The 48,656-nt window shown below is 58.2% G+C and carries 43 protein-coding genes and 1 riboswitch; of the genes, 2 read left to right on the top strand and 41 right to left on the bottom strand.

Features of this window, described 5'->3' with window-relative positions:
• Nucleotides 1–85 precede the first annotated feature (85 nt).
• Nucleotides 86–430 (top strand): TIGR04076 family protein, encoded by a 345-nt coding sequence (locus tag Q0K06_RS06585; protein WP_294550204.1) that lies wholly within the window; start codon nt 86–88, stop codon nt 428–430.
• Between the two features lie 143 nt (nt 431–573).
• On the opposite strand, the gene Q0K06_RS06580 is transcribed toward Q0K06_RS06585, so the two are convergent.
• The 10 genes from Q0K06_RS06580 to Q0K06_RS06535 form a co-directional block, all read right to left on the bottom strand.
• Entirely contained in the window at nt 574–924 is a 351-nt protein-coding gene (locus tag Q0K06_RS06580) for a cupin domain-containing protein (protein ID WP_294550202.1), read from the bottom strand.
• 24 nt (nt 925–948) lie between these two features.
• Nucleotides 949–1,278 carry a cupin domain-containing protein gene (locus Q0K06_RS06575; RefSeq protein ID WP_294550200.1) on the bottom strand — a complete coding sequence of 110 codons (330 nt, stop codon included), beginning with the start codon at nt 1,276–1,278 and terminating at the stop codon, nt 949–951.
• Nucleotides 1,279–1,362: 84 nt separating this feature from the next.
• Complete coding sequence (locus tag Q0K06_RS06570) at nt 1,363–2,820, bottom strand: RNA-binding domain-containing protein (RefSeq protein WP_294550198.1); 1,458 nt, start codon at nt 2,818–2,820, stop codon at nt 1,363–1,365.
• Between the two features lie 150 nt (nt 2,821–2,970).
• Nucleotides 2,971–4,254: a TIGR02679 family protein gene (locus Q0K06_RS06565; RefSeq protein WP_294550196.1), complete on the bottom strand. Its 1,284-nt coding sequence runs from the start codon at nt 4,252–4,254 to the stop codon at nt 2,971–2,973.
• Nucleotides 4,254–8,297, bottom strand: coding sequence for a TIGR02680 family protein (locus Q0K06_RS06560; protein WP_294550194.1), 4,044 nt, complete (start codon nt 8,295–8,297; stop codon nt 4,254–4,256). Before Q0K06_RS06560 ends, Q0K06_RS06565 begins: the two co-directional genes overlap by 1 nt.
• Nucleotides 8,275–9,432 (bottom strand): TIGR02678 family protein, encoded by a 1,158-nt coding sequence (locus Q0K06_RS06555; RefSeq protein WP_294550192.1) that lies wholly within the window; start codon nt 9,430–9,432, stop codon nt 8,275–8,277. The genes Q0K06_RS06560 and Q0K06_RS06555 overlap by 23 nt, the downstream gene beginning before the upstream one ends.
• The gene (locus tag Q0K06_RS06550) at nt 9,425–10,912 is read right to left on the bottom strand and encodes a TIGR02677 family protein (RefSeq protein ID WP_294550190.1); all 1,488 of its coding nucleotides are present in this window, start codon (nt 10,910–10,912) and stop codon (nt 9,425–9,427) included. The genes Q0K06_RS06555 and Q0K06_RS06550 overlap by 8 nt, the downstream gene beginning before the upstream one ends.
• A gap of 310 nt (nt 10,913–11,222) precedes the next feature.
• Nucleotides 11,223–12,044 (bottom strand): DNA glycosylase, encoded by an 822-nt coding sequence (locus Q0K06_RS06545; protein WP_294550187.1) that lies wholly within the window; start codon nt 12,042–12,044, stop codon nt 11,223–11,225.
• Between the two features lie 132 nt (nt 12,045–12,176).
• Nucleotides 12,177–13,073 (bottom strand): LysR family transcriptional regulator, encoded by an 897-nt coding sequence (locus Q0K06_RS06540; RefSeq protein WP_294550185.1) that lies wholly within the window; start codon nt 13,071–13,073, stop codon nt 12,177–12,179.
• A 365-nt stretch (nt 13,074–13,438) separates the two neighbouring features.
• Nucleotides 13,439–14,449, bottom strand: coding sequence for an O-acetyl-ADP-ribose deacetylase (locus Q0K06_RS06535; RefSeq protein WP_294550183.1), 1,011 nt, complete (start codon nt 14,447–14,449; stop codon nt 13,439–13,441).
• A 209-nt stretch (nt 14,450–14,658) separates the two neighbouring features.
• Here Q0K06_RS06535 and Q0K06_RS06530 point away from each other — a divergent pair, with 209 nt between their 5' ends.
• Nucleotides 14,659–15,825: an iron-containing alcohol dehydrogenase gene (locus Q0K06_RS06530; RefSeq protein WP_294550180.1), complete on the top strand. Its 1,167-nt coding sequence runs from the start codon at nt 14,659–14,661 to the stop codon at nt 15,823–15,825.
• A gap of 84 nt (nt 15,826–15,909) precedes the next feature.
• Here the strand turns inward: Q0K06_RS06530 and Q0K06_RS06525 are convergent, their stop codons facing one another.
• The 31 genes from Q0K06_RS06525 to Q0K06_RS06375 form a co-directional block, all read right to left on the bottom strand.
• Complete coding sequence (locus Q0K06_RS06525; RefSeq protein ID WP_294550206.1) at nt 15,910–17,331, bottom strand: sodium:alanine symporter family protein; 1,422 nt, start codon at nt 17,329–17,331, stop codon at nt 15,910–15,912.
• 103 nt (nt 17,332–17,434) lie between these two features.
• Nucleotides 17,435–17,534: riboswitch (glycine riboswitch) on the bottom strand.
• A 234-nt stretch (nt 17,535–17,768) separates the two neighbouring features.
• A complete protein-coding gene (locus Q0K06_RS06520) occupies nt 17,769–18,932 on the bottom strand; it encodes a DUF1266 domain-containing protein (protein WP_294550177.1) in 1,164 nt (387 codons plus the stop codon).
• Nucleotides 18,919–19,107, bottom strand: coding sequence for a hypothetical protein (locus Q0K06_RS06515; RefSeq protein ID WP_294550174.1), 189 nt, complete (start codon nt 19,105–19,107; stop codon nt 18,919–18,921). Before Q0K06_RS06515 ends, Q0K06_RS06520 begins: the two co-directional genes overlap by 14 nt.
• Nucleotides 19,108–19,114: 7 nt before the next feature.
• Nucleotides 19,115–19,600: a hypothetical protein gene (locus Q0K06_RS06510; RefSeq protein WP_294550171.1), complete on the bottom strand. Its 486-nt coding sequence runs from the start codon at nt 19,598–19,600 to the stop codon at nt 19,115–19,117.
• Between the two features lie 154 nt (nt 19,601–19,754).
• A complete protein-coding gene (locus Q0K06_RS06505) occupies nt 19,755–20,363 on the bottom strand; it encodes a TetR/AcrR family transcriptional regulator (protein ID WP_294550168.1) in 609 nt (202 codons plus the stop codon).
• A gap of 99 nt (nt 20,364–20,462) precedes the next feature.
• Nucleotides 20,463–23,756: an SMC family ATPase gene (locus Q0K06_RS06500; protein WP_294550165.1), complete on the bottom strand. Its 3,294-nt coding sequence runs from the start codon at nt 23,754–23,756 to the stop codon at nt 20,463–20,465.
• Entirely contained in the window at nt 23,753–24,892 is a 1,140-nt protein-coding gene (locus tag Q0K06_RS06495) for an exonuclease SbcCD subunit D (protein WP_294550162.1), read from the bottom strand. The genes Q0K06_RS06500 and Q0K06_RS06495 overlap by 4 nt, the downstream gene beginning before the upstream one ends.
• A 165-nt stretch (nt 24,893–25,057) precedes the next feature.
• Entirely contained in the window at nt 25,058–29,293 is a 4,236-nt protein-coding gene (locus tag Q0K06_RS06490; protein WP_294550159.1) for an EAL domain-containing protein, read from the bottom strand.
• A gap of 162 nt (nt 29,294–29,455) precedes the next feature.
• On the bottom strand, nt 29,456–30,742 hold the full coding sequence (locus Q0K06_RS06485; protein WP_294550157.1) for an HDOD domain-containing protein: 1,287 nt from the start codon (nt 30,740–30,742) through the stop codon (nt 29,456–29,458).
• A complete protein-coding gene (locus Q0K06_RS06480) occupies nt 30,732–31,685 on the bottom strand; it encodes a chemotaxis protein (protein ID WP_294550154.1) in 954 nt (317 codons plus the stop codon). The genes Q0K06_RS06485 and Q0K06_RS06480 overlap by 11 nt, the downstream gene beginning before the upstream one ends.
• Nucleotides 31,686–31,714: 29 nt before the next feature.
• On the bottom strand, nt 31,715–32,197 hold the full coding sequence (locus Q0K06_RS06475; protein ID WP_294550151.1) for a chemotaxis protein CheD: 483 nt from the start codon (nt 32,195–32,197) through the stop codon (nt 31,715–31,717).
• The gene (locus Q0K06_RS06470; protein ID WP_294550149.1) at nt 32,190–32,810 is read right to left on the bottom strand and encodes a chemotaxis protein CheC; all 621 of its coding nucleotides are present in this window, start codon (nt 32,808–32,810) and stop codon (nt 32,190–32,192) included. Before Q0K06_RS06470 ends, Q0K06_RS06475 begins: the two co-directional genes overlap by 8 nt.
• 13 nt (nt 32,811–32,823) lie before the next feature.
• Nucleotides 32,824–33,561 (bottom strand): flagellar hook basal-body protein, encoded by a 738-nt coding sequence (locus tag Q0K06_RS06465; RefSeq protein ID WP_294550147.1) that lies wholly within the window; start codon nt 33,559–33,561, stop codon nt 32,824–32,826.
• Nucleotides 33,562–33,581: 20 nt separating this feature from the next.
• Complete coding sequence (locus Q0K06_RS06460; RefSeq protein WP_294550144.1) at nt 33,582–34,337, bottom strand: flagellar hook-basal body protein; 756 nt, start codon at nt 34,335–34,337, stop codon at nt 33,582–33,584.
• A gap of 24 nt (nt 34,338–34,361) precedes the next feature.
• Complete coding sequence (locus Q0K06_RS06455; protein WP_294550141.1) at nt 34,362–35,186, bottom strand: FliA/WhiG family RNA polymerase sigma factor; 825 nt, start codon at nt 35,184–35,186, stop codon at nt 34,362–34,364.
• 19 nt (nt 35,187–35,205) lie between these two features.
• A complete protein-coding gene (gene flhA, locus Q0K06_RS06450; protein WP_294550138.1) occupies nt 35,206–37,287 on the bottom strand; it encodes a flagellar biosynthesis protein FlhA in 2,082 nt (693 codons plus the stop codon).
• Nucleotides 37,288–37,310: 23 nt separating this feature from the next.
• On the bottom strand, nt 37,311–38,366 hold the full coding sequence (flhB, locus tag Q0K06_RS06445) for a flagellar biosynthesis protein FlhB (protein WP_294550135.1): 1,056 nt from the start codon (nt 38,364–38,366) through the stop codon (nt 37,311–37,313).
• A gap of 22 nt (nt 38,367–38,388) precedes the next feature.
• Nucleotides 38,389–39,138, bottom strand: coding sequence for a flagellar biosynthetic protein FliR (locus Q0K06_RS06440; RefSeq protein ID WP_294550131.1), 750 nt, complete (start codon nt 39,136–39,138; stop codon nt 38,389–38,391).
• A gap of 34 nt (nt 39,139–39,172) precedes the next feature.
• Entirely contained in the window at nt 39,173–39,418 is a 246-nt protein-coding gene (locus Q0K06_RS06435) for a flagellar biosynthetic protein FliQ (protein ID WP_294550128.1), read from the bottom strand.
• Between the two features lie 18 nt (nt 39,419–39,436).
• A complete protein-coding gene (gene fliP, locus Q0K06_RS06430) occupies nt 39,437–40,102 on the bottom strand; it encodes a flagellar type III secretion system pore protein FliP (protein WP_294550125.1) in 666 nt (221 codons plus the stop codon).
• Nucleotides 40,103–40,115: 13 nt separating this feature from the next.
• Nucleotides 40,116–40,469 (bottom strand): flagellar biosynthetic protein FliO, encoded by a 354-nt coding sequence (locus Q0K06_RS06425; protein ID WP_294550122.1) that lies wholly within the window; start codon nt 40,467–40,469, stop codon nt 40,116–40,118.
• Between the two features lie 5 nt (nt 40,470–40,474).
• Complete coding sequence (locus tag Q0K06_RS06420; protein ID WP_294550119.1) at nt 40,475–40,840, bottom strand: response regulator; 366 nt, start codon at nt 40,838–40,840, stop codon at nt 40,475–40,477.
• Between the two features lie 55 nt (nt 40,841–40,895).
• Nucleotides 40,896–42,140: a flagellar motor switch protein FliN gene (gene fliN, locus Q0K06_RS06415; protein ID WP_294550116.1), complete on the bottom strand. Its 1,245-nt coding sequence runs from the start codon at nt 42,138–42,140 to the stop codon at nt 40,896–40,898.
• Nucleotides 42,141–42,146: 6 nt separating this feature from the next.
• Nucleotides 42,147–43,157: a FliM/FliN family flagellar motor switch protein gene (locus Q0K06_RS06410; RefSeq protein ID WP_294550113.1), complete on the bottom strand. Its 1,011-nt coding sequence runs from the start codon at nt 43,155–43,157 to the stop codon at nt 42,147–42,149.
• A gap of 2 nt (nt 43,158–43,159) precedes the next feature.
• Nucleotides 43,160–44,002, bottom strand: a complete 843-nt coding sequence (locus tag Q0K06_RS06405; RefSeq protein ID WP_294550110.1) for a flagellar motor protein MotB — start codon at nt 44,000–44,002, stop codon at nt 43,160–43,162.
• A 33-nt stretch (nt 44,003–44,035) separates the two neighbouring features.
• The gene (locus Q0K06_RS06400; protein WP_294550108.1) at nt 44,036–44,905 is read right to left on the bottom strand and encodes a motility protein A; all 870 of its coding nucleotides are present in this window, start codon (nt 44,903–44,905) and stop codon (nt 44,036–44,038) included.
• A 57-nt stretch (nt 44,906–44,962) separates the two neighbouring features.
• Complete coding sequence (locus tag Q0K06_RS06395) at nt 44,963–45,178, bottom strand: flagellar FlbD family protein (protein WP_294550104.1); 216 nt, start codon at nt 45,176–45,178, stop codon at nt 44,963–44,965.
• 82 nt (nt 45,179–45,260) lie between these two features.
• Nucleotides 45,261–46,334: a flagellar hook-basal body complex protein gene (locus Q0K06_RS06390; protein ID WP_294550101.1), complete on the bottom strand. Its 1,074-nt coding sequence runs from the start codon at nt 46,332–46,334 to the stop codon at nt 45,261–45,263.
• A 93-nt stretch (nt 46,335–46,427) separates the two neighbouring features.
• Complete coding sequence (locus Q0K06_RS06385) at nt 46,428–46,814, bottom strand: TIGR02530 family flagellar biosynthesis protein (RefSeq protein WP_294550099.1); 387 nt, start codon at nt 46,812–46,814, stop codon at nt 46,428–46,430.
• A gap of 32 nt (nt 46,815–46,846) precedes the next feature.
• Nucleotides 46,847–47,422 (bottom strand): flagellar hook capping FlgD N-terminal domain-containing protein, encoded by a 576-nt coding sequence (locus Q0K06_RS06380; protein ID WP_294550097.1) that lies wholly within the window; start codon nt 47,420–47,422, stop codon nt 46,847–46,849.
• A gap of 27 nt (nt 47,423–47,449) precedes the next feature.
• Complete coding sequence (locus tag Q0K06_RS06375) at nt 47,450–48,571, bottom strand: flagellar hook-length control protein FliK (protein WP_294550094.1); 1,122 nt, start codon at nt 48,569–48,571, stop codon at nt 47,450–47,452.
• Nucleotides 48,572–48,656 lie beyond the last annotated feature (85 nt).

The raw sequence follows: 48,656 nt of genomic DNA, 5'->3' as shown, positions 1-48,656 counted from the left end.
TAGCTTAGGCACGAGATGGAAAGAAAGCCGGACTGGCTGCCCGGCTTTCCTGTCCAAATTTATTGTAATAGGAGGCAGCAATGCAATGAAGCGAGTTAAGATCACAGTTCTAAAAACTACCCTGGACAGGGAACTGGCCGATGAATACGGTGTGGAGAGCCTTACCGCCTGTCCCATGCTCCAGGCAGGTCAGGTCTTTTATGCCGACTATGCCAAGCCGGCCGGGCTGTGCGACGAGGCCTGGAAGGCCATCTATCAATACGTGTTTGCCCTGGCCCATGGGGCGGAAAAGGAACTATTCTATTATGGAGATTGGATCCGGAAGCCCGGCATAGCCATCTGCAGCTGCAACGACGGCCTGCGGCCGGTTATCTTCAAGCTGGAGGCCACCCAGGAGGAGGCTAAGCCCAGCGATACCCCTGTGCGCTGACCGGCTCTGCCAGTTTCTTGCCCTGGACAAGTTCAAAAAGCTTGATAACCACTCATTCCTGTACCGAATTTTTGGTTAAAAGCGCGTCCCCCGTCCATTTTGGATGGGGGACGCGCTTTTAACTGTTCAGCATCAGCCGGACGTTACCGGGCCGCAGCCGGAGCCTTTGCCACCACCAGATACATCTTGAAGGCAGTGACAGCCTTTACCGCATGAGGAATTCCGGCGGGCATAATGATGGCCTCCCCTGCGCCCAGCGTGTGAGGAACGCCGTCAATAGTGATTTGAGCGGTTCCCTCCAGAATGGTGGCCATGGCGTCTCCCGGAGCGGCATGGGTGCTGATGGCCTCTCCTGCGTCAAAGGCAAACAGGGTGATACCCACGCCGGGCTGCTGAGCCAGGGTCAGGCTGACCACCTTTCCGGTTTCATAGGTCACCTGTCCCGCCAGGTCAAAGGGCTGTGCATGAGGGACATTTTTGATCAGTGCTTCCATGAGGAACGCCTCCTTTTTAGGGTCTTATGAAAGGGTGATTTGCAGCAGCTTACAGCCTCCCGGTGCAGCCACCGCATGGGATGCCCGGGCGGGAACCGCCAGACAGTCCCCCGGGCAAAGCCGGTGGCTGCCGCCCTCCATGGAGATATGCAGCTCACCCTCCAGAACATAGTAGAGGGTATCGCCAAAGTAGCGCTCCTCGCTGACGCTTTCCCCATCGCCAAAGGCCAGAAGGGTCATTTGGCATTGCTCCCGCCGGCTCATGGACATGCTGACCACCCGGCCGGGCTGAATGCAGATAAGCTGAGACAGCGCTTCCGGCTGCTGCGTGGGCAGATTTCGCAGGGCTTCCACAGGCCTCACCTCCCTTATGGCCGCAGTATACCCGATTTCAGCAGAAAATTCCGTTGTATCTGCAACAAAACTCAGGTTCATCATTCACGCTTTCAATTTATAAACCCGGTTTCTGCCGCTGCCCTCCGCCATAACAATGTCCTCGGCAATCAGCTTCTTCAAATACTCCCGGGTCCGGGACGGCTTCAACTGGATATAGTCTGAAATCTCACCTGTCCCCGCGCTGACATGGTCTGTCAGGTACGCAATGATCAGCCCTTTCTTGATCTGCACCAGCGCCGTCCTGGGGACGCCTCCCTTTCCCAGCGGCCTTTTCCTGCTGAGCTTCCGAAGCGGCAGTGTCAGCGTTGTCCGCTCCGGTGCAAATTGCTCCTCAATGGCGGGCTGGGACCAGTCCAGCTTTCTCCATACGGAATAGATGCTCGGAATACCGCTGCCCGCGCCCTCTCCGATGTTGATTAGGTTGAACATTCTGGTCAGCGCCGCATTGCGCGGGTCGGAGACGCCGCCGCTTTTGGCTGTCTCCACCTCAATGCGAAAACTGCCGGGGTTGGAAAAGGCGATGCTGTCCCTGCGCTTGACGATAGAGAGTCCGCAGGCGCCGTAATAATCGGCGTTTACAATGCAGTTGGCCAGCGCTTCCCGCAGAGCGCCGTGAAGAGACGCCGCATCCGCCTGTTCCTCCTGCGCGGCCCCGGCGGGAGGCTTGACGTCCCGGACTATTTTTTCATACACGCGGAAGTAGAATTCATAGAGATTGCCGCTCCAGCCGCCGGCGGACGAGGTCATTCGCTCCATACAGAGGCCGCCCGCGCCGGTCTGCTCCTGGTAGTCAAGAAAATAGTTGGGAAATTCTCTGATGATCTCCTGCTCCCGGCCGAACATCAGCAGCCCGGCGCCTGTGGGGTGCGGTTCGCCATTTGTCCCTCTGCCTGCTGCGCCCAGCTTGCAGAGAAACTCGGTATCCTCCAGCGTCTCCCACACATGGCCGGGACGATAGTTTCCCATGCGGGTGCGGTAATGGCGTACGCTCTCTCTATCCAGTCCCTCCATTGGGATATGATCCAGCACCTTCATATCCTGAGTCTGTATTGCCGCGTCCCGCAGCATGGCCTGGACTTCTTCATATGTGCACCTGTAATCACCCTCGCCGCTGCGGCGGTAAGCTCCGCGCAGAGGGCTTCCGTCGATATATACCGGCCTGTCATACCGCTGGGCCCGGGGCACCGTAATGGCAATGATATTGTCTCCATCGATGTTGACAACCTGAACCTGCCTGTTGGTCAGAATATTGACGCTGACCTTTTGAGGGTCGTTGATGATGCTCCAGAATTCCTGAATGAGGCGCTCCGGCGCAGGGAGATTGACAGTGTGCAGGGAGTGGTCCGCATGCTCCTCCACGCCAAGGAGAATCATCCCGCCGATGGTATTTGCAAAGGCAGAATAAGTCTCCCAAATGCTCCGGGGAAGGCCGCCAAGAGCTTTTTTGGCTTCGATTCGGTTATTCTCGCGGTATTGCTCAATCTGGGAAAAATCAATCATAGCCCGCCTCCTTCGACATCAGCCTCTATTCCGGGATTGTCGCCTACCCGCCCGTCCCGGACGAAGTACGACAAGCATATCATAAACCCGCTGTTTGATCCACCCGTGCGCAGGCGGTCTGGTTTGAAAATCCCGCGCCCATGTCCCCGGTTACGGCCCTTCCGTAAGTTCCTGTTCCAGCTGGGGGAGCAGCAGCTCCTGATAGCCGTCATATCCCCGTCGGGCGACTGCAGCGGCAGCGGACTCCAGCGCCGTTCCCCTGCAGCACTGGAGCAGTGCCAGGCTGCTGCTGCTCAGCTTTACATCAGAGCAGCACCGCTCGTAGTCCTCGGGCGTCATATGCCAGGGGTGCAGCAGCCGGGGATAGCGTGCCCACAGCTGCACGGTGATGGACAGCCCTTTCCCGTCAAAGTCTCCGGAGTAAAACAGCTCCGTACCGCTGTCTGCCAGCAAATCCAGCAGGCGCAGCGCCGCCACAGAGGGCTGCCCTGACGTACAGATCAGGGGCGCACGGAACCGGGCGGCCTCATCACAGAGCTGGGAAAAGACCATCTCGTTTTCCACAAGATATGCCCGCTTTGTGGGGCTGCGGGCGCCGCTGAGCCCAGACAGGCTGGCCAGAGACAGAGTGCACGCCTCATGCCGCTGCCGGAGCAGGCGGTAGGCGGGGTGCTCCCCGTCCTCCGTGTCCAGAACAAGCCCTACCTGGGTGACCAGGCTGGAGATGCTGTCGCACAGGATGCCGTGTTCATAATAGAGCGCGTCCCGCTGCTCCGCCCGGTCTGGCAGCTCTCTCCCCGCGCTATGGGCCAGCAGATGCAGGAACAGCTTCCCGCTCACCGTTCCGCTGTCCAGCGCATGAGGATCCGAGGTGGCCTCCGCGCTGAGCACGGCCAGCCGGACCGGCTGCTTCGTCCGGTTTTCCAGGCAGTCCATGCTCCGGCAGGCCCGCATCAGGCTGACGCTTGCCGCCTCCGGTGCTCTGGCCGCCTCCCGGCGGAGCAGCCCGTATCCGCCTCCCTGCCGCGCCTTCAGGGACTGGAGCCAGCGGATGCTGCTCTCTCCACGGGCAGCATCCGCTGCCTGACCCAGCAGGGCGGAGAGGCGCTGATCCAGCGCCTCTCTGGCCTCCCGTTTGGTCGTAATCTCTCCGCCGAAGTATGCCTCCAGCAGCTCCCGCAGACAGACATCCTGGAACCGGGTCTGCTGGAGGGCCGCTTCAAACTGCGACGACGCAAAACGGAGGGGCTGCGCAAAGGCTCTGCCAAAGAGAAGCCGGGCCGCTTCCCGTTCCTCCTCTGTGGCGTCCGGCAGACAGATTGTTCCCGCCGGCCGGCCATAGCGCTGGTATTTCTGCCGCAGCTCCGCAAGAAGGCGGCGATATCCGGGGTGAGCGCGGAAATACTCCACGCACGCTTTCACTTGTTCTCTCATTACGCGCCGTCCTCCAAAGCTCTCTGCGCGCCATTCCAATGGTAGTGGAGAACGGTGACCACCGGGGTGTTAGGCGGATGGTGCATTTCCGCAATGTCCAGGTCGGTTACGCAGGCGTAACATCCCCACAGGAACTGGGAATTCATGATGTAATCAAACTCCAGAATCCCAACCAGCTCAAACATGGCACTGATATTTTGATCGTCCACACAGGCAAACGCCTCGTCCAGCGCCATCAGCCGGGGGCATGCCTCTCCGCCCTTCAAATACTGGGCCGAGACCGCCGCAAACAGCGGCACATATATGGCCATAGCCTTTTCGCCGCCGCTGAACCAGTTAAAGGCCCGTTCGGTCAGCTCCTTCCTGTCTCCGTCGCCCTGCTGGTAGAACAGGCGGAATTCATACCAGCTGCGGTAGTCCAGCACAGAACGGATCAGGTCTGCATAATTGACCGGAATTCCCTGGATATGGGCTTCCTCCCTGGCCCGCTTGACCTTGCTGCGGAAATGGCCTGAAACCCGCTGGCTGTCCTCCGGAGTGAGCAGCGCCCGGTCCTTATTCAGGAAGGTGACCAACTGGGCGGTATCCAGCTCCCCCGCGCCCTCCGACTTTTTCTCCTTCCATTCCAGGCTGAACTTCAACCCCATGGAGGTGGTCAGCCCGGCCATCAGTCCGGTCATGTTTCTGGTCCACTGGGCGCTCTCCTCAATGCGGGCGCGCAGTGTATGGCTGACGGTCTCGGTCAGAATGTTCTCAAACAGCTCCCGGTCCTTATCGTCCAGCAGGGCCTCTGTGGTGTCGATGTCGGTTTGCAGGGACTGGATGAATTCATAGAGCGACAGCTCTCTGCTGTTCTTCTTCAGCGTGATGACATAGCGCTGCCGGAGCTGGGCAGGCCGGCCGGGCGGGTCAAACCGGATTTTGATCTCGGGATGGTAGTTGGAGAGGCTGCCTCTGTACCGCTGAAAGTTGCTGGATATGGCCTCCCCCATCTCTGCCACCGTGCGGCCCCGGGCAGAGGCCTGGGTATTGCTAATCGCCTGCCGTGCGCACTCGTCAAGCCCCTGATCCCGGTTCAGTTCTGTAAAGCCCAGGTCCAGCTCCTCCTTGAAATAGCCCTCCAGATCCTGCTCGTCGATCACCGCGTCGGTCAGTCTCTGCTTTCTCCCCTGTATGGCCTCGTCCACTCTGTCCAGCTCTGATTTCAAACGGATGCACTGGTTCCCTGCCTCCCGGTTTTCCGCATCCTGAACCTGGATCTCCCGGTCCAGCTGGGCCAGGCGGCTGGCGCGCGCCCGGTTTTCAGGCTGGTTTAAAAAGTCCTGCAGCTCCCGCATGGCGGCCTGCTGAACAGAGATGGCATTCTGAATGTTATAATTGTCCTTCTTCTTGTTGTCCGCCTGATCCCGCAGCTCGTCGATTCTGTCCTGCTCGCTCTGGCTGGAACAAATTGCATAGTTCAGCTTCTGCCGGCTGCGTTCCACCACATTCAGCGCCTCTTGATAGCCGTCGGCGGCCTCCTGCGCCTCCTGATAGGCCTCCACCGTTCGCTCATAGGGCAGGCCCATACTTCGGCTGCGGCTCTCCTGGTCCAGGGCGGCCCAGGCCTGTTTTGTCTTTTGTTCCTCGTCCAGGCACCGTTTTTTCTCCTTCTCTGCCTGTTGGAATGCGTTTTGGGCCTTCTCCAGCTGTATCAGAGCCTGGTCCAATTCCTCCGCAGTGGGCATTTGTGACCGCTCCAATTGCAGCTGCTCCAGCCGCGCCCCGAGGTCGGATATCTTGCGCTGTGCCGCCTGTATCTCAACTCCCAAGCGTTTCAATTCCTCCTCCAGAGCCTGAAGCTGTCGCCTGCGGTTTTCCGCCCTGGCGGCCGCCCCCACAAACCCAGCCGGGCCCTCCGCCCGGCTATGGCCCCGGACCATGCCGCAGCGGAACCGCCCGTCCTCCAGCAGGGCGGTCTCAGCGCTCAGATCAGAGCGGGATATACTGCGCAGACAGGCGGCGGCCTCCTGAGGAAAACGACCCGCGGCGTCCGGGATCAGGCTGTCAATGGGATCGGCAGCAGCGGGACCGGGTACCAGGAAGCGATCCGGATACTCCGCCAATAGCTCCTGTATCTCCGGAATACGGTCGTCAGGCACCACCAGAGCGTCCAGCAGTCCGGCGTCCAGCAGCTGGGCCTCCAACAGGGCCTGGCGCTCCTGGGGCAGGCCGGGCGCGAACTCCACCAGCTCGTACAGAGGCGCGCAGGGCACCCCCCGCATCATCAGCTGAATGCGGGTTGCTTCGGTCTGCTCCCGGCGGGGCGGGATGGGTTCCGGCTGGCTCTCAATCTGTCTGCGGTGGTACTCTAGCTCGCCGCACTTCTTCTGCAGCTCGGAGAGAACGCCCTCCGCCCGGATCTGCTCCCCCCGAAGCGCTGACGCCGCCTTTCGTTCACAGCCGTCCAACTGGTTGCGGATGGGGGTCCAGTCCGCCGGAGTGCGGTAATCGATAAGGCCGCGGCGGAGCTCCAACCAGATTTCCTGGGGAATTTCCAGCTGGGTGTTCTGATCCCGGCGCTGCGTAAACGCCTCTAGCAGCTTATCCCGCTCCGCCCGCTCCTGTACCCGGGTATCCCGTACCCGGCGCTCCGCCTCCTGTGCGGCGTTCTCCGATTGATCCAGCGCCTGACAGGCGGCGTCATAGCGCCCTCTGGCCGTCTCTGTCTGCCGCAGGCAGTCCAAAACCGCTTTAATTTGGCGGGTCCGCTGCTTGAGCGCCATCCACAGGGCTTGGTGATCCCTCTCCAGGCACTCCGTCTGAAGGCTGCGGACATATTGCTCGTGCTCCTGCCCCAGCATCAGCAGCTCATTTTGGCCGTTCAGCTCCCGCATGGTCAGGCGCAATGCAGCCCGGGCGTCCTCCTCTTCCCGGTTCATCTGCCGCAGCCGGGCCTCCTTTTTCTGAATGCTGTCCTCCATTTTTTGCAGCTGTTCCTGGCCCTGGCCCAGCTGTTCCTCCAGATGTTTGCATGTGTCCGCCATATGACTGAGCCGGTTCTGCTTGGCAGACAGGTCGTCTTCCCCCATGGACAGCCGCTGCGCCCTGGCCTGTTTCAGCAGCTGATCCGACCGCCGCATGCGCTTCGTCTGTTCTTCCAGCTGCCGGGCTATATCCTGCCGCTGGCGCTCCCCGTCCTGCAGCTGGCCGCGCAGGCTCTGGGTCCTGTTCCGCGCGTCCAGATAGGCCTGGCCCTTGCCAGCCATTATGTACTGATTATACCGGGTATACTCTCTGGCCATGATTCTGGCGTCCTGGACCGCGGTGTTGTAGCTGTGCAGGGTGTCCTCCAGATTATCCATCTGCTCCATGGTGCTGACCATGGCGGAGAGATCCTCATCAGTCAGCACCTGGAGGGACTCGTTGAGTATCTTTTTCACCTCAGAAGGCCGAAAGTCCTTGGAGAACTTGGGGGCGCGCACCAGGATCAGCAGCTGCACCAGCCGATCGTACTGCCGGATATCCCGAAAGCCAAAAATCTGGGCGTTGACCATCTCCTTGTATTTTGTCTGGCTCTCCGCCCAGCAGCCGGCGTCTCCAATCAAATTGCGCAGTTTCTGTTTGGTGAGGGGCAGCTTCTGCTTCCCCACGGTCTCATACAGCTGAACACCGTCGTCCCCGATTCGGCGTCCGTCCCGCAGGCAAAAACCCCAGAAGTCGATTCCCTTCCCCTTCTGAGCCCGCATTCCCACGCCGATGGTGCGGTATTCCTCCACCCCAGGCTTCCTGAACTCCAGATACAGATATCCGGTGGACTCGTCCCGCTCGTTGTCCCCCAGAAGATAGAACTCCATCTTGCGGTCCCGGGAGCCAAAGGGATCCAGCCGCTCCGGCCGCCGGTCCCCATCCAGGATGAAGGGGATAAAGCTCTGTGTGGTAATGGATTTTCCGGCGGCGTTGTTTCCCCGCAGGAGAATGTGTCCGTTGTGCAGCTGGAACTCCTCCTGATCATAAAGCCAGAAATTGAGAAAGCCCAGTTTATTCATCTTCCAGCGGCTCATCTTCATCCTCCCCATGCAGTTCATTGTGATAGGACGGTGGATAATACCCCACAAGCTTGCCCGCAGCCGGATAGAGCAGTATGTCCTCCTCCAGCGTCTCCAGCAGCATCCAACCGGCCATATAGGCGGTCAGCTCCTGGACCAGCCGTTCCAGCGACATGGCGCGGATTTGGGACCCCCATCCATTCCCCCACTTTGACCGGCACGCCTCGATCTCATAGCGGAATTCCCGCCGGGTCAGCACCACAACGTCGTCCGCCCGGCGATGATAGGCCCCGCTTAGAATCCGCTCCCGGAGCTGTCCGCACAGCAGCAGGGCCACGTCAGACAGTGCCCTGGTGCCAGGGTAGAGCATTCCGCACCGTTCCCCCTCGGACATCAGGAAAAATGCGCCGTTTTTATGGAGCTGCAGTTCTCCGTCCAGCGCCTTGTCCAGGCTGGAACTGATGACCCGGCGCTGGTTTTTGACATACTCGTAGTCACTTTGGTTCTCTTCTGAGCAGTAAAGACCGGGGGTCAGCGCCAGCTGCTGATACACCCGGTGCCGTCTGCGCTCGGTGCTCTCCCCTTCCCAGGAGAGGGCTTCAAAGTCCTCGATGGTCTGGCATTGCAGGATATCCCGCCCAAAGTGGACCGGAAAATGCCGGGACAGGCCAGTATTTTCATAGAGCACCTCCTGCTCCTGATTGCCGCCAAAGCCTGCGCTGTTTCCGTCGTAGGCCACCACCAGCCCCACCTCCTGGGCGTACTGAAGGACCCGCACCAAGGACTTGCGGTGCAGAAACTGAGTCCAATCCACCGGCTTTACCTCGGCTAGAAAGGTCTCAATGGCTTTGGTCAGCGAGGAGAGCAAAAACGGCGCGCCGTCATCCAGGTCTGCGAGAAACAGAAGCAGCGCGCACAGCAGGCAGTAGTCCAGGGGCTCCTGGAAGGACTGAATTCCCATCCAGGACATGGCCCTAGGCGGCACTTTTTCCAGCTTGACCACCGATTCATTGACAATCAGATTCCAGCCCAGAGATTCATTGACCAGCCTGCGGCAGTCCGGCAGAGCCCGCTTCAGGGCAAAGTAGAGCTCCCGGTCCCTCCGGCGGGTGACCCAAAACCGATCCAGCAGAGCGCGAAATTCATCCATGGCCGCCCTCCTCAAATATCAGCACGCAGTTTGGCATGGTCAGCGTCCCATCGGTACAGATCATACGGCAGGTCTGGTTCTGCCGCCTGTGCAGCGTATAGGACTGCCCATACTGGGTCCGTCCCCTGTGATCCGGACTGAAATTGGCGGCAGCTACCCAGGACAAAAACACCCTGCGCACATCCGGGGGCACAGGGTCGTCCAGCGCGGCCAGGTCCAGCCTGCCGTCATGGATATATCCCATCACCTTCTGGCGGAGCATCCGTTCCTTCTCCAATATCTTCTGACGCTGCGCCGCCTTCTCCTCACTTTTGTCCGCGAAGCCGGAGCGGTCCAGGCGGGGTCTGTACGAGCGCGTTCTGGGCTGAAGGAGATGCGAAAAGGGCGCCTCGTCATAGGTGCTCAAATCCGCCCGGTCCGTCTCCCGGACGGCCGTGAAGGCAAAGTGCCGGACCTGCTGTACGCCAAACGCCAGAGCGGAAAGCCTATGGGCCTCCTCCACAGACTGGAACCCGGCAAACAGTTTGAGCAAATGGCTCAGCTCCGCCTTGTTGCTCACCCCCATGTTCTCCATCTGTACCAGCAGAGCCGCGTTCTGCACGGTCCGGCGGATGACCTCGTTGGTGACATTCAGCACTTGGCGGGCCGTGGAATCGCTTCCGACAAACCAGTCCAGCAGAGAGCGCCATACCCCTTCACAGCGGGCGTCCAGCTCATTCTGCCAGCCGGACGCCTGCTCCGACTGGGGCCGTGGGATCTCCAGCTCACTGCGCCGGACCAGCTCCAGAATATGGGCCGTCTCCTCCGGTGAAAATCGCTCCAGCTGGGCGCCGATCTGCGCCACACTGTGCTGGAGATCCTGAATAAATTCCTCCAGATAGCGCACAAGGTTCTGTTTGTAGGCAATGAAATCCACTGACTTCATCTGCATTTCTGTGCCGGGTCCGTAGAATTCCCGAAGATAGTCCTGATGGCTCTGGCTTAAGCGCTGAAAATCCTCCTGCAAGTCCTCCCACCAGGCCTGTATCTCCCGGAGGGAGAGGCTGTCCAGCTGTTCCGCCCTGTACAGATCCTCCCGGATGCGGCGGAAAGGGCTGACAGAGAGGCCGGCGGTCCGGGTGGATAGGTTCTCCAGAGTAATGGTCATCCGCTCAATTTCAACGGCCGGCTGGGACATCATGTACTGGAACTGACGGTTTTTAAATTCGGCGATTGTCCGGGGCTTGCGCGGGTCCTGAATCGGCGTAAGGTTTCTCCACTTCACCAGCTGCTGCAAATCAAGCGTCAGCTGCTCCGGGGAATACTGCGTGAAGCAGGCCTGCTGGCGTAGCAGCGCAAGTACAGTATCCCGGTCCATCTGGTAATGCATTTTCTGGTGCTCCAAGTAGAAAATCCGCATAATAGTGCGGTAAACCAAGTAGTTGTCCGCTGAGAGATACCTGGTCTCAGAGATATTCTCCAAAAGCTCAGCCTGCATCATAGCAATCGTCCTTTATTCTCAGAATTATGTTCCCAGTTCTGTGTTACGGCGAATGATTTCTCTGCTTGGCTGCTATTTTACACTATAAACTGTCCTATTTTCCGGACTTTTTAGCGCTGTCCGAATCCCTCCGGGTTATCCGGCATATTTACGGCCTGGCGCCCTTTCCCCACCCAGCCGGGAGCGTAATGCCGTCATAGTCAATACGGCGCCGAAAAAGTCTGCTCCGGGCAGAGGGCAAACGCCTGATATCTCTGACCGAGCAGGACCGCATGGCCTGCGGTCCCGTATTGTCTCCTTTCTTCTGGCTTTATGCCGTCTCCGTCTTGTGGTTCAGTGCGTAGTAAAAGAAATACTGCTGCATGATGCCGGCCGCGGCGCCGTAACGGCCGAATGGGTCCCGGCCATTGTACTCCCGCTGTATAATCCGCCTGATCCAGGTATCCACCGGGGCGCAGGACGCCCGGCCATAGGCAAACAGCGCCACGCAGTTTGCCACCTTTATTCCCACGCCCCGCACTTCCTCCAGAGCGGCAATCAGCCCGCTGTCCGAAAGGGCGGCAGCTTTCTCCAGGTTCAGGCGTCCCGACAGTACCTTCTGAACCGCATCACAGAGATAAGGCGCCCGATATCCGGCCTTGCAGGCACGGTAGTCCTCCTCGCACACATCCCGCAGCTGCGCCGCTGTTGGAAAAGTATGCAGGCTTTCATAGGGCGTGCGGACGGCGCCGCCGTATCGCTCGCTGAGCATTTCCACCACGGCACGAATGGCCGGAATGCTCTTGCGCTGGGAGATGATAAAGGTGAGCAGGGTCTCCCAGGGGTCCTGGCGCAGAATCCGGATGCCTGCGCCCATCTGTGCGGCCTGGCGCAGAAAGGTGTCCTCGGCCGGGATCTGGCTGCTGATATCCCGGTAGTTCCGGCCAAGATCAAAATAAGGCCGCCAGACACCCTCCCAAACCGCCTGGTTACAGCTCACCTGATAGCGCTCCTCTGAACTCTTTCTGATGTACAGAACCTGATTTCCGGTGATGAAGCGATATGTCCCACCGGAATGTGAGAGAACACGGAAGCATTGTCCGCTGCCCGCAATCTTCTCCAGGTCAAACAGGTCGGAAATGTAAACTTCCATGAATATGCGCCTTCCTTCATCCCCTGTTTTCTATGACAGCGCTCTGCAAAAAGAGAAAAGCGCGGTCCATTGGACGGCAGTATTCCGGTGCTCCAGCCTGCCGCCCCCGCTCTCCTGCCGAGACTTTTCACGCTACTCCCGGCCTTCGGCGGGCGTTATCAGCTGCTCTTGCAGATACTCCAGAAACAGCTCTGCCGCCCGGGAAAAAATCTGGGATTTCTTCCATACCAGATACATGCTCAGTTCCAGCTTCGGCCGCAGAGGACGGAAGCAGAGACTGCTGCCTGTGGTATTGACCTGCCTGTCCAGGGTGAAGGCATAGCCCATTCCCTCGTCTACCATTAGAGATGCATTATAAATCAAATTATAGGTGGCCGCCGTGTGGAGCTGGGCCGGTTCTCTCCTGAGCCAGCGGTACAGGCCGCTCTTGTTGTCCACCTGCCGGGAGAGAATCAGCGGCTTGTCCCACAGGTCCTGGGGGGCGACGGAATGCTGCTGTGCCAGCGGGCTGTCCCGACGCATCAAAATACCCCAGCGGTCCTTCATAGGCAGCTCCAAATAGCAGCACTTCGTCTTATCAATGTCGCCCAGAAGCACGCCGAAGTCCAGCAGGCCCTTATCCAGCCGCTCGCACACATCCACAGCATCTCCGCTGACAATATGAAATTGAATTCTCGGATAGGCGTTCTGAAGCCGGTTTGCCACTCTGGCAATCTGACGCACGCCGTCGGTCTCTCCAGTGCCAATGTAGATATCCCCGCTGAGCGTATCGTCGGACCGCATCATCTCTTTCTCTGTCCGGCTGACCAGATCCAAAATCTCCTCTGCCCGCTTTCTCAGCAGCATCCCGTCCTCTGTGAGGGTAATCTTCCGGTTGCCTCGGACCATCAGCTGTTTGCCCAGCTCCTCCTCCAGCTCCTTGAGCTGTCGTGAGAGCGTGGGCTGAGTGAGATGCAGCGACTGAGCCGCCGCTGAGATATTCTGCTCCCTGGCCACTGCAAGGAAGTACTGCAGCACTCTCAATTCCATAATGCCACCCCCATCCTTGATCATAGCATAGGTTAAATATAGATTTCAAGCATGGCGGAATATTCTATATAGCTATTTATTATCAGTTTATCATTCCCAACACAGCGCTCCGCTTCGTATCCGAAAGCCTCTGAACAGGAGGCGACTAATATGCCTGCTCTCTCTTTCTGTCCCCAATTTCTTGTCACAGGCACAGGTCCTCTCCGGTTGCCGCGCCCTGCATGGCGTTCGGAGCTGCGCCTGCTTTGTCGCCTCTGTGATCTCTGCATCCGGGAGGGCTAAAACGCTGTACGAAGAAGAGGCGGCCCAGACAAGCTGAACCGCCTCCTGTACATCATCTTACACTCACCCTCCGTATCCGGGGATTATCCGCCCAGCAGACTCTGATCAAATGCAAACAGGGCCTCGTTGATCTCAAAGATATTATAGTTTCCCCGGGCAATAAAGTACTCCACAATGATGTCGAACTTGCTGGCGTGGGAAAAGGCAAACCCCGCCTTTTCCAGCAGTTCCCGCGCCTCCGCCAGGGACAACTCCAGCGCCACGGCAAAGGCCATAGCCGTAGGCTTGGAGGGCTTATAGTGGATATCCGATCGGATCTTGGAGAAGAGCTTCCGGTCAATGTTTGCCTTCTTATAGCACTGCGCATCGGTCATGCCGGACTGGTCGATTTTTCGCAGCAGCATCTGGGAAAAGCTCTCGTCCAGCTTGCCCAGCGCCTCCTCCAGGTCCCTTCTGGCCTGCGGCGCAGCCTGACAGGGCGCGGCGTTCTCAGTCTCTTGTTCACAGGCTGTCCCAGCGGCAAACAGGGCCCGGCGCCGCTGCTCTATCCGGCTGCCTCCATGTGCTTTTACGTACCGGTCGTCAATATAGGCGGAAATATCTGCAAAGAGCTTTTCTCCCAGTTCAAAGGAGGCCCTGTCAAAGATCACCAGATAGACCATCATGTCATTGTGGAGAAGAAATTCCCCAATGGTATCCACCGCCACCTTCAGGGCCTGTGCCTTTGGGTAGCCGTAGGCCCCCGAGGAGATCAGCGGAAAGGCCACTGTCTGAAGCCGATATCTCTGCGCCAGCTCCAGCGAGGAGCGGTAGGCGGACGCCAGCAGCTCCCGCTCGCCATGGGTCCCGCCCCGCCAGACCGGGCCCACGGTGTGGATGACATACCGGCAGGGCAGCCGGTACCCCTGCGTAATTTTTGCCTCTCCCGTCCGACAGCCGCCCAGCGTGCGGCACTCCGCCAGCAGCTCCGGCCCGGCGGCGGTGTGGATGGCGCCGTCCACACCGCCGCCCCCCAGCAGGGATTCCTTCGCGGCATTGACAATGGCGTCCACCTTCATAGTGGTGATATCATCCCGGACAATTTGAAGGGGCATAAGCTCCGCCTCCCGCAGTGTTTTGTGCTCTCATCATAACATATCCGCTCTGTTGTGACAACCAGGCAGGCTCCAGCAGATAGAAATACCTTTTGGGCATAGTGAAGAATAAAATATGGGTATTTGCTATTTCAGCCTTTCGGCGCTACACCGAATACAGTACAATCAGCCTGTTCCGGTGGACAGGAATCCGACAAGGAGGACTCATTATGCTTGGAAATTTCACATACTGCAATCCCACCCGCCTGCACTTCGGCGAGAAAGCCCTGGAGGCTCTCTCCGGCGAGCTGGCCGGCTACGGCAGTAAGGTGCTGCTGACCTACGGCGGCGGGTCCATCAAGAAGTCCGGCCTCTACCAGCAGGTGGTATACATTCTGAAGGGCTGCGGCAAAGAGGTCTTTGAGGTGCCCGGTGTTATGCCCAACCCCACAGTGGAGAAGCTCTATGAGGGCTGCCGCATTGCCCGGGAGCACGACGTGGATCTGATTCTGGCCGTGGGCGGCGGCTCGGTCTGCGACTACGCCAAGGCCCTGTCTGTATCCGCCTGGTGCACGGAGGACCCCTGGGACAAGTATTACCTCCGTATGGAGGATGTGGACAACCGGATCATCCCCGTAGGCTGCGTGCTGACCATGGTAGGCACCGGCTCGGAGATGAACGGCGGTTCGGTCATCACCAATCACCAGCAGAAGCGGAAGATCGGTCACGTGTTCGGCAGCAACGTTATGCCCAAATTCACCATTCTCAACCCCACCTACACTTTTACCGTGCCCATGAAGCAGATGGTGGCCGGCATTTATGACGCCTTTAATCACATCTGTGAGCAGTATTTCTCCGGCACTGACGACAATACCACCGACTACATCGCCGAGGGGCTGATGAAGTCTCTGGTGGTCAGCTCCCGGGCCGCGCTTCGTGACCCGAAGGATTACGAGGCCCGCAGCAACATCATGTGGGCGGCTACGTGGGCCCTGAACACTCTGCTGGCCATGGGCAAGACCACCGACTGGGAGGTCCACATGATCGGCCAGTCCATCGGCGCCTTTACCGACGCCACCCACGGCATGACCCTGTCCGCTGTATCCCTGGCCTACTACCGCTTCATCATGCCCTACGGCCTGAGCAAGTTCGCCCGTTTTGCTGTCAATGTCTGGGGTGTGGACCCTCAGGGCAAGGATGACACGGCCCTGGCTGAGGAGGGTCTGAAGGCCATGGAGGCCTGGATGAAAGAGCTGGGCGTGACTATGAATATCCGGGACCTGGGCGTCACGGAGGACATGCTGGAGGGCATTGCCGACGGCACCTTCATTATGCCCGGCGGATACCGGGTACTCACCCGGGAGGATGTCATCGCAATTCTGAAGGCCAGCATGTAAGGGGACGCGCCGGTCTTTTCCCGCTGTGTCCCCTCCATATACAGAAAGGCGTCCGCCGGAAGGCTCCGGCGGACGCCTTATTTTTTATTTCTGTAATTGAACCTCTTTTTTCCCGGAGTGTCCCCGGGCGATATTGACGACCGTACCTGTCAGGGCAAAAAGGGCAATGGCGTTGGGAATGACCATCAGGTTGTTGAACATATCGGTCAGCTCCCACACCAGATCATTGGACATGAGCGTACCCAGGAAGATGAATACCAGGGCGGCAACCGCATACACCGGAACGGCCTTTTTGCCGAAGAGATAGATAACGTTGATCTTGCCGAACATGTTCCAGCTCAGCACCGTGGAAAAGGCGAAAAAGAACAGGCATATCGCCACGAAGACAGCTCCCCCCTCCCCGCCGAACACGGTGCCGAAGGCGGTCTGGGCCAGGTTGGTGTTGCTGATGCCTTCGGGGATGACGCCGGTATGGAGGATACCGTCGCTGGTGTACAGGGTGGAGATAATCACCAGGGCGTTGAGGGTGAGCACCACAAAAGTGTCGATGAACACGCCTATCATGGCCACCACGCCCTGGTCGTGGGGATCCTTCACATTGGCCTGGGCGTGGGCGTGGGGCGTGGAGCCCATGCCCGCTTCGTTGGAGAACAGCCCCCGTTTGGCGCCCTGGCTGACAGCAGTCTTGATGGCGTAGCCGAAGCCTCCGCCGATGATGGCCTGGGGCTGGAAGGCGTAGCGGAAGATCATGGCAAAGGTCTCGGGAATATAGCGGAACCGGGCTGCCAGCACGGCCAGGCCCCCCACCAGGAAGATAACCGCCATGAAGGGCACCAGCTTCTCGGTCACAGCCGCCAGCCGGTCCATGCCGCCCAGAAAGATGAAGGCGCAGACAACCACCATTACAATGCCCACCACCCAGGCGGGGATATGAAAGGCAGTCTGAAAGGTGGAGCCAATGGAGTTGGACTGGACCATGCAGCCCATGAAGCCCAGGGCCAGAATAATGGCCACGGCAAAAAAGCCGGCGAGAAATTTGCCGAAGGCGCCCTTGAAGGCAGTGGTGATGTAGTACACCGGACCGCCGTGGAAGTGCCCCTGCTCGTCAGTAATCCGGGTCTTAACGGCCAGGGTGGCCTCGGCATAAATAGTTGCCATACCGAAGAAGGCGATGATCCACATCCAGAAGATGGCACCCGGCCCGCCGGTGAGGATGGCGCCGGAGGCGCCCACGATATTGCCCGTGCCCACCTGGGCCGCCACGGCGGTGGCCAGGGCCTGGAAGGAACTCATGCCCCGCTCCTGCCGCCCGCCCCGCAGGGACAGGTTGCCGAACACCCGCCGCATACCCTCCCCAAAGCAGCGGACCTGGATAAAGCGGGTGCGGATGGAGTACCAGAGCCCCACGCCGATGAGCAGAAAGACCAGAATATAGCTGGACAGGGTGACGTTGATGTTGCAGACGTGGGGATAGAGCCACGCCTCCAACGCTTGCAGTGCTTCCATCATAGTGTTTTCTCTCCTCTTCAAAAAACAGACCGTGGGTCTGCCCACGGTCTGTTAAGAAAAAACACTGCCTGCGGCCGGGCCTCTGCGGCTCCGCCGTTTTTGTGTATCCTCTGTCCTTTTGCCTGAGAGATTGGCGGCGCTGTCCCGCTCCGCTTTGCCCCTTCGGCACCCAGTTCGTGAGCTTCTCCAGAGTGACATCCACGCACAGTCTCTGTTCCAGTCCGGAACGCCTGAGAGTGTTACTCCTTCGACAAGCCAACGGCTTTTTCCTGGGCGCTTCAATTGTCTTGTTCGGTTGTGAAGGACATTATACCGTCATTGATGGACATTGTCAACCCCTTCCTCCGGTTTTCACCGTACCGCCGCCAGCAGTCAAATCATCTCTCTGTTTCCAAAACGCCCCTTGTCCCGAAGTCTGCTTCCTGTTCTTTTCTTCATCCGCGCCCAAAGCCGATTTTCCGGCGGGCGGGCCAGGGGAAGTCCCGCCACTGTCCGCCCCGGCCATCCTTTCCGGCCAGCAGCACCGCGGCGGCATCCGCTATGTAGCCCAGATAGCTGGCCGCCGAAGGGTCCCCGCACAGCAGCTTCCACATCAGGCCGCCGAACAGGTAGGACTGGGCAAACTCCCGCCAGCTGTTCAGCTCTTCCGCCGCCTGCTGGGACAGGTCCCACAGAAGGCCCTCCGCCTCCTCCCGGGTGAGCCAGCCCAGATAACAGCCCCAGCGGGTCAGCATAGCGGCCCGGCCCACGTCCCAGCCCGCCATAAAGCCGGGGGCATACCGGTCCCGGTACCGCTGGGCAAAACGCCAGGCCCGGGCCGTATTCTCCCGGTCCTCCTGGTCGCCGTCCTCATCCCAGAGCTCTTCCGGAGAGTCCGCCTGGGCATAAATCCGGTACCGCAGGGTGTAGCCTTCCCGGGACAGATAGCGGATCATATCCAGCAGGTCCGCCCGGCCGTCAATGCCCCAGGAGCGGCGCACAATGGACGCCACCTGCTGCTCCATAACCGGGATATGCTCTTCCACGTCCATGCCGTCCAGCCGGTGGTCGTTGAGGGTGGAGACAATGCCGGAGAGAAGAACACCGAACCGCTCCCAGCGGGCGGCGTCCTTTCCGTAGGACTCAGACTCAGGCTCGGGCATGGCCTCCAGCCGGGCCATGGTATCCTCCAGCAGCGTATAGAGCGCCTGCTCCTCCTCCAGACCCAGAGCGCCCTCCTCCTCGTCGTCCTCCTCCATGGCAAGAGTCTCCAGCGCTGCCGCAACGACTCCCATGTCCTCTCCAAACAGCTGGCTTATCACTGACTCCGCCCCCATGGAGGCGGCCTGCGCCATCTGTTCCTGTATCATCTGCGCCATTTGGGCCTGTCTGGCCGCCATTTGCGCCATATCCTCCCCACTGAAGGTCTGACCCAGAATCTCCACCTGCCGCCGGGCATTGGCTGCGGCCTGAGCCGCCTCGGAAGATGGCTTCTCCTCCAGCTTCTCTCCCCACCTTCCGGCCAGCGCTTCGCTCTTCTCCACGGCCTCCCGCAGGCCGCCCGAGGCCTTTTCCCGGGCTTCCCGGGCCCGCCGCTGGATCTCATCAATGTCGATCATTGTCCCGCTCCTCCTGTTCCTGCTCCAACTCGTGCCATGCCGGCGGGGCCTTGCGCCTGCTGAACAGGCCCTTAAACCGTTCCAGCAGGGACTCCACCGTATGGAACCACAGATTACCCACAATTGTTACGGCGATAAGCACCAGCAGTATAGCGCCAAGTTCATAAAACCACATGCGCCCCTCACTTCTTGGCAAAGCGCTCCGTGAAGAAGGCCGTAAAGTCCGCCAGCTCCTGCTCCTGGGACACATAGACATAGAGCTTCTCATCCTCCAGCCAGTCGTAGGCATTGATGGCGAGATAGCCCTTTCGGTCGGGGCAGATAACAAAGGCGTCGGTGGGATACTTGTTCCGATAGGCCTTCAGAATCTCGGAGCGCCGGTACCAAGCGGGGTCCCCACACCCGGACAGGTCAGGGACGGTGGGCACCACCACTATGACCTCCTCCGCCTCGTTCCAGCCTACAATTAAATTTCCAATCTTGGTCTTGCTGCCGTGGACAAAGCCGTAATTGAAGCGGCTCACATCCTCCGTATAGCCGCAGATCAGCTTGTACCGGTCCCCATTTTCCACCACCTGGTTGAACAGACGGCGCATCTTTTGGGCGTTGGCGCTGCTCTTCTCCATGTCGATCTCCGGTCCCCTGAAGAGTTTGCTGAAAAATCCCATGTTCGTTTCCTCCTAGATGTTATTTATCTGAGGGGACGGAGCCCCGTCCCAGCTCTCCGGAAGAGAATAAAGATATTTTTTGCATTTTGTCTTTATTTTTCTGTTAAAAAATCCGTCTGAATACGGCTTGCACATATTCAGACGGATTTTGCGCTTATTCTCTCACACACTCCAGGTAGTTCACAATGGTGTCGATTTGAAAGTCCACGGTCTTATCGGCGGCCTCAGGCACAAACAGCGGCATGGTCTGGGGGATAGCCCGCCGGAAGACCATGACGGCCAGGCTCAGATTGGTAAAGAGAGCCACCCGCTCTCCGTCGGACCGGATGCCGAAGCACTCCAGAAGCTCCCCGAAGAGGCGGGCCTGCTTCTCCCGAAAAGTCTGGTAGCTCTCCGGCGAGAGACGGCGGAAAATCAACTGCTGCTCCTCAATGGTGAGGACGGCGATGCCGTTTTTTTCGCCGTAGCAGCAGGCGAGGAGGAACTGCCTGACCCCCTCCCGCCAACTGAGGGCCGGGTCGGCCATCAGCTTCCGGGCGTAGGCGAGAATTTTGGGCTGCTGGAGGTAGAGGGTCTCCACCACGAAATCCTCTTTGGTGGGGAAAAAAGAGTAGAAAAAGGTCCGCGAAATGCCCACAGCCTTATAAATTTGCTCCACAGTGGTGTGCTGGATCCCCTGCCGGGCCATCAGCTCCAGCCCTGTGGTGAGCAGCGCCTCCCGGACACGCTTCCGATCCTCTTCCGTATAAGCCACCTTGGGCATGGCGTCCCTCCTATAATAAAAACAAATATCGTATTTTGTATTTATTCTACCACACCGCTCCGGTCATGGCAAGTCCCAGTTGACACGCTCCCCAGTGCGTCACACCACAATCTCCGCCCGGCTGCCGCCGGTCCGGTCCTTGGTGACCACAATCTGTTTGTCGATCTTCTCCTTCAACTCAGCCACATGGGAGATAATGCCCACCAGGCGGTTTCCCTCGGTCAGGCCCGTAAGGGCCCGGATGGCCTGCTGGAGGGACTCCTCGTCCAGGGAGCCGAACCCCTCGTCCACAAACATGGTGTCCAGCCGAATGCCTCCGGCGGCAGACTGGATCTCGTCGGACAGGCCCAATGCCAGGGAGAGGGACGCCTTGAAAGACTCACCGCCGGACAGGGACTTAACGCTGCGCTCCGAGCCGTTATAGTGGTCAATCACATCCAGATCCAGGCCGCTCTGGCTTTGGTTGTTCTCCGCCACCCGGCGGCGCTTGAGTTCGTACTGCCCGCCTGACATAACCAGAAAGCGGATATTGGCCCGGCGGAGGATGCGGTCAAAGAAGGTCATCTGGATATAGGTCTCCAGCGCTATCTTCTCTCTGCCCTGGAGGGCTCCGTTCACTGTATCGGACAGAGCCCGCACCCAGGTATATCGCTCCTCCAGGGCCTTCAGGTCCGCCGCTTTCCCCCGAATATTCTCCAGGACAGTCTGGTTGGTGGTCAGCCGGGTGTGGATGGTCCGCTGCTCCGCAGCCCGGGCGTTCCGGGCCTCGTTCAGCGCCTTGCTCCGGGCCTGCTGGACCGGAACATCAATGTCCCCGGCGCTCTCCAGCAGCTTCTTCAGTCCCTGGATGGCGGTATCCAATCCGGCCAGCTCCTTCTCCCCGGCGTCATAGGCCGCCTGGGCCGCCTCCAGGGCTTGGTCCAGCTTTTTTATCTCATGCTGCAGCGCGTTCTGCTGCCGGCGGGCAGCGGCGTCGTCCGGGCATCTGAGGCCGGCGCGCAGCTCATCCACCTGTCCCGCCAGTTCCTGCTTCCGGCTCTCCGCACCGGCCAGCATCTCCCGGCACTGGGAGCACCTCTGCTCCAGCTTTCTCTCTTCCTGCTCAGCCTGGGGAATTTTCTCGTCCAGCTCTTTTTTTCGGGCCACCCGGGCTGCGTTCTCCCTCTGCTGCCGCTCCAGATGATCCAGCGCGGCCTGGGCGACCGCCTGCTCTTCCGGGACGCGCAGGAATGCGGCCTCCAGAGTGCAGCCCTCCAGCTGCTCGGCCAGCTGCCGCCGGAGCCTGCCCTCCAGCTGCTCCCTCTGCCCCTGGAGTCCGCTCCGGGCCACATCCGCCTCGGTTATCTCCGCCCTCAGCCGCTCCTGACGGGCGGTCAGCGCCGCAAGCTCCTCCTCCTGCCGCTTCATGCTCTGTCCCAGTTTCTCCCGGTGGGTCAGCTGTGCCTCCAGGTCCTGCTGTTCTCGATGGATTTGGGTCAGGACGGCGGCGTTTTCCGCCTTGCAGGCCGACAGCTGTTTGGCGGCATCCGCTATTCTGGGCTCCTCCACATAGGGCGCCATCTGGCAGAGCAGCTGCTCTTCCCTTGCCTCCAAGGCAGTCTTTTCCCTGCCCGCCGCCAGGCTCTTTTCGCCGGCCTCCTGACGGGCTGCCTCGGCGTCCGCTTTGGATTGGTTCAGTTCCGCCTCCGTAGGGGCCTCCTCGGATGCACGGGCGGGCACAGGGTGGTGGAGCGCGCCGCACACCGGGCAGGGCTTGCCCTCTTCCAGGGACTGAGCCAGGATACCTGCCTGCTCGTCCAGAAAGGCACGGTTCTGCCGGTTGTAGATCGCCTCCGCCTGATCGGCCCGCTCCTGCGCGGTTCGATAGGCTGCCTGGGCCCGCTCCAGTGACGCCCTGGATGCCCGGCAGCGCTCCAGCAGGCCGGTCAGGCTGTCCAGCGCCTGCTTCTGCTCCACAGCCTGAGTCTGGCGGTGGGACAGCTTTTCCCGCTCTGCCTCCAGTCCCTCTGTGGCCGACCAGGTATCCCGGCTTGCCTGAAGGGCACTGTTCTGCCGGGTCAGCTCTTCGGACAGCTTCTCCCACTGGCGGGACAGGTTTTCCCGCCGGGCCCGGCGCTCCTGAAGCCGGGCTCCACAGTCCTTCCACTCCGCCATGTCCTGGGCCAGGGCATCCAGAGCGGAGCGGCGGCTCTCAGCCTGGGACCGCTCCCCTCTCAGCCGCTCCCGGTCTGCCTCTGCCCGGGACAGGCTCTCCGCCTCTTTCTTCCACTCGTCCAGCCGGTCTGTCTGAACCTGCCGGGCCTGGGTCAGCCGGTCCTGCTGCTCCTTCAGCCCGGAAATACGCTCCTTCAGAGCGTCCAGGTCCGCCCGCTTGCCGGTCAGCTCCTGGTAGCGGGGCAGCTCCGCCTCCAGGGCCGCCAGGTTCTTTGCCAGCTCTTCCCGGCGGGGCTTGTTTCCGCTCTCTTCCTCCAGCACCCCGCGTGCCGTCTCCAGTCTGGGCAGCAGGGCCTGCCTCTGGGCGCCGGCGTGCTCCAGGCTGCGCCGGGTCTTGTCCAGCTCTGCCGCCTTACCCAGCAGTCCCGCCGTCTCTTCCAGCGCCCGGTCCAGCTCGTTCATCGCCTCCTGGCACCGGGCATCCGCCTGCCTGTCCTGGGCGATTAGCGCCTCAATGAGCTCCTCCGTCTCCCCAAAGGGGAGTTCTCCCGCCTTTGCCTTTTCCAGCTTGGGACGCAGCAAATCGTCCTCCTGACAGAGCACGCCGCCGATGTACTGCTGTACGCTGGCCCGGGCGCTCTCGCAGGCCTTTTGCAGTTCTCCCGCTTCCCGCTTTATCCGATCCTGGAAGGTCATGTAGTACCGGGTCTTGAAGATTTCTCGGAAAATTCCCTGGCGGCTTTTGGTATCGGCCAGCAGCAGCTTGAGAAAATCCCCCTGGGCGATCATGGCAATCTGGGCAAACTGGCTCCGGTTCAGGCCGATGATGGACGCAATCTCGCTGTTGACTTCCCTGGGCCTGGTGACCAGACGGCCGTCAGGCAGGCGAAGTTCCGCCTCCGCCCTCTGGGTGGTGGTACCGCCGCCCCGCTTGGCAGGGCGCTCATACTCCGGGTTCCGGCGGACGGTATAGGTCTTGCCGCCGTAGGAGAACACCAGCTCCACCTCGGTGGGGGCGTCCGGCCGGGCGTACTTGGAGCGGAACATGGATGGTTCCCGGTTCTCGCCGCTTGGCTCGCCATAGAGGGCATAGGTGATGGCGTCAAAGATGGTGGTCTTGCCCGCGCCGGTGTCGCCGGTGATGAGATAGAGCCCCTGGGCGCCCAGCTTTTCCAGGTCAATGACTGTCCTTCCGGCATAGGGCCCGAAGGCGGACAGGGTCAGTTTCAGCGGTCTCATGCCTCTCCCTCCCAAATACGCTCCATCAGGTCCCGGGCAAAGTCCCGCTGGGCCTCTGCCATGGGCCGTCCGTTCTGTTTCTCGTAGAATTCCTCCAGCAGCTCCAGGGGAGACTTGTCCCGTCTGTCCTCCGGGCTGTCTATCACCCCTCCCGCCCGGGTGCGGGTATTGTCATAGTCCAGCTTCATCAGATAGGGGTAGATGACCCGCAGCTTGCTCACTGCATCGGGGATATCGTCCTCATCGGTGAGGGTGATATGAACATAGTCTCCCGGATAGCCTGCCCCCTCGTAAAAGTCCCGGAGGGTCAGCGTCTCGTACGTTCCCTTCAGTTCCACCATGTCCCGCATAGGGGTGAGGGGCACGGTGCGGACGGCCACATTCCCCTTGGCCCCCAGCTCCACCACCGTGACCGATTTCTGCTGCCCGGCCTCGGAGAAGGAGTACTTCAGTGGAGTACCGCAGTAACGCACCGTCTCCCGCTCCACCCGCTGGGGACCGTGGATATGCCCCAAGGCCACATAGTCAAAGGGCGCAAAGACGGACACGTCCACGTTGTCCGCCCCGCCCACAGACACCTCCTCCGAGTCGCACCGCACCGCACCGGTGACAAACTGGTGAGTCACCAGCACATTGCGGGCGGCGGTATCCACTCCCATGGCCTCAATGGCCGTGGCCAGGGCGTCGGTGTAGGTGGCGATCTCCCGCTGGGGGAACCAGCGCCGGACGTGGGCCGGCTTCACAAAAGGCAGCAGATAGAGATTCACCGGGCCGTACTGGTCGGTGAGCGTGATGGGCTCCACCCTGCCATCGTACACAGGGGCCAGATGGACGCCGCTGCCCGCCATGAGACGCCCGCCGAAGGCCATGCGCTCGGGGGAATCGTGATTGCCGCTGATAACAAAGGTCCGGAGCTTCCGTCCGGACAGGCGCACCAGAAAATCGTCCAGCAGAGCCACGGCCTCGGCGGAGGGCACCGGCTTGTCGTAGACGTCCCCGGCGATAAGCACCCCGTCGGGCGCCTCCCGGTCAATGATTTGGAGGATCTCTGTCAAAATATACTGCTGGTCCTCCAGCAGGGAGAATTCATTGACCCGTTTTCCCAGGTGTAGGTCAGAGAGATGGATGAGCTTCATTATAGGCCTCCTCCCGGTAAGCTGTCGTTTCCCATCCATTATAGCCGCCCGCACGGCCCTGCGCAATACGCCCCCGGCTTATGACCCCCGCCGCAGGCCTCAATTTTGCTGCGCCGGTTCTGAAAAAGGCTCCAGAGACATTGCGTCTCTGGAGCCTTTTTGTCTTTACGCCTGATCCCCGTTCTTTTGTCCTTGGGCATAGGTGTAGTGGCGTTTTCCCTCCTGCTTGCTCTTGTACAGGGCTACATCTGCCTTCTGAATATTATCTGTGTAGGAGAAGTCCGCCTCATCTACAAATATCACACCCGCGCTGCAGCTAATCGGGATATTGGGATATGCGTCCAGCTCAGAGTAGAGCTTTTTCATGCGCTGTTCCAGAATATCTCTGGTGACAGGGCCTTTCAAAAATACAATGAACTCGTCGCCCCCCAGACGTCCCACCAGGTCCTCCCGCCGGAACGTAATCTCCAGCAGCTTTGTGACATACCGCAGAACCGCATCTCCCTCCAGGTGGCCGAACCGGTCGTTTACAACCTTAAAATTATCAATATCCAGGAGAATCAGGACCCCCCGCTGCGGACCAGCGGTATCATCCATGTACTGGCATACCAGCTTGCGAAATGCGTTCCGGTTATAAACTCCGGTCAGCGGGTCACAGTTCGCTGCCTCCTGCTGGGCCTGCTCCTTCCGCACCTGAGCGTCGATATCCTTGAGATAGAGCAGCGCATAGATATTTTCTGTAAACTGCTCCCGGAAGCTGTGCGCCACCAGCTCCACCCAGCGCCACTTTCCATCAATCTGGCGCTGGTAACGGAAGCGGTGAATGGGCTCCTGATCGGAAAAGAGCTCTTTCCACGACTTCATCCTGTTTAATTTTTCCATTTCCTGGTCGGACCGCATATCCATCTGGGCATGACGGCGCATAAACTGCAGCAGGCCCTCCGTCCCTTTATACTCCCACACATAGCTGGCCCACAGACCGCCGGATGCTTTCAGCTGTCCGTTTCCCAGGTCCAGCTCGGCATAAGCGATATTCTCGCTCAAGCTCGCCTGGTAAAATTCCCGGATGCGCAGATTCTCGAGCTGGAGCTCCCGGTCCTGTTCGGCGGCGTCCAGCAGCACAAGGACCGTATTCCGGTCCTGCTCTGTACTGCCCAGATGACGAATGCGCAGATTGAACCACTCATAATCTCCCTTTTTGGTGCGGAGAGGGAACGCCTCTTTCCCGTCCTTTTCAACCTGATGGATATTTTGGAACAGGGCGGCAAACTTGCTTTCAAAGTGCGGGTGCACCATTTTCTCCTTCAACCAGCAGGCGGGAAAGTTGGACTCGTGCTTTTCTTCCCCGGCCAGCAGCGTGCGGCTGGTGTGAAAGTAGATCGTCCCCCTGCGCGCGTTAAACTCGAATACCTCTCCTGCCGGCGTATCAGGCAAAAACTGGGGACGTTCTATATCAGAGATAACCCGGTGATACCCCTCCAGACAGATCATCCCTCCCGTATCCGCCGTGCGGATGCCTATGCAGCGCACCATGACCTCCCCCAGAACCGGGTGCTGCCAAGGATACTCCAGCTGCACCACCCGCCGGGACCGCACCATACTCTCCACAGCCAGATTCACATACTGGTAGTAGCCTTCATTGATATGATTATACCAGTACGCATAGCACTCCTGGGGTGAGAGCGCCTGCTCCAGCCCCATCACGCGGCGCATAGTCTCGTCGGCAAACATCTCCCGCAGATCGCCTTTTGGGTCAATGCGGATAAACCAGAGCCCCATGTCCGTGTCTTTCAACACATCCCGGTAGTGGAGGTCCAGAAGCTCGCCCAGCCGCTCTTCTGTCTTATTCTGGTCAAACCGGTTGACCACAAACAGCGACAGCATGCGGAGCAGCGCATCATCGTTGATGCAGTGGCGCGGATTATCCACCCCCAGAAACCCTATCAGCTTTCCCTCTCTGCGGATGGGTGTGGCAATGAGCCGCCGGATTCCCTGTGCGTTTAAAATCTCCCACTCCTGCGGGTCGCTCTCCCGCAAATCATCCAGGTTGGCAATAAATACCGAGGCATTTTCTTTGAACAGATTGATCCAGCGTTCCATGACAGATGCTGGTACTTTCTGCAGCTTTCCCTGCTCTGACTCAACACCCTCCCGGCACCACTCATAGGTATTGTTCCACAGCTGCTGTGTGCCAGTCTCCGGTTCGAACAGGTACGCACGGTCTGCCTGGTAAAAATCCACTACGGACGCCAGCATCCGTTTGGTCGCCTGCTCCATGTCCGACTCCTCAGCCAGAGCTCTTGCACAGGCGAGTATGTTCTCCGCGAAGTCCAGCTTCTCCCGTACCGCCTGACTGACAAACTCCCGGTTGGTGATGTCTACGGCAACTTCCAGCCGGGCCAGTTTTCCCCGCCACGGAATCAATTTGTCCTTGAGTATGAAATGGCGCTTCAGAATTTTGTTATCCCACTCCCAGATGTAAAACCGATCTTTTCTCAGGCAGCTGTTGGTGCAGAACTCACAGGGGTCATCTTTCCCCTGAATTACCTTATAGCACTTCTGCCCTTTATAATCGTGGACGCCTGTCAGCCGTTGTCCGGCCGGGTTGAGGTAGTACATCTCATAGGTCACAATATCGCTGACATATACAATATCATCCAGAGCCTCCACAATGCTCTCCAGCGTCTCTGTGGTAGGATTCATATCTTTCGGCAGCTGTTCCTCGCTCCACTTCAGCCGGTACAGCTCCCGCTTTAGCGCGGCATATCCCCGATACTCCATGGTATCCTGCTGGATGTAGGTCCGGGCAAATGTCTCCGCTGTAAGCGGCGGATTGAACAGGTACCCCTGAATCAGGACATGCCCCAGCTTCTCCAGTGCCGCCAGCTCATCCCGGGTCTCCACGCCCTCACAGCACACCCGAATCTGAGAGGAATGAGCCAGCTCCACCATATTGTTAAGCAGGCGGTAGTTATATGCGCTGTGCTGAATTCCGCTGACAAAGCAGCGGTCAATTTTGATTTCATCAATATCCAGATTCTTCAGGTATCCCAAGCTGGAATAGCCCGTTCCAAAATCATCCACCGAGATTTCAATGCCCGCCTGTTTCCACTGATAAAAGAGCTTATTGAAATAGGGATAGTTCTGAAGCTGCATGCTCTCCGTGACCTCCAGCGTCAGGGCGTCTCCCGGCAGGCCGCTCTCGTTCAGGAGCTTCAGAACCTGCTCTGCAATGTTGTCCTGGCTGAGCTGGGTATAGGAAATATTCACGCTGACGTGTATATCGTCCCGGAATTCCCGCCATATCCGGCACTGCTCCAGCGCGTTTTTCAGCACCCACAGCCCCACGTCGCAGATCATCCCCGTCTGTTCCAGAACGGGGATAAACTCATTGGGACTAACTGCGCCTCTTGTAGGCGATTGGTAGCGCAGCAGCGCCTCCGCGCCAAACAGCTCGTAGGTTCTGGATTGGATCTGGGGTTGGTAGCGCAGAGAAAACCCGGCGAAGCCGTTCTGAACGCTCCGGTGAAGCTCCTCCTGAAGCTCTACTGTGGACAGCTTCTCCTCATAATCTTTCTGAGAGAAAAAGGCCATCACATTTTTTCCCATCCGTTTGGCCTTGTCCAGAGTGTCCTCCGCGTACTGATAGAGGGAGCCGCTGTCCACATCAGAGTGCTCATGGTAGGCCACCACACCCGCCGAGATGGTACAGTATTCCGACATCCGTGCACGGAGCTGCTGATAGATCTTCTCTACCGCTTCCTTCTCTGACACGGGAAGATTGACGGCAAAACAGTCTCCGTTTACTCTGTAAATCCGTATGCCCGGCGCTACCAGCTCCTCCAGCGTATCCGCCAGCTGCCGCAGGACCCGGCTTCCGTACTCCCGGCCATGGCTGATGTTGATGTGCTTGAGATTGTCAACGCCCAGCAGCAGCAGGAAGCAGGGAATCCCGGCGTTCAAAATCCGGTCCATATCTTCCATCAGCTTGACCGCATTAAATGCACCTGTCAGCTGGTCCACCTTCTGCTCCAGGACCGTATCGGATGCCTGGCCGATGAGCGCTACCGCTTTCCCGTTCTCATCCCTCTGGCACTGTCCCCGACAGTTGAGCCACACTCTGTTTCCATCTCTGTCTACCAGTCGATACTCGCGGCTGTAATTATGCACCTTCCCCTGCCGAACCGCTTCCATCTCGCGCTTGAGGGTGCTCAGGTCCTTGTCGTAGACGCAGGAAAACCAGCCTGCTTCTGTGCAGCAGTGCGCTTCATCCAGCTCAATCGGATACCGCTGGCTGATGTCTCCATAGAAAAATATCCGTTCCCGCTCCAGATCCCACAAAAACAGGTATCCATTTCCACCTTCGCCCAGAATGCTCAGCACTTCCAATTGCGCGCGCATTTTTTCTTCTCTTTCCGAGCTCAATGGCAAACACCCCTTTCCACCCTCTCCGGACATGCTTCTTGCCTTCAGCCGCTTTGGCATAAGAAGCAGTGCTGCCCCGGCACAGCATACCCAGGCAGAGCACTGCGGCCCTCCTCCTGGAGTTACCGCGCTCTGCGGTTAATCCACCTGCTCCGGCGCAAGCTCCTCTCTGTGTTTTACAGACGCCTGCGTAATCTCAGTCCAGATACGGTTTACATCCTCCATGCAGCTGAAATACAGGCTTGTGAGCAGATTGGTTTGAATTCCCAGCTCTTCAGACAGTTTGTCAATCTGCGCCCAATCCGCACGCTCATAGCACAGCGCCAGATCATAGAGCATTCCGCTCCGCCCGCTGTGGTGCAGCAGCGCATCCTTGACCTCCCGGCAGAGAGGGATCTGCTGCAGGATCTCCTCCAGCGGCGCGTCAATCAGATAGTTAAGCGTGGAGAACATTCCCATCAGATAGGCATCCGGCTTGGTAATGGGGATATTTTTCGCATAATTCATCAGGCTGCTGCAAAACTTGGCCCGCATCAGCGACAGCTTCAGGAATTCCTCCGCGCCATCCTCCATCTGATTTTCCGCGTTGCTGGCGCTGAGCAGATAGACCCACTGCTTCAACTCGTTCAGGCCAATGGTCATAATGGCCTGACGGACATTGGTCACCTTGCTGTGCAGCGAAAAATACCGGGAATTCGCAATGCGCAGCAGTCCATAGGTCAGGGTTGCATCCACCGAGATGATCTGCTCAATCTCCTCCACGTCGGGCTCGTCCTGGATAACCGCCACCATCAGCCGGAAGAAATTGCTCTGCATATAGCCGCTGTTATGGGTTTTATATGTCATCTTTTCGGCCACAACAGTGCCCTCCATAGCGTCCACCTTCAACTTCACTGCTCTCTGGTACAACTCCTCGCTGTCAATCCCCACGGCGATGCACTTCTTATTCATGCTGTGGGCAATCTCGATGATATTTTTCAGCGTCAGCTCCGGCGTTGTGCAGAAGTTCAGCTTAATATAGTCAATGCTGTCCAGCATAGCCAAATAGCGCGGGGCGAACTGGAACTCATTGACGGCAATCTTATACCCCTCTCTGGTGTACTGCTGAATCATGTGCATAGCCAGGGGGTGAATAATCACGCTGTCATCAATCTGGATCACCAGTTCGTTTTTGTCGAACAGCCTGGGGGATTTCTTCATCAGCAGCGTGGTGGTAAAGGTCATAAAATGGAGCGCGCCCCGCAGAAGCTTATCCGTATTCATGGTGAGAAAATTATAGATAGTATCCGCCGCCGCAAAATCGTTGGCGGCCGCGCTGTCCTCTCCGCCAAAGGCATTGTTTTCTCCGTAATACTGAATCTCATAGCCGACAATACGGTTTTCCCGGTTCTTAATGGGCTGCCGCACAATGTACTTACTGCTCATAGACTCCTCCCGCTCTCTGTTCATGCTCTTGCCGAGCCAGCAGTTCATCCAGAATGCCGATCAGATGCCCGATTTCCGGCTTGCTCAGCTGCTCGTCCGCTCCCACTTCCCGGCCCTTGCGGCGCATCTCCTCAGTAATGAGGGAAGAGAAAATCACCACCGGGATATGGCAGAACCGCTTGCTGGTCTTAATCAGTTTGGTCAGACGGTGGCCGTCCATCTGGGGCATCTCCAGGTCGGTGATAATCAGCGCCACCTGGCTGGACAGGGCCTCGTCTTCAGGGCAGGCCTGCAGCGCATCCCACAGCTCTGCGCCGTTGGGAAACGTTTTCAGATTGGTGTAGCCCGCTCGCTCCAGAGACTCGCGGATCATCTTGGTCAGCAGAATAGAGTCCTCCGCTATCCAAATGGGCCGCCCATCCCGTTTCCGCGTTCCCAGCCGCTCCACCTCGCTGATCTGGATGCTGGTCTCCGGTGCAATTTCCGCCACGATGCGCTCAAAATCCAGGATGTTGACCAGATCATCTCCGCACTGGGCAATGCCGGTGGCCACTCCGTCCGCGCCGCCGGAGATGGTGCTGTCCGGCTTCTGAATGTCCTTCCAGGAAATGCGGCTGATGCCGACTACGCTGTCCACCCGGAAGGCCACATGCATCTGGTTAAAGTTGGTGACGATAAACAGATCCTTTTCCTTGTGGGGATGCTCGCACCCATTGAGATACTTCGGCAGGTCCACAACTGTAATCACAATATCTCTGGGCTTGAAGATTCCCTCCACCGCCGGGTGCGTATGAGGCATGGGCTTTACCGGCGCGGACATCATAATCTCCCGCACCTTGGCCACATTGATCCCATAAAGGTTCTCATCAATGGTAAACTCCATGATTTCAATCTCGTTGGTACCGGTCTCCAACAGGATTCCGCTCCTTGATTCTTGTGCCATGCCGTTCCCCACTTTCTCTTATGTCTTGATTAAAAAATCAGTTCCGGCTTTCCATAGCTGCGCACGCAGGCCTGGCCTGACGCAGCATCGAACAGCAGTGTCCGGGCCACCGAGCCGCCCACATCCTCCCGCAGCAGTTTGATGCCCTCCCGGCGCAGAACCATATGGGTGCTCTCAATATTGCGCTGTCCAATATTGCCCAGGTTGCCCCCGCCTGCTACGGCAAACATGCTGGCGCCCCCGGCAATCTTCGCCACAATGCGGGAACGGGCGCCTCCCTGCCCCTCCATGCGGCGCAGGGTCTCGCAGATACCGGTGTCGGCGTATTTCAGCGGCGATTTCCGGCCGGTCTCCATATTCAGCGGCAGCATAATGTGCACCAGGGCCGCCAGTTGAATCAGTGGATCATAGAGGCAGATTCCAATGCAGGACCCCAGGGCGTAGGTGATCAACATTCCGGTCTGCCGCGCCATCTTCATATCCGCAATCCCCACCACCAGCTTGTTATCCATCCAAAACACCCAGTTTCTTTAGCAAGAAATTCAGCGAACGGATGTCCGGTGAGAGCAGCAGCCGGCAGGGTACCATCCGGCCGCCGCAGAGAAAGTTGGCCCCGATGGTCATGATATAGTCCGACTGTCCGCCGAACTCCGCCATGGGCACCGTCAAAATTGCCCCCTGCATGTCCACTGCAAAGGCCGGCACGGTCAGCTTGGTGGTAATGCCCGCAAGGCTGGACAGGGCGTTTATAAAGGTGGAGATCATGATATTTCCCACCTCCACCAGCGCAGAACAGTCCAGCTCTGTCAGCTGTTCATACCGCTCTACTGTTCGGCCCATCATCCGCTCCAGTACCAGATTGACAAACTCCATCTGCTGCACGGAGAGCATGATCCCGTTGAGCTCTCCCGACATGTGAACCAGCACGCCGGCCGTAATAATCTCCGGTCCGCCAATCCAGTCAATGGCCTCGTTGTAGCCCATGATGCGTACTTCCGGTACGTCAATCCGCACCTCGCAGCCCAGCATGCTGGACAGGGCCGTGGCTGCGTTTCCGGTACCGATGCTGCCAATCTCACGAATGGTATCCAGTTCCAGGCCGTTCAAATCCTCATAGTTTTTCATATTATCCCTCTATTTATCCGTTGGGCAGTCCGTTGATTGTGGTCTCCACCTCGTCCGCGGTCTGAAGCATCTTCAGCGCATAACTGTAAGACCGCTGGGCTTCAATCACCTGGCTGAGCTCTGTGGCCAGGTCTGCATTGGACTCCTCCAGCATGCCCTGCTGTGCCTTGGATGTGCTCAGCCAGACGGTTCCGTTCTTGTCTCCCATGAGGAAGCGGCTGCTGCCGTCCCGCTGGAGGCCGTCCTGGTACTGGATATCAAACACGCCCACGGGCAGTTCCAGCTCCGGGTCTGTCACCCGAATGGGGTAGCCGTCCTGCCCCAGTACCTGGCGTCCCTCTCCGTCGGACAGGTAATACTCGGTGCGCACCCCCTGCTCCGACTCCGGGTCCGCCACCTGAAAGGCCGACATGGTGAAGGACCCGTCCCGGGTAAAGGAGACCGCTCCGCTGCCCGGTTCATACAGGGCAAAATACCCGTTCCCGATGATGGCGTAATCCAGGCTCCGTCCGGTCTCCTTAAGAGGCCCGGACGCCCAGTCAGTGCCGGTTGACACCATGCAGGACCCGCTGCCCCGGGGCAGCTGCGCATTGTTGATGCCGTCCAGCATCCCGTACATCAGGGCCTGGAACCCGGGCACCTGGGCCTTGTAGCCATATGTATTGACATTGGAAATATTGTTGGCCTGTACGTCCATACGACGCATCTGCTGCTGTGCGCCGGTTACGGCGCTGTAAAAGCCCTGAATCATTTCCTATTGCCTCTTTTCTCTTAGAGCTGGCCAATCTGATTGGTGGCCTTGGTTAACAGTTCGTCATACAGTTTGAGCACCTGAGCCCCGCTCTGGAGGGAGCGCTGGGCGGTCAGCATGCGGCTCATCTCCTGCAGCATATCCACGTTGGACTCCTCCACATGCTTCCAGCTCACCTGGGGCTGGGCCTGGAGCTGGGCCTGCTGGCCGTTGGCCTGGAACAGGCCGCTCTCGCCCTTGCTCAGAGTGTTATTGTCGGCAAAGGTATACACCCCGATCTGTCCCTGATAGACGCCGTTTTGTGTATAGATCCGCCCGCTTCCGTCTGCCCGAATCTGGTCGGTAGCAAGGGTAATCGGCTCCCCATCCGTTCCCAGCACCAGGCCATGGCCTGCCAAGGCCAGCCTGCCTTCCCCGTCCAGAGAGAAGCTGCCGGAGCGGGTATACTCCACGCCGTTATCCGTCCGAACGGCGAAAAATCCGTCTCCCTGAATGGCAAAGTCCAGGGTCAGCCCGGTCTCCTTCAGCGTACCCTGGTCATAGTTCACATACAGTTGGTCAGGCGCCAGAATATAGCTCTCCCGGCCGATAACGGTGGCGCCACTCTTGTCCTTATTGCCCACCCGGCTGATGAGCACGTCTTGGAAGGTGCTGTCCGTGTAGGTTTCAGACTTATAGCCCGCAGTGCTCAGATTCGTCATATTGTTTCCCACCACGTTCAGCCGTCTCTGCTGAGACAGCATGCCCGAGGTCAGGCCATAAAACCCTTTGGTCATAGCATACTCCTTCTTTCCAGGCATTTACGCCTGCATGTACTGATTCATATACACCCGCAGACGCTGCAGCGCCCGGCTGTGGATCTGGGATACCCGCGCCGCGCTGACGCCCATCACCTGCGCAATCTCCTTCATGCTCAGTTCTTTTTCATAATAGAGTGAAAGGACCATCTGCTCGTTTTTGCGCAGCGATGCCACGCCCTCCTCCAGAACCTGATGAAGTTCCTTGTCCTGAAATGCCTCCTCCGTGGGATTGTTTTCCTCTCCCTGGGCGGCGGTCTTTTCCATGGTACCTCCGCAGCTATCCAGAACCGCCTCAAAGGACACTAAGCTGGACATGGCCGTCTCAGAGAGCAGGCTGTCGTACTGCTCTCTGGTCAGGCCCATACATTCTGCCGCCTCGCTGCTGGTAGGGGCTCGTCCCAGCTTGGCGGAGAGCTCGTCTATGGCTCGGTTCAGCCGGACTGCCTTCTGCCGTACCTGCCGGGGCAGCCAGTCCTGCCGCCTGGCCAGGTCCACAATCATGCCCCGCAGCCTTGTGGAGACGTAGGTCTCAAACTTTACATTTTTCTCCGGTTCAAACTTGTCCACCGCGTTGAGCAGCACCAGAAGCCCCTCTTGGATAATATCATCCAGCTGGGCAAAGCTGCTGTACAGTCCGCTGGCCTGGACGGCAATGCGGCGCACCAGCTGTGTATAGCGCAGGACCAGCATCCACTTGAGTTCCTGATCTTCCGTCTGCCGGTACAGCTCTAGCAGCGCCCGGTCGTCCAGCTTGTCCGCCTCTTGGTAAGAGACAGAAGGCTGTTCTCCTTCCCAAAGCTCTGCCGCCGTATTTGTCTGATTCATATACCTCCCGCCTCCTCACTTATCCCTGGGGCTGAAGCGTCACGTTTCCAATGGCCTGAATCTGAATATTGCTGCTGATCTCATGGAAGGACAGCACATACACGTCTGGATAAAACTGGGCAATCAGCCGACTGAGATAGACCCGGATAACCTGGCTGGTCAGCACCACCGTGGTCTGGGAGAGTTCCTGGAATTTCTTCCTCAGTTCCCCGATCTGCGCCATAATCTGCTGCATAATGTCCGTGCTCAGAGCCAGGTAGATACCCTGCTCATTTTTGGTCAGCGCCGACAGGATCTTCTTCTCAACCTCGGCATCCAGCGTAATGACCCGCAGCTGTCCGTTCTCGCAGAAGCGGCGGGTAATGGTGCGGCTGAGCCGTGTGCGCACCTGCTCGGTCACTGCGTCAATGTCTCGGCTGTTGGCCCCGGCGTCCACAATGGCCTCCAGAATCAGACCCAGATCCCGGATAGGTACCCCCTCCTTCAGCAGATTGCGGAGAATTTTCTCCAGCCCCGCATAGCTAATCACATTGGGGATGGCGTCTGCAACCAGGTCAGGATCGGTCTTTTTCAGGTGCTCTACCAGCTGCATAACCTCCGTCCGGCCCAGCAGCTCATAGGCGTGCTTTTTAATGGTCTCCGACAGGTGGGTGAGCATAACGGTCAGCGGCGTAATAACCGTATAGCCATAGATCTCCGCCATCTCCTTGTTCTCAGGCAGAATCCACCGGGAGGGGATGCCGTAGGCGGGCTCAATGGCGTCAATACCGTCGATCTGATTGGTAGGGTTGGGGGGCTCCAGCGCCAGGTAGTAGTCCACCAGCACTTCTCCCCTGGCGACCTCTTCGCCGCGGATGCGGATAACGTACTGGTTGGTACCCAGCGATGCCCCATCGTGCAGGCGGATGGAGGGAATAACAAAGCCCATATCCTGGGCGTACTGCCGGCGGAAAATAACAATACGGTTGATAAGCTTGCCTCCGCTGTTCTCATCTACCAGAGGAATGAGGCTGTATCCAAACTCCATCTCAATAGGCTCCACAGTCAGCAGAGAGTAGACATTGTTGATATCCTTGAAATAGTCCGCTTCTCCCGCAGCAGCCGCCTCCTGAGGCTTCTGCTCTGCCTGAGTCTCCTCCTGGAGCTGGAGCTGCTTGTTTTCCGCCATTTTGCGCTCACCCACCAGGCCGCCTGCCGTCAGAGCCGCGCCCACCAGAAGCAGGGGCAGCGTGGGTGTTCCAGGGAACACTCCCAGCAGAAGCAGGATCACGCCAGTGGCCAGGATGGCCCGGGGCTGAGCCTTGAACTGGCTGATGACATCGGTGTTCAGGCTGCCGTCGGACACCGAGCGGGTTACAATCATGCCCGTGGCGGTGGAGATCATCAGAGCAGGCAGCTGGGAGACCAGGCCGTCGCCGATGGTGGCGATAGAGTAGACATTCAGCACGCTCTGAAGGTCCCCGCCGCCCTGTACGACTCCAATGATAAGGCCGGCCACAAAGTTGATAACCGTGATGATCAGGGACATGATGGCGTCGCCCTTGACAATCTTGGTGGCGCCGTCCATGGCGCCATAGAAATCTGCCTCTTTCTGAATCTTGTACCGGCGCTGTCTTGCATCCTTCTCGTCGATGAGTCCGGAATTCAAATCAGCATCAATTGCCATCTGCTTGCCCGGCATGGCGTCCAAGGTGAACCGGGCCGCCACCTCTGATACGCGCTCCGCACCCTTGGTGATAACAATGAACTGCACCAGCACGATGATCAGGAAGATGATGACGCCGATGACAATGTTGCCCTGGGTGATCAGATTGCCGAAGGCGGTGATAACCGTGCCGGCCTGTCCACCGTTGCTGAGGATCAGCCGGGTGGAGGACACGTTCAGACCAAGCCGGAACAGTGTCGTCACCAGCAGCAGAGACGGGAAGATAGAAAACTCCAGCGCCTCCGAAATGCTCATGGTGATCATCAGAATCATAATGGACAGCGAAATATTCAGAATAATCAGCACATCCAGCAAAGGCGCCGGCAGGGGAATCACCAGGAACAAAACGATGACCACTACCATCAGCGATATGGCATTGTCAAAAATTCGTTTCATACACTTCTCCTGCTCGCTTTCTCTTAACTGCCTTTTTCATTCATTTGGTAGAGATACACCAGAACCTCGGCCACAGCTCCATAGAGCTCAGGTGGAATTTCCTGTTCCAGGTCCGTGGAGGCGTAGAGCGCGCGCGCCAGGGGCACGTTCTCCACAACAGCCACGCCATTTTCTTCCGCCAGGCTCACAATCCGCAGCGCCATCTGGTCCTGCCCCTTGGCCAGCACCACTGGTGCTCTGTCCTGGTCCGCCTTGTAGCGCAGCGCCACGGCAAAGTGGGTGGGGTTACGGATCACCACATCCGCCTGGGGCACCTTCTGCATCATGCGCGACTGCGCCATCTTGCGCTGGAGCTCTTTGATCCTGCCCTTAACCTGGGGATCGCCCTCCATCTGTTTGTACTCTTCCTTGATCTCCCGCTTGGACATACGGATCTGCCGCTCGTAGTCCCACCACTGATAGAAGATGTCCGCCGCAGCCAGCACCACATAGGCCACTGCAATCTGCATGGACATCTGGAATGCCAGGTCCAGCAGGTGGCTGCATACCGCCCCCAGGTCTGTAAAGAGGTATTTGGAGAAGGTATCTACCACACCGGACAGGAATTGGTAGATAAGATACAGCAGCACCGCGATCTTCAGCAGGCCCTTCAGCGCCTCAATGATGCTGCGCAGGGAGAAAAGACGCTTTACGCCCTGCAATGGATTGATATGGCTGAATTTGGGCCGCAGCGCCTCGCCGGATATCAGCATCTTCGTCTGAGAGAAGGTCGCCGCAATACCTGCCGCAACGGTGACGCCCAGCAGCGGCCCAGCAGTTTGGACAAGCACCCATAGAAGCTGCGCAAAAAGATTCCTGAAATCAGCCGTACCGGCCTCCGACTGGGTTATTTCGATGCACTGCCGCATAAAACCCTGAATTTTTTCCGCCGACCCGCCGATGGTCAGAAACAATGTGGCCAGCCCAGCCAGCAGCACAACCACCGATACCGCGTCATTGCTGAAAAAGATATTTCCCTTTTTCCGCTCGTCACGCCGCTTTTTTGGTGTTGCCTTTTCAGTTTTCTCGCTGTCCGCCACCCTGTCTCACCTCTTGAGAAAACTATCCCGGTGTACCGATGATCGCCAGTATCCGGCCGATTGTTTCCAGCATTTCCTTTTCCGCCCCCAGCAGAAATTCACTGATCGGCGACAGGAAGAGAAAGAACAGCACCAGGCCTATGATTACTTTCAACTCCATGTTAATAACAAAGGCGTTGATCTGGGGAATCGCTTTCATCAGAATTCCCATGCCCAGCTCACCCAGCAGCTCGGCAGCCAGAATGGGCAGCGCAAGCTTGACTGCCAGCACCATACACGAAATAAACACCTCTGCCACGCCGGAGGCCACCGCCTCCCCAAAGGCGGCCTGCCCGAAGGGGACTACGTTCTGCGAAGCCAGAAACAGGCGCAGCATGGTGTAGTGTCCGTTTTCCGCAAAGAAATCCAGGACAAACAGCACATTGAGCAGCGATGCGGTCACCGTCATGTTGACCTGGCTGCTGGCGTCATAGACCTGGGCCATGGTCAGTCCCATCTGGGTATCGATAACCTCTCCGCCCACCTGGATGACCATGAAGAACAGCTGCATCACAAACCCCATTGCCGCGCCTACGCCCAGCTCCAGCAGCATTCTGAGGCAAAACTCCAGCAGAGTTTGTGGCGGTGCGGGCGCTGTCCCCCCCATACTCAGGACAAAGCCGGAAAAGACCATGATCATTCCCGCCTTGACCAGATTGGGCAGGCTGTTTCTCCCCAGAATAGGGTTAAACAGCACCATGCCGCTTACCCGCATGAGAATCAGCGTAAACAAATATAACTCAGACCAATCCATCGTTTCCCCAGCCTCACATCAGGGTGAACAGATAGCGGGTGTAATCCTGGAGCGTTTCCAGCATCCAGCCGCCTCCCACCAGCAGAATCAGCACCACCACAATCAGCTTGAGAATAAAAGAGAGCGACTGCTCATGAATCTGTGTCACCGCCTGGAAAATGGCAACAAGGATTCCTACTACCATGCTCAGCAGCAGCATAGGTCCGCCAATCTTCAGCGCCACGCTCACGCCTTCCCGAAGAATATCCACAGGCTCCATGATTTATCTCCCCCGCGTCTAATGAAATCCCTGAACCAGGGTGGAAAACAGCAGCTGCCAGCCGTCCAGCGTAATGAAAAGCAGCAGCTTGAAGGGCATGGAAATCATAGAGGGCGGCAGCATAATCATGCCCATGGACATAAGGGCTGAGGATACTACCACGTCGATGAGCAGAAAGGGTATGTAGAGATAGAAGCCAATGAGGAAAGCCTTTTTCAATTCTGTGGTCATAAAGGCCGGCACCAGAAGCCGCAGCGGCAGGACCTCCGCCCCCTGCTGCTGGTTGTCCGGGCTGTTCACACCCGCTATGCCGCAAAACAGGTCCAGCGCGCTCTGATCCGTATTGCGCGCCATGAACTCCTTCAGTGGAATCTCCGCTCGCTGGAGAAACTCGTCCTGGGTGATTTCCTCTGCGATATAGGGCTCATAAGCGGTTGTCTGGATCTCACTGATGACCGGCGACATGGTAAACAGCGTCAGGAACAGCGCCATCCCCACCAGCACCATGTTGGGGGGATTCTGCTGCAATCCCATGGCTGAGCGCAGAAAGGAGAAGGAGATGATGTACCGGGTAAAGGAGGTCATCATCACCACCATGGAGGGGAGCAGGGTCAGCATGGTGGTCATAAACAGAATCTGGAGTGTCTGAACGTTTTCTCCGTTTACATTGATCAATGCATCCACCGCTCACACCTCCTTATTTCTTCCGCTGTTCCAACACCCGCCGCAGCGCCTGGGCAAAATTCTCTCCGACAGGCGCAGGGGGCTCCGGAGGCATCCACTGCGCCGTCTCCTCCTCTGACAGCTCCCGCAAGACGGTAATCCCGCCAGGCGTTACTGCCAGAAAATACAGCCGCTCCCCCAGCCGGGCCAGCAGCAGTTTCTCCTCTTTGCCTACTGTTACCTGCTCCACAACCGAAATACGGTGCCCCCGGCCCGCACTGCCCCCTGACATTCGTCCCACCACATGGCGGGTAAACCAATAGGCCAGCGCCAGGATAAGGGCGGTGACAACCAGGGCCCAGAGCAGAGAACCGAACTCTTCGCCCATCTTGATCAGGGCTTTCCGATAATGGAAGTAACTGTCTTGAGCAGCCGATCGCTCTTAAAGGGCTTGACAATGAAGTCCTTGATGCCGGCCTGTACGGCCTCCACCACCATGGCCTCCTGCCCCATCGCAGAACACATCACCACATTGGCGTTGCTGTCTTTGGCGCGGATTGCCTTCAGCGCCTCCAGGCCGTCCATATTGGGCATGGTGATGTCCATCAGCACCAGATCAGGCTTGAGCTCGAAGTACTTCTCCACCGCATCCTGGCCGTCCACAGCCTCATGGATATCGGTGTATCCCTCTTTGGTCAGGGTATCGCGGATCACTTTCCGCATAAACGCGGCGTCGTCTACAATCAGAATCTTAGCCATGATAGTCATCCTTTACTTTTTATTGTTTTCCGTCCTGTCCGGCTTCGCCCGGGCTTCAGTTCATTTTCAGAAGTTCGTTGTGCTTGAGCACCTCGGTAATCCGTACACCAAAGTTGTCGTCAATCACCACCACGTCGCCCCGGGCCACGCACAGGCCGTTGACAAACAGGTCCACCTGGTCTCCGGCCAGCTTGTCCAGCACCACAAGAGAGCCCTTGGAAAAGGATAGAATATCCTCTACCTTTCGCTTGGTGCGGCCAATCTCCACCGAAATCTCAAGCGGCACCGACATAATCAGCTCCAGATTGTCCGCCTGCTCTTTTCCCAGCCGCTGCTCCATATCCAAAGCCGGAAACTGGACCGGCGTTGTATTGATCCGCCTGGGTTCCGGCGCCTGCTGCACGGGCGCCTGCTGCATGGGCGCCTGCTGCACGGGCGTCTGCTGCACGGGCGTCTGCTGTACGGGCGTCTGCTGTACGGGCGTCTGCTGTACGGGCGCCTGCTGTACGGGCGTCTGCTGTACGGGCACCTGCTGCGTGGGCGCCTGAGTTCCCAGGCTGCTGAGCATATGCTCAATCTCCTCCTGGCTCATAACCGCTCCGGAAGCGCCCTGCGAGGCAGCGGGCTGAGCGGCGGCTGGCTGGGACACGGGAGTCTCATTCCGGGGCGCCGGTGCTGCGGCATCATCTGCGGGCATACTGCCGAAGTTCATCTCAAAACCGGCCAGCAGCTCGCGCGCCAAGTCCACCGACATGACATTGACGAACTCACTTTTCAGGATATTCTCAATGCTGAGCATAAAGCGGACAACCACAAGGGTATCCCCTTCAGAGGCGAAGTGCTCCTTCTTGAACGCCTCCATGTCATCCAGCGCAAAGGACTCCGGTGTGGAAATATTCACCGGATGTCCCAGGAAGTCCGACAGAGCGGTAGATGCCGCGCCCATCATCTGGTTCATCACTTCACACACTGCGCTGACAGTCAGGTCATTGAGCTCAAATTCCTCATCAGAGGTTTCAGTGCCCATGAGGATATCCACAATCACCTTGACATCGCTCTTTTTCAGCAGCATGATGTTGCTGCCCTCCAGTCCGGACACATAGCGGATTTCAATTCCAATGGCCGGTTCCAGCTCGCCGATGCTGAAGTCATTCACTGAAACCACGTCTACCGAGGGTGTGGTGATATCCACCCGGTGATCCAGCATGTTGGACACTGCCGTGGCTGAAGACCCCAGGCTGATATTCATGATTTCGCCGATGGCGTCCAGTTCCATCGAATTAAAGATGTTCTGTGCCATGCTTCCTCACTTCTCCTCTCTCGTTTGGACGTGATAGGTATCCAGAATTTTAACGGCCATACTGCCGCCCTGGGTGCCCAGCTTTCCGCTGAACCAGGGCTGCCCGCCGATGTATAGATTAACCGGCTCCCGGGTAGGATGTCCCAGGTCGATTACATCGCCCGCATTCAGATAGTAGATATCCTTTAGCGTCAACTGGGCTCGGCCCAGCTCTGCTGTAACCTCCAGCTGAGAGTCCCGCAGGATATCCATAATTTCCTCGGAGTTGTTCTCTCCGGAGCCGCGTCCCACCTGGTTCATGGCCGCAATCTTGGTAAAGATATTGGTCAGCATCATGCCGGGCAGGCAGATGCTCATTCGGCCCGATGCATTGGAGAACTTGATGCTGATTCCAATGATCACTACGGTCTCATCCAAGCCAATCAGTTGGACCAGCGTTGGATTTGACTCCACCCGCCGAAACACAAAATTCAGATCAATGTAGTTCTCCCAGCTGCCTCCCAGGGTACGGATCAGGTCCTTTACAATGTCCTCGTAAAGCTTCAGCTCCAGTGCTGTAAAACTGTATCCGGCCGGTATGGCTGAGCTGCTCTCCCCCTCGCCGCCCATCAGGCGGTCCATCATATTCAGGGCCAGGCCGGTGCTCAGGTGAATGAGAGCCGGCGTCTCTTCACTCTCCCGAGTCCCCTGAACGTCCACATCCGCCAGTGTCAGCACATCTCCGTCAGACAGGGCGTTGGAAAACTCGTAGTAGCGCTGCTCCTCCACAGATTCCACCGAAATCTCACTCGTGGTGTGAAGCAGTCCGTTGATGCGGGAATTGATGATACGGGTATAGTTTTCAAAGATACCGCTGATCATTTTCAGCCGGTCTTTGGTAAACTTTCTTGGACTGTAAAAGTCGTATTTACGGTATTTCTTCTCTGTGTCCTGGTCGGAACGGTTCAAATCCATCTCGCCGCTGCGGGCCGCGTTGAGCAGCGCGTCAATCTGGCTTTGAGATAATACTTCCGCCATGGTTATCCCTCCTGGTCGGAACCGGTTTGCGGTTGGGTCTGCCCGTCGGATGTTCCGGCGGTGCCCTCCGTCCCGCCCAAGGCCGCGTCCTCGCCGGAACGTATGGTATAGTACTGGGTGATATCATCTTCCATGCTGTTCTCAATGTTAAGGCCCGTTATCAGCAGTTCCACCCGCCGGTTCTGGGCACGCCCCTGGGAGGTATCGTTGTCCGAAATTGGACGCCACTGTCCATAGCCCACACTGACCAGCCTGGCCGGGTCTATCACATTTTTCTCCTGCAGATAGATTGTCACCACCGCGGCGCGGTTGCTGGCGAGAAACCGATCCGCCGTCGGATTGTTAGGCTCGTCCTCAACCTCCTGCGCGGTGTGTCCCAGCACCCGGATCTCATCAATGGATTCGCTCACCTCGGAGATAGACTGCGCAACCTGATCCAGTATCGCCTTGCCATCGTCCCGCAGCGTATAGCTGTTTCCGTCAAAAAAGACTGTGTTATCAAAAGAGACAAACACATAGCCGTTGCCTTTTGTAACGCTGATCTGGCCGTTCAGTCCCGACTGCTGAACATAGTTCTGCATGAACTCGTAGAGTGTTTCGATATCCGCATCCACCTGTGCCTGGGTAAGGCCCTGAGCATTCTGGGAAGCCATACTTCCCTGGGAAGTGGCGCTCTCTTCAACGGTTGCGCTGGGGTTGAAGGCCTGCACCAGTGCAATCCACTTCTCCTTGTCCAGGTTGGACATGGAGTAGAGCATTACAAAGAAGCACAACAGCAGCGTTACCATATCGCCATATGTATCCATCCAGTTGGCACCGCCGCCGCCGCTGTGTTTTTTCTTCATTTTTGTACCTCCTTTCCCATGGATTCAGCCTGCTTACCCTTTGTCTTTTTTCTGCCTTTTGCTCCCCTTGGGTTTGGCGCCGGCCTCATCTCCGCTGCTGTCACGCTGCTTCTGGTTGATAAAGGTCAGCAGCCGCTCCCGGAGGAACTTGGGATTCTCGCCCGATTGGATGGCCATGATGCCCTCCACCACAATCTGCCGGCAGAGGATCTCCTCCTCGTCCCGGGCCGTAAGATTGGCTGCAATGGGGTTGAAAATCACATGGGCCAGAAAGGAGCCGTAAAAGGTTGTAACCAGAGCCACCGACATGTTGGGGCCCAGGGAGTTCATATCTGCGTCGCTCAGGCTTTTGAGCATGTTGATTAGACCAATCAGCGTGCCGATCATGCCGAACGCAGGCGCCGCGTTGGAGCCGCGTTCGTACATGGCTACCACCTCCTGGTGGCGGGCCGACGTCTGTTCAATGTCGTTTTCCAGAATGCTGCGCACCCGATCCGGGTCATTCGCATCCACAATGAGCATAATGGCCTGCCTGAAGAAGGGATCACTCTGATCGTTGGCCTTTTCCTCCAAAGCCAGAAGACCGTTCTTTCGGGCGATCTGGGCCAGCTCCACCAGTTGATCCACATACATGGTGGGATCAAATGCCTTGGCCTGAAGCATAATCTTGATATGCTTGGGGAAGGACTTGGCCAGCTTGGGGTAGCAGGCAATGACCACCGCCAGCGTACCGCCCACCACAATCAGAACACTGGACAGATCAAAAAAATTCCAAAGGCTGTCCGGTGCAAAGCTAAAGGAAAACATGGGGGTCTCGCCGGGGTTGATGGAAATACCGACGATGATACCGAATATAGTAAATGCGACGGCCAGAACAATGCCGATCAAATACACAATATTCATACTCTTACTCTCGATCCCTTCTGTGTGAATCCCACGCGATTAAGGGCAGCGCGCAGGTCAGCGCCGGTCGATGATGGAGATCTCCCGGTGAATGTCCTGGACCTTTGCGTTATATTCCGCAATCTTCTGGATGATTTCCTCTGCGGTGTCCCGCACCAGATAGTAGTCGTGATTCATCATCACAACCTTGCACTCCGGAATCAGCTCAATACACTCAATCTGGTTGTGGTTAACCAGAAAGCGCTCGTTATTCATCTTCTGCAGTACAATCACAAAGCTCGCTCCCTTTCCATGTCCCCTGCCGCAGGCGGAAGGCCTTCCCCTGCGGCAGGGGCTTCTTTCACGCAAATATGCGTCAGCGCTTAATGTTGACCAGTTCCTCCAGCATGGAGTCAGTCACAGTGATGATGCGGGTATTGGCCTGATAGCCGCGCTGGTAGATGATCATGTTGGAAAACTCGGTGGCCAGGTCCGTGCCGGAGCCCTCCAGGAAGGAGGTCATGATGCCGGTTCCGCTTCCAGACAGAAGCATTGTGTCCGGGTCAGTCTCCCCGTTGGCCTGAATGCGGCCGTTATTGAGATATCCTCTGACGGCGCTGTTGGGGGCGCTGAGGGTAATGCCGCCGGCAGCATCGCCCGCAGTATAGTAGGGGCCGTCGGTGTGGAGCACGCCGCCGGGGTTGTCCACCGTGCCCAGCGCAATGTAGCCTACCACGACTTCCTCGTTGGTATCCGCGTTGGTGCAGATGATCTTGCCGTTTGCATCAATACTCAGGTTTTCGTAGTTGATAAAGCCGTCCACATTCTCGGTGGGGTCAATGTTTGTTCCGTCAGCGTCCACGCCAACATAGACCGCTTCTCCCAGCGTGTCGGCGGCGGAGGACCGCATGGGCAGGCGGATAGGCACCAGAGCGGTGCTGATGTCGCCCACCGCAGTGCCGGCCTCGCCGTCATTCTCCGCAGGATTGGTCACAGCGCTGGTCAGGAAGCCGTAAACCACATTGCCCTGTCCGTCCACCAGATAGCCGTCCTTGATATCAAAATTGCCTACCCGCGTCAGGGTCAGTCCCTTCACGGCGTCCGCACTGTCGATGTTGGTGTTCTTGTCGCCCACCAGAAAGAAGCCGTCACCCTTAATGGTGCAGTCCAGCGCCCGGCCGGTGGAGGTCAAATCACCGCTGCTCATATCCAGATCGATGGTGCCCACGCCGCAGCCGTAGCCAATCTGCTGGGGATTGGTGCCGCCCACAGTGTCGGTGCCAGCAGAGCCGGCATTCAGGGTGTTGTAGATGCTCTCCTTAAAGGTAATGCGCTGGGACTTATAACCCGGGGTGTTCACGTTCGCAATATTGTTGCCCACCACATTCAGCGCCTGCATGTGGGTCTTCATGCCAGAAATAGCTGCGCTCATTGCGCCTGTCATAGCCATAGTATATCTTGCTCCTTCTTCGATTTTTGCGCCGCCGGGAAGCCGTCATTCACACGGTCCCCAGAGCCTCCTTTCGGTCCTGCCCTCTGTGTATCACAGGAACACGGCGCCATCGATATTGGTAAAAATACTGTCCTTCATCTCCGCCTCCGACAGGGCGGTGATGACCCGATTGTTGGGCACGTTGACGATAAAGGCCAGGCTCTGATCAAGGGCCAGAATATTGGTCGCCCCCTTGGCCTCTGCCCGTTCCACAGAGTCCCCCAGCCGCTCCAGCAGCGTGGGCGTTACCTCGATGCCCCGCTCCTCCGCCCGGCTGAGTGCATGCTTGGAAAACGCCACCTGCCGGGTCTGGCCGCTGCGCTCCAGCTCTCGCTGCAGAACTGCGCCAAAGCTCCCTGCCCGGGTCTTCTGTGTTCCTGCGGCGCCAACCTGTCCGGAAAATCCGCTTCCCTTCAGCCCCTGGATTGGTCCGACCATAGACGCACCTCCTCCATCTTCCCGTAGAGCACTCAGGTCGCCGGCGTCTCCGCCGTCTCCTGACTGCCTTCCCCGCCGGTCTCAGCGCCCGCGCTCTGCTCGGGAATCTCGGGCAGGGTGCCTACTGCCATAATGCTGTTGAGCGGATACATCTCGCCGTTAACAAAGATAACCGGTGAATTCTGATAGGTCCCGGTAGCTTCCACCGTGCCTACAATCTCCTGGATTTTTCCGTTCTCGTCGTAGCTGCCCACTGTAACCGTCTTGCCCACCAGGGAGGCGGCGTAGGTCATGGTACTGGCTGCGGTCAGGTCTTCCAGGCTGCTCTGTACACTAGACATCATCTGCACCATGGACATCTGCACCATCTGATTGAGCATATCCGAGGTGTCTGCCGTGTTGTCAATGGTCTGGTTCTGAAGCTGCTGAACCATCAGCTGAAGAAAATCGGTGAAGTCCAGGCCAATGGCGTTGTCCGAGTCGCTGACGGTGTATCCCCAGCTCTGCAGCTCCTCCGTAGTCGGCGTGCTGCTGGTATTTTTGGCGGCATAGGCGCCCGACGTCTGGAGCGTATCCAGAGAAAGCGGCATAAAATCACTGCTTGCCATATTGTCTCACCTCTGTGTCTGCGCGGTTCACACGCGCTCTGTCTGCAGCAGGCCCAGCCGAAGCTGGTGAAGGAAGGATTCCGACTCCTGCTGCATGGCGTGCCGCTGCTGTTGCTGCTGCTGTTGTTGGTGGTGCTGCTGTCCCTGTTGATCCGGCTGCCGCCAGAAGGGCTGACTCTGCTGGGGCTGCTGCACCTCTACCTTGACCTGTCCGTTGGCGCTGTCCTGAAGCATCATGCCCAGCGCCGAGGCGTGGCTGTTGAGCAGCTTGGCAGTCTGCTCGGTCTCCGCATGGAGCACCACGTGGAGCGCCCCCTCAGGACTTCGGGTAAACTCTGCCACCACTGTCCCCAGGTTTTCCGGGGTCAGTTTGATCTCCAGGTGCTGGCCGCCAGCGTTCAGTCCGGCCTTCAGAGCGCCGCCCAGAGCCTTTTCCACGTCCTGCGCCGGCGCGCTCATATCCACGGGCGCGTCTGCTACCCGGACCGGCATGCTCTCCGCCTTCCGGAACAGGGGGGTCTGCCAGCTCTCCACAGAGACGGTGTTCATCTCCTCGTCCCGGCTGCGTTGAACCTCCACGCTGGGCAGTTCCTGTGCGGCACTGTGTTCCATCTCATCGCTTTCTTTGGCCTCACCGTGCAGGGTCCCGGTGGCCTGCACAGGTGCGGAAGGCATCTCCACATCCGGCATCTGAGCCGCATCCCCTGGCTGCTGAATCGGATCGGCTTCCAGCGGAACCTTGGGCAGCTGTGTGCTGCTCGCCTCCTGTGCGCCGGCGGTCTCCGCAATCACCTGGACCGGAGCTGCCACTGCGCCGGTCTCCGCCTGCACAGACACCGTCTGCGCCATCTGGGGCTGACAATTTACCAGCAGCGCCGCGCCTGCGGCCATTGCTGCCAGCTCTGCCGGTGCTGCGTCCTCTGTTTCCTTGTCCTGGGACACGGGCTCCTTTCCGGCAGTTTCGGTCTGGCCTTTCCCGTCCAGCTGTTTGCTCTGCTGGATTTTTCCATTGCGCTGCTGCTCCAGAAGGTCCTGAAATGAGAGGGCCTGATCTCCGGCATCCGCACCATTACCAGTCGTCTGAGACAGCTCCGGCACCTGCCACTGGCTCTGGAGGGTCATCTGAAAAAGCATATCTGTCACGTTCATGTCTCTCACCTCCTATTACAATAAATTTGGACAGGAAAGCCGGGCAGCCAGTCCGGCTTTCTTTCCATCTCGTGCCTAAGCTACA

It is taken from the genome of uncultured Pseudoflavonifractor sp. (assembly GCF_944387805.1).
GTDB lineage: Bacteria > Bacillota > Clostridia > Oscillospirales > Oscillospiraceae > Pseudoflavonifractor.
The sequence above is the reverse complement of the archived record's forward strand: the minus strand, read 5'-3'. Positions and strand labels throughout refer to the sequence as shown.

Bases quoted from the DNA above. Each gene is read 5' to 3' on its own strand.
- Q0K06_RS06520 (WP_294550177.1), bottom strand. From the start codon at position 18,932: ATGATCGACATTGATGAGATCCAGCGGCGGGCCCGGGAAGCCCGGGAA.
- Q0K06_RS06515 (WP_294550174.1), bottom strand. From the start codon at position 19,107: ATGTGGTTTTATGAACTTGGCGCTATACTGCTGGTGCTTATCGCCGTA.
- Q0K06_RS06455 (WP_294550141.1), bottom strand. From the start codon at position 35,186: ATGAATCAGACAAATACGGCGGCAGAGCTTTGGGAAGGAGAACAGCCT.
- Q0K06_RS06525 (WP_294550206.1), bottom strand. From the start codon at position 17,331: ATGGAAGCACTGCAAGCGTTGGAGGCGTGGCTCTATCCCCACGTCTGC.
- Q0K06_RS06565 (WP_294550196.1), bottom strand. From the start codon at position 4,254: ATGAGAGAACAAGTGAAAGCGTGCGTGGAGTATTTCCGCGCTCACCCC.
- Q0K06_RS06545 (WP_294550187.1), bottom strand. From the start codon at position 12,044: ATGGAAGTTTACATTTCCGACCTGTTTGACCTGGAGAAGATTGCGGGC.
- Q0K06_RS06540 (WP_294550185.1), bottom strand. From the start codon at position 13,073: ATGGAATTGAGAGTGCTGCAGTACTTCCTTGCAGTGGCCAGGGAGCAG.
- Q0K06_RS06405 (WP_294550110.1), bottom strand. From the start codon at position 44,002: ATGAAGAAAAAACACAGCGGCGGCGGCGGTGCCAACTGGATGGATACA.
- Q0K06_RS06470 (WP_294550149.1), bottom strand. From the start codon at position 32,810: ATGAAAAACTATGAGGATTTGAACGGCCTGGAACTGGATACCATTCGT.
- Q0K06_RS06420 (WP_294550119.1), bottom strand. From the start codon at position 40,840: ATGGCTAAGATTCTGATTGTAGACGACGCCGCGTTTATGCGGAAAGTG.
- Q0K06_RS06555 (WP_294550192.1), bottom strand. From the start codon at position 9,432: ATGGATGAATTTCGCGCTCTGCTGGATCGGTTTTGGGTCACCCGCCGG.
- fliN (WP_294550116.1), bottom strand. From the start codon at position 42,140: ATGGCACAGAACATCTTTAATTCGATGGAACTGGACGCCATCGGCGAA.
- Q0K06_RS06560 (WP_294550194.1), bottom strand. From the start codon at position 8,297: ATGAGCCGCTGGAAGATGAATAAACTGGGCTTTCTCAATTTCTGGCTT.
- Q0K06_RS06570 (WP_294550198.1), bottom strand. From the start codon at position 2,820: ATGATTGATTTTTCCCAGATTGAGCAATACCGCGAGAATAACCGAATC.
- flhA (WP_294550138.1), bottom strand. From the start codon at position 37,287: ATGAAACGAATTTTTGACAATGCCATATCGCTGATGGTAGTGGTCATC.
- Q0K06_RS06390 (WP_294550101.1), bottom strand. From the start codon at position 46,334: ATGGCTATGACAGGCGCAATGAGCGCAGCTATTTCTGGCATGAAGACC.
- Q0K06_RS06400 (WP_294550108.1), bottom strand. From the start codon at position 44,905: ATGAATATTGTGTATTTGATCGGCATTGTTCTGGCCGTCGCATTTACT.
- Q0K06_RS06530 (WP_294550180.1), top strand. From the start codon at position 14,659: ATGCTTGGAAATTTCACATACTGCAATCCCACCCGCCTGCACTTCGGC.
- Q0K06_RS06490 (WP_294550159.1), bottom strand. From the start codon at position 29,293: ATGCGCGCGCAATTGGAAGTGCTGAGCATTCTGGGCGAAGGTGGAAAT.
- Q0K06_RS06535 (WP_294550183.1), bottom strand. From the start codon at position 14,449: ATGCCCCTTCAAATTGTCCGGGATGATATCACCACTATGAAGGTGGAC.
- Q0K06_RS06380 (WP_294550097.1), bottom strand. From the start codon at position 47,422: ATGGCAAGCAGTGATTTTATGCCGCTTTCTCTGGATACGCTCCAGACG.
- Q0K06_RS06460 (WP_294550144.1), bottom strand. From the start codon at position 34,337: ATGACCAAAGGGTTTTATGGCCTGACCTCGGGCATGCTGTCTCAGCAG.
- Q0K06_RS06435 (WP_294550128.1), bottom strand. From the start codon at position 39,418: ATGGAGCCTGTGGATATTCTTCGGGAAGGCGTGAGCGTGGCGCTGAAG.
- Q0K06_RS06580 (WP_294550202.1), bottom strand. From the start codon at position 924: ATGGAAGCACTGATCAAAAATGTCCCTCATGCACAGCCCTTTGACCTG.
- Q0K06_RS06465 (WP_294550147.1), bottom strand. From the start codon at position 33,561: ATGATTCAGGGCTTTTACAGCGCCGTAACCGGCGCACAGCAGCAGATG.
- Q0K06_RS06500 (WP_294550165.1), bottom strand. From the start codon at position 23,756: ATGAGACCGCTGAAACTGACCCTGTCCGCCTTCGGGCCCTATGCCGGA.
- Q0K06_RS06375 (WP_294550094.1), bottom strand. From the start codon at position 48,571: ATGAACGTGACAGATATGCTTTTTCAGATGACCCTCCAGAGCCAGTGG.
- Q0K06_RS06425 (WP_294550122.1), bottom strand. From the start codon at position 40,469: ATGGGCGAAGAGTTCGGTTCTCTGCTCTGGGCCCTGGTTGTCACCGCC.
- Q0K06_RS06385 (WP_294550099.1), bottom strand. From the start codon at position 46,814: ATGGTCGGACCAATCCAGGGGCTGAAGGGAAGCGGATTTTCCGGACAG.
- Q0K06_RS06550 (WP_294550190.1), bottom strand. From the start codon at position 10,912: ATGATGCAGGCTGAGCTTTTGGAGAATATCTCTGAGACCAGGTATCTC.
- Q0K06_RS06505 (WP_294550168.1), bottom strand. From the start codon at position 20,363: ATGCCCAAGGTGGCTTATACGGAAGAGGATCGGAAGCGTGTCCGGGAG.
- Q0K06_RS06510 (WP_294550171.1), bottom strand. From the start codon at position 19,600: ATGGGATTTTTCAGCAAACTCTTCAGGGGACCGGAGATCGACATGGAG.
- Q0K06_RS06480 (WP_294550154.1), bottom strand. From the start codon at position 31,685: ATGGCACAAGAATCAAGGAGCGGAATCCTGTTGGAGACCGGTACCAAC.
- Q0K06_RS06585 (WP_294550204.1), top strand. From the start codon at position 86: ATGAAGCGAGTTAAGATCACAGTTCTAAAAACTACCCTGGACAGGGAA.
- Q0K06_RS06485 (WP_294550157.1), bottom strand. From the start codon at position 30,742: ATGAGCAGTAAGTACATTGTGCGGCAGCCCATTAAGAACCGGGAAAAC.
- Q0K06_RS06475 (WP_294550151.1), bottom strand. From the start codon at position 32,197: ATGGATAACAAGCTGGTGGTGGGGATTGCGGATATGAAGATGGCGCGG.
- Q0K06_RS06495 (WP_294550162.1), bottom strand. From the start codon at position 24,892: ATGAAGCTCATCCATCTCTCTGACCTACACCTGGGAAAACGGGTCAAT.
- Q0K06_RS06410 (WP_294550113.1), bottom strand. From the start codon at position 43,157: ATGGCGGAAGTATTATCTCAAAGCCAGATTGACGCGCTGCTCAACGCG.